The 57671-nt window shown below is 54.5% G+C and carries 54 protein-coding genes, 3 tRNA genes, 1 CRISPR repeat array and 1 other annotated feature; of the genes, 1 reads left to right on the top strand and 56 read right to left on the bottom strand.

Features of this window, described 5'->3' with window-relative positions; all coding sequences use genetic code 11:
* Window positions 1-133: 133 nt before the first annotated feature.
* The 12 genes from proS to HMPREF0721_RS07130 form a co-directional block, all read right to left on the bottom strand.
* On the bottom strand, window positions 134-1582 hold the full coding sequence (gene proS, locus HMPREF0721_RS07075) for a proline--tRNA ligase (protein ID WP_006598983.1): 1449 nt from the start codon (window positions 1580-1582) through the stop codon (window positions 134-136).
* A 77-nt stretch (window positions 1583-1659) separates the two neighbouring features.
* The gene (locus tag HMPREF0721_RS07080) at window positions 1660-3015 is read right to left on the bottom strand and encodes an ATP-dependent nuclease (RefSeq protein ID WP_006598984.1); all 1356 of its coding nucleotides are present in this window, start codon (window positions 3013-3015) and stop codon (window positions 1660-1662) included.
* Between the two features lie 171 nt (window positions 3016-3186).
* Window positions 3187-3564: a 50S ribosomal protein L7/L12 gene (rplL, locus tag HMPREF0721_RS07085; protein WP_006598985.1), complete on the bottom strand. Its 378-nt coding sequence runs from the start codon at window positions 3562-3564 to the stop codon at window positions 3187-3189.
* A 48-nt stretch (window positions 3565-3612) separates the two neighbouring features.
* Window positions 3613-4143, bottom strand: a complete 531-nt coding sequence (gene rplJ / locus HMPREF0721_RS07090; RefSeq protein WP_006598986.1) for a 50S ribosomal protein L10 — start codon at window positions 4141-4143, stop codon at window positions 3613-3615.
* 72 nt (window positions 4144-4215) lie between these two features.
* Window positions 4216-4352: a sequence feature (ribosomal protein L10 leader region), on the bottom strand.
* Window positions 4353-4405: 53 nt separating this feature from the next.
* Window positions 4406-5095 (bottom strand): 50S ribosomal protein L1, encoded by a 690-nt coding sequence (rplA, locus tag HMPREF0721_RS07095; RefSeq protein WP_006598987.1) that lies wholly within the window; start codon window positions 5093-5095, stop codon window positions 4406-4408.
* Window positions 5096-5188: 93 nt separating this feature from the next.
* Window positions 5189-5614 (bottom strand): 50S ribosomal protein L11, encoded by a 426-nt coding sequence (gene rplK / locus HMPREF0721_RS07100; protein WP_006598988.1) that lies wholly within the window; start codon window positions 5612-5614, stop codon window positions 5189-5191.
* Between the two features lie 186 nt (window positions 5615-5800).
* Entirely contained in the window at window positions 5801-6340 is a 540-nt protein-coding gene (nusG, locus tag HMPREF0721_RS07105) for a transcription termination/antitermination protein NusG (RefSeq protein WP_006598990.1), read from the bottom strand.
* 27 nt (window positions 6341-6367) lie between these two features.
* Entirely contained in the window at window positions 6368-6883 is a 516-nt protein-coding gene (secE, locus tag HMPREF0721_RS07110) for a preprotein translocase subunit SecE (RefSeq protein ID WP_006598991.1), read from the bottom strand.
* Window positions 6884-6897: 14 nt separating this feature from the next.
* Complete coding sequence (gene rpmG, locus HMPREF0721_RS07115; protein WP_006598992.1) at window positions 6898-7047, bottom strand: 50S ribosomal protein L33; 150 nt, start codon at window positions 7045-7047, stop codon at window positions 6898-6900.
* 191 nt (window positions 7048-7238) lie between these two features.
* A complete protein-coding gene (locus HMPREF0721_RS07120) occupies window positions 7239-7757 on the bottom strand; it encodes a GNAT family N-acetyltransferase (RefSeq protein WP_006598993.1) in 519 nt (172 codons plus the stop codon).
* A 47-nt stretch (window positions 7758-7804) separates the two neighbouring features.
* The gene (locus HMPREF0721_RS07125) at window positions 7805-7993 is read right to left on the bottom strand and encodes a hypothetical protein (RefSeq protein ID WP_006598994.1); all 189 of its coding nucleotides are present in this window, start codon (window positions 7991-7993) and stop codon (window positions 7805-7807) included.
* A 5-nt stretch (window positions 7994-7998) separates the two neighbouring features.
* Window positions 7999-8937, bottom strand: coding sequence for an NAD(P)-dependent oxidoreductase (locus HMPREF0721_RS07130; protein ID WP_006598995.1), 939 nt, complete (start codon window positions 8935-8937; stop codon window positions 7999-8001).
* A gap of 162 nt (window positions 8938-9099) precedes the next feature.
* On the opposite strand from HMPREF0721_RS07130, the gene HMPREF0721_RS07135 reads away from it, so the two are divergent.
* A tRNA-Arg gene (locus HMPREF0721_RS07135) sits at window positions 9100-9176 on the top strand.
* Window positions 9177-9240: 64 nt separating this feature from the next.
* Here HMPREF0721_RS07135 and HMPREF0721_RS07140 read toward each other — a convergent pair.
* From HMPREF0721_RS07140 to HMPREF0721_RS07355, 44 genes are all read right to left on the bottom strand, one after another.
* On the bottom strand, window positions 9241-9888 hold the full coding sequence (locus tag HMPREF0721_RS07140; RefSeq protein ID WP_006598996.1) for a class I SAM-dependent methyltransferase: 648 nt from the start codon (window positions 9886-9888) through the stop codon (window positions 9241-9243).
* A gap of 222 nt (window positions 9889-10110) precedes the next feature.
* Complete coding sequence (locus tag HMPREF0721_RS11860; RefSeq protein ID WP_207635242.1) at window positions 10111-10347, bottom strand: SDR family oxidoreductase; 237 nt, start codon at window positions 10345-10347, stop codon at window positions 10111-10113.
* A 27-nt stretch (window positions 10348-10374) separates the two neighbouring features.
* A CRISPR array of direct repeats spans window positions 10375-19069; the repeat unit is 33 nt; unit sequence ATTTCTACTCACACGCCTCTTGCGAGGCGTGAC.
* Window positions 19070-19216: 147 nt separating this feature from the next.
* Window positions 19217-19507 carry a CRISPR-associated endonuclease Cas2 gene (gene cas2 / locus HMPREF0721_RS07145; protein ID WP_040640375.1) on the bottom strand — a complete coding sequence of 97 codons (291 nt, stop codon included), beginning with the start codon at window positions 19505-19507 and terminating at the stop codon, window positions 19217-19219.
* Between the two features lie 32 nt (window positions 19508-19539).
* Entirely contained in the window at window positions 19540-20562 is a 1023-nt protein-coding gene (gene cas1c, locus HMPREF0721_RS07150; protein ID WP_006598999.1) for a type I-C CRISPR-associated endonuclease Cas1c, read from the bottom strand.
* Window positions 20559-21221, bottom strand: a complete 663-nt coding sequence (cas4, locus tag HMPREF0721_RS07155; protein ID WP_006599000.1) for a CRISPR-associated protein Cas4 — start codon at window positions 21219-21221, stop codon at window positions 20559-20561. The genes cas1c and cas4 overlap by 4 nt, the downstream gene beginning before the upstream one ends.
* Before the next feature lie 4 nt (window positions 21222-21225).
* Window positions 21226-22089, bottom strand: coding sequence for a type I-C CRISPR-associated protein Cas7/Csd2 (cas7c, locus tag HMPREF0721_RS07160; RefSeq protein ID WP_006599001.1), 864 nt, complete (start codon window positions 22087-22089; stop codon window positions 21226-21228).
* 30 nt (window positions 22090-22119) lie between these two features.
* Window positions 22120-23922 carry a type I-C CRISPR-associated protein Cas8c/Csd1 gene (gene cas8c, locus HMPREF0721_RS07165; RefSeq protein WP_006599002.1) on the bottom strand — a complete coding sequence of 601 codons (1803 nt, stop codon included), beginning with the start codon at window positions 23920-23922 and terminating at the stop codon, window positions 22120-22122.
* Complete coding sequence (cas5c, locus tag HMPREF0721_RS07170) at window positions 23916-24650, bottom strand: type I-C CRISPR-associated protein Cas5c (RefSeq protein ID WP_006599003.1); 735 nt, start codon at window positions 24648-24650, stop codon at window positions 23916-23918. The genes cas8c and cas5c overlap by 7 nt, the downstream gene beginning before the upstream one ends.
* A 19-nt stretch (window positions 24651-24669) precedes the next feature.
* Window positions 24670-26844, bottom strand: a complete 2175-nt coding sequence (locus tag HMPREF0721_RS07175) for a CRISPR-associated helicase/endonuclease Cas3 (protein ID WP_006599004.1) — start codon at window positions 26842-26844, stop codon at window positions 24670-24672.
* A 415-nt stretch (window positions 26845-27259) separates the two neighbouring features.
* Window positions 27260-28687 carry a hypothetical protein gene (locus tag HMPREF0721_RS07185; RefSeq protein WP_006599006.1) on the bottom strand — a complete coding sequence of 476 codons (1428 nt, stop codon included), beginning with the start codon at window positions 28685-28687 and terminating at the stop codon, window positions 27260-27262.
* A 93-nt stretch (window positions 28688-28780) separates the two neighbouring features.
* A complete protein-coding gene (locus tag HMPREF0721_RS07190) occupies window positions 28781-28990 on the bottom strand; it encodes a hypothetical protein (protein WP_156788715.1) in 210 nt (69 codons plus the stop codon).
* Between the two features lie 42 nt (window positions 28991-29032).
* Entirely contained in the window at window positions 29033-29791 is a 759-nt protein-coding gene (locus HMPREF0721_RS07195; protein WP_006599008.1) for an SDR family NAD(P)-dependent oxidoreductase, read from the bottom strand.
* Window positions 29792-29959: 168 nt separating this feature from the next.
* Window positions 29960-30511, bottom strand: a complete 552-nt coding sequence (locus tag HMPREF0721_RS07200; RefSeq protein WP_006599009.1) for a GNAT family N-acetyltransferase — start codon at window positions 30509-30511, stop codon at window positions 29960-29962.
* 4 nt (window positions 30512-30515) lie between these two features.
* Window positions 30516-30803 carry a hypothetical protein gene (locus HMPREF0721_RS07205; protein WP_006599010.1) on the bottom strand — a complete coding sequence of 96 codons (288 nt, stop codon included), beginning with the start codon at window positions 30801-30803 and terminating at the stop codon, window positions 30516-30518.
* Window positions 30804-31186: 383 nt separating this feature from the next.
* Window positions 31187-31693, bottom strand: a complete 507-nt coding sequence (locus HMPREF0721_RS07210; RefSeq protein WP_006599011.1) for an SEC-C metal-binding domain-containing protein — start codon at window positions 31691-31693, stop codon at window positions 31187-31189.
* A gap of 111 nt (window positions 31694-31804) precedes the next feature.
* Entirely contained in the window at window positions 31805-32368 is a 564-nt protein-coding gene (gene cobU / locus HMPREF0721_RS07215) for a bifunctional adenosylcobinamide kinase/adenosylcobinamide-phosphate guanylyltransferase (RefSeq protein ID WP_006599012.1), read from the bottom strand.
* A complete protein-coding gene (locus HMPREF0721_RS07220; RefSeq protein WP_006599013.1) occupies window positions 32359-33417 on the bottom strand; it encodes a pyridoxal phosphate-dependent aminotransferase in 1059 nt (352 codons plus the stop codon). The genes cobU and HMPREF0721_RS07220 overlap by 10 nt, the downstream gene beginning before the upstream one ends.
* A gap of 19 nt (window positions 33418-33436) precedes the next feature.
* Window positions 33437-34447: an adenosylcobinamide-phosphate synthase CbiB gene (gene cbiB, locus HMPREF0721_RS07225; RefSeq protein WP_006599014.1), complete on the bottom strand. Its 1011-nt coding sequence runs from the start codon at window positions 34445-34447 to the stop codon at window positions 33437-33439.
* 13 nt (window positions 34448-34460) lie between these two features.
* Complete coding sequence (locus tag HMPREF0721_RS07230) at window positions 34461-35963, bottom strand: cobyric acid synthase (protein ID WP_006599015.1); 1503 nt, start codon at window positions 35961-35963, stop codon at window positions 34461-34463.
* On the bottom strand, window positions 35960-36724 hold the full coding sequence (gene cobK / locus HMPREF0721_RS07235) for a precorrin-6A reductase (RefSeq protein WP_006599016.1): 765 nt from the start codon (window positions 36722-36724) through the stop codon (window positions 35960-35962). The genes HMPREF0721_RS07230 and cobK overlap by 4 nt, the downstream gene beginning before the upstream one ends.
* Window positions 36721-37476, bottom strand: a complete 756-nt coding sequence (cobJ, locus tag HMPREF0721_RS07240) for a precorrin-3B C(17)-methyltransferase (RefSeq protein ID WP_006599017.1) — start codon at window positions 37474-37476, stop codon at window positions 36721-36723. Before cobJ ends, cobK begins: the two co-directional genes overlap by 4 nt.
* Before the next feature lie 18 nt (window positions 37477-37494).
* On the bottom strand, window positions 37495-38565 hold the full coding sequence (locus HMPREF0721_RS07245; RefSeq protein ID WP_006599018.1) for a cobalt-precorrin 5A hydrolase: 1071 nt from the start codon (window positions 38563-38565) through the stop codon (window positions 37495-37497).
* Entirely contained in the window at window positions 38566-39345 is a 780-nt protein-coding gene (cobM, locus tag HMPREF0721_RS07250) for a precorrin-4 C(11)-methyltransferase (RefSeq protein WP_006599019.1), read from the bottom strand. It lies immediately after the preceding gene.
* 5 nt (window positions 39346-39350) lie between these two features.
* Window positions 39351-40142, bottom strand: coding sequence for a sirohydrochlorin cobaltochelatase (locus HMPREF0721_RS07255; RefSeq protein ID WP_006599020.1), 792 nt, complete (start codon window positions 40140-40142; stop codon window positions 39351-39353).
* Window positions 40135-41439 (bottom strand): glutamate-1-semialdehyde 2,1-aminomutase, encoded by a 1305-nt coding sequence (gene hemL, locus HMPREF0721_RS07260; RefSeq protein ID WP_006599021.1) that lies wholly within the window; start codon window positions 41437-41439, stop codon window positions 40135-40137. Before hemL ends, HMPREF0721_RS07255 begins: the two co-directional genes overlap by 8 nt.
* Window positions 41440-41448: 9 nt before the next feature.
* Complete coding sequence (gene hemB, locus HMPREF0721_RS07265; RefSeq protein ID WP_006599022.1) at window positions 41449-42420, bottom strand: porphobilinogen synthase; 972 nt, start codon at window positions 42418-42420, stop codon at window positions 41449-41451.
* 22 nt (window positions 42421-42442) lie between these two features.
* Window positions 42443-43969, bottom strand: coding sequence for a uroporphyrinogen-III C-methyltransferase (gene cobA / locus HMPREF0721_RS07270; protein ID WP_006599023.1), 1527 nt, complete (start codon window positions 43967-43969; stop codon window positions 42443-42445).
* A 1-nt stretch (window position 43970) separates the two neighbouring features.
* A complete protein-coding gene (hemC, locus tag HMPREF0721_RS07275; protein WP_006599024.1) occupies window positions 43971-44900 on the bottom strand; it encodes a hydroxymethylbilane synthase in 930 nt (309 codons plus the stop codon).
* Window positions 44897-45502, bottom strand: a complete 606-nt coding sequence (locus HMPREF0721_RS07280; RefSeq protein ID WP_006599025.1) for a precorrin-2 dehydrogenase/sirohydrochlorin ferrochelatase family protein — start codon at window positions 45500-45502, stop codon at window positions 44897-44899. Before HMPREF0721_RS07280 ends, hemC begins: the two co-directional genes overlap by 4 nt.
* The gene (gene hemA / locus HMPREF0721_RS07285; RefSeq protein WP_006599026.1) at window positions 45499-46752 is read right to left on the bottom strand and encodes a glutamyl-tRNA reductase; all 1254 of its coding nucleotides are present in this window, start codon (window positions 46750-46752) and stop codon (window positions 45499-45501) included. Before hemA ends, HMPREF0721_RS07280 begins: the two co-directional genes overlap by 4 nt.
* A gap of 46 nt (window positions 46753-46798) precedes the next feature.
* On the bottom strand, window positions 46799-47551 hold the full coding sequence (locus HMPREF0721_RS07290) for a lysophospholipid acyltransferase family protein (protein ID WP_006599027.1): 753 nt from the start codon (window positions 47549-47551) through the stop codon (window positions 46799-46801).
* A gap of 32 nt (window positions 47552-47583) precedes the next feature.
* The gene (gene cbiT / locus HMPREF0721_RS07295; RefSeq protein ID WP_006599028.1) at window positions 47584-48159 is read right to left on the bottom strand and encodes a precorrin-6Y C5,15-methyltransferase (decarboxylating) subunit CbiT; all 576 of its coding nucleotides are present in this window, start codon (window positions 48157-48159) and stop codon (window positions 47584-47586) included.
* Entirely contained in the window at window positions 48152-48781 is a 630-nt protein-coding gene (gene cbiE / locus HMPREF0721_RS07300) for a precorrin-6y C5,15-methyltransferase (decarboxylating) subunit CbiE (RefSeq protein ID WP_006599029.1), read from the bottom strand. Before cbiE ends, cbiT begins: the two co-directional genes overlap by 8 nt.
* Complete coding sequence (gene cbiD, locus HMPREF0721_RS07305; protein WP_006599030.1) at window positions 48769-49905, bottom strand: cobalt-precorrin-5B (C(1))-methyltransferase CbiD; 1137 nt, start codon at window positions 49903-49905, stop codon at window positions 48769-48771. Before cbiD ends, cbiE begins: the two co-directional genes overlap by 13 nt.
* A 19-nt stretch (window positions 49906-49924) precedes the next feature.
* The gene (gene cobI, locus HMPREF0721_RS07310; protein ID WP_006599031.1) at window positions 49925-50665 is read right to left on the bottom strand and encodes a precorrin-2 C(20)-methyltransferase; all 741 of its coding nucleotides are present in this window, start codon (window positions 50663-50665) and stop codon (window positions 49925-49927) included.
* A 1-nt stretch (window position 50666) separates the two neighbouring features.
* The gene (locus HMPREF0721_RS07315; protein ID WP_006599032.1) at window positions 50667-51308 is read right to left on the bottom strand and encodes a precorrin-8X methylmutase; all 642 of its coding nucleotides are present in this window, start codon (window positions 51306-51308) and stop codon (window positions 50667-50669) included.
* Between the two features lie 64 nt (window positions 51309-51372).
* Window positions 51373-52266: a GHMP family kinase ATP-binding protein gene (locus HMPREF0721_RS07320; protein WP_006599033.1), complete on the bottom strand. Its 894-nt coding sequence runs from the start codon at window positions 52264-52266 to the stop codon at window positions 51373-51375.
* Complete coding sequence (locus HMPREF0721_RS07325; RefSeq protein ID WP_006599034.1) at window positions 52259-53638, bottom strand: cobyrinic acid a,c-diamide synthase CobB; 1380 nt, start codon at window positions 53636-53638, stop codon at window positions 52259-52261. The genes HMPREF0721_RS07320 and HMPREF0721_RS07325 overlap by 8 nt, the downstream gene beginning before the upstream one ends.
* A 100-nt stretch (window positions 53639-53738) precedes the next feature.
* The gene (locus HMPREF0721_RS07330; protein WP_006599035.1) at window positions 53739-54581 is read right to left on the bottom strand and encodes an energy-coupling factor ABC transporter ATP-binding protein; all 843 of its coding nucleotides are present in this window, start codon (window positions 54579-54581) and stop codon (window positions 53739-53741) included.
* Window positions 54574-55509, bottom strand: a complete 936-nt coding sequence (gene cbiQ / locus HMPREF0721_RS07335; protein WP_006599036.1) for a cobalt ECF transporter T component CbiQ — start codon at window positions 55507-55509, stop codon at window positions 54574-54576. The genes HMPREF0721_RS07330 and cbiQ overlap by 8 nt, the downstream gene beginning before the upstream one ends.
* 113 nt (window positions 55510-55622) lie before the next feature.
* Window positions 55623-55943, bottom strand: coding sequence for an energy-coupling factor ABC transporter substrate-binding protein (locus HMPREF0721_RS07340; RefSeq protein WP_006599037.1), 321 nt, complete (start codon window positions 55941-55943; stop codon window positions 55623-55625).
* Window positions 55943-56701, bottom strand: coding sequence for an energy-coupling factor ABC transporter permease (locus HMPREF0721_RS07345; protein ID WP_006599038.1), 759 nt, complete (start codon window positions 56699-56701; stop codon window positions 55943-55945). The genes HMPREF0721_RS07340 and HMPREF0721_RS07345 overlap by 1 nt, the downstream gene beginning before the upstream one ends.
* A gap of 657 nt (window positions 56702-57358) precedes the next feature.
* A tRNA-Ser gene (locus HMPREF0721_RS07350) sits at window positions 57359-57450 on the bottom strand.
* A 64-nt stretch (window positions 57451-57514) separates the two neighbouring features.
* A tRNA-Ser gene (locus HMPREF0721_RS07355) sits at window positions 57515-57603 on the bottom strand.
* Between the last annotated feature and the right edge of the window lie 68 nt (window positions 57604-57671).

Here is a 57671-nt window from a genome sequence, read left to right on the forward strand (position 1 = left end):
AAATCTCCTTATTTTATGGTTTACAATCTTATGCCATTATATTAAATTCAGGCGTTTCTTTCAAGCCCTTTCTGAAAAATCGCCGGTTTCCGACGCTTTTTTGCCTTTCCCTTAATCGGACACGCTCAAGGTTTTAATAGGCTCTGGCGAAATAAGCCATCTTGTCGGCATGCTTACCACAGCATACGCAGGTGCCGTCGCCGATGACCTCCTGTTCGCCGTCAAAGGGAATACAGCGCAGCGTCGCGCCGGTTTCGTCGTGAATTTTGTCTTCGCAGGCCGGATCGCCGCACCAGTTCGCTTTGATGAAGCCGGGATTTTCCTTGAGGCGTTCGGCAAATTCCTGCATATCCTTTGCTGTGGATGTCTTGGCTTCCCGCGCCTTTAAAGCTTTATCGTAAAGATTTTTCTGGATGGCCACCAGCAGATCGGCCACATGGGCTTCAATATCGTCCAGCGAGACGGCCGTTTTTTCCCCGGTGTCCCGGCGCGCCAGCACACATTCGCCTCTTTCGAGATCCCTCGGTCCAATTTCAAGGCGAATCGGCACCCCTTTCATTTCCCACTGGTTGAATTTCCATCCGGGCGAATTGTCCGAATCGTCAAGTTCCGCTCTAAAAACCTTGCCCAATTGATCTGTCAGTTTCCCGGCGGCCTCCGCCACCCTAGGCTTATGTGCCGCGACGGGAATGATCACCACCTGAATCGGCGCGATCTTCGGCGGCAGCACCAGCCCGTTGTCGTCCCCGTGCACCATAATCAGCCCGCCGATCAGCCGGGTGGACACGCCCCAGGAAGTGTGATAGGGATTTTCCTGTTTATTTTCGCGGCTCAGATAACTGATATCAAAGGCTTTGGTGAAGTGTTGACCCAGATAATGGGAGGTCCCGGACTGCAGCGCCTGGCCATCGTGCATCAAGGCTTCAATCGTATAGGTGGCTTCGGCGCCGGCGAACTTTTCCTTCTCGCTCTTTTGGCCCACCACCATCGGAATGGCCATGAAGTCCTCGGTCACTTCCCGGTAAATATTCAGCATCTGCATGGTTTCTGCCCTGGCTTCTTCCTCCGTTTCGTGAAGGGTGTGCCCTTCCTGCCAGAGGAATTCCGATGTTCTTAAAAAAGGTCTTGTGGTTTTTTCCCAGCGGACCACATTGCACCACTGGTTGTATTTAAAAGGCAGCTGCCGATAAGAGTTGAGCCATTTGCTGTACATCGAGCAGATGATGGTCTCCGACGTCGGGCGGATGGCCAGCCGTTCGCCCAGCTCTTTGCCGCCGCCCCGGGTCACCCAGGCCACTTCCGGGGCAAAGCCCTCCACGTGTTCGGCTTCGGTCTGGAGCATGCTTTCCGGGATGAGCAGCGGGAAATACATGTTCTTGTGGCCCGTTTCTTTAAAGCGACGGTCAAAGGCTTCTTTGATGTTTTCCCAAATGGCATAGCCGTAGGGCCGGATGACCATAAATCCCTTGACCGGCGCATAATCGACCATCTCCGTCTTGGAAATCACATCCGTGTACCACCGGGCGAAATCCACGTCTCTGGGCGTGATGGCCTCGACCTGCTTACCTTTATTTTTTCCCATTAATCTTTCGATCCTTTCAGACTCCGTTTATTTTTTGCCGTTTTATTATATCACACTCCGGCCATTGTTCAATCCTATTATTCCCCGGGAATTTGGGCATCCAGCCAGGCGAGCACCCGCATAAAAGAGCGCGGAATTCGGGTGACCGCCGTCGCCAGGATGCTGCCGCGCAGCGCATTTTTAGATTTTTTAAGCTGTTCCAGCTGACGCGGCCGAATGCGGTGCATCCGCTTGCGCCCTTCGGCCGGCGTCAGGGTTTCGCCCCCCTGATGAAAGAGAAAGGCATCGATCTTCTGCAGCGTCTTAGCGCACCGGCAATAATCTTCCCATTCGAAATGATCGTACACATCGGCTTCAAAATCATCGCCGTCGGTAAAGAAGACATCTTTTTCGTTGCGGTAGGCCGGCCGCTTATCCCGATCGATAATGGCGACCGTCTGGATATCAAAGGCCTGATACAGCCGCATGCACCGGCGCAGGCTGTCCGCCCCGTCAAGCTTCACCAGGCCGATCCCGCGGGCATCCATATCCAACCCGTAGCGCTCGGCGAAAACGGGGAAGGCCCCGAACTCCGTGTCTCCCTCCACAAAGACGATGCAGTGGCTGAACATCGCCTCTTTCAGATAAATAAAATTGTGGAGCATGTGTTTATAAAGGCGGTAATCCATTTTGAGCGCCGCCCCGCAGACCACGGCGATCCGCAGCGAACGGCACGGCTGATGGATGCGGATAAACTGATGATAATCTCCCAGCAAAATGCTGGGCGAATGGGTGGCGATAAAAATCTGTCCCTTCAGCGCGTCGATGCCGGTCGTCGCTTTAAAACGTTCCCGAAAGGCCGCATCGCCGCCGGTGACCATGGCCTCTAACGTCTTGATCAATCGGCGCTGTCGGTAAGGATGCAGGTGAATCTCCGGCTCGTCTAAGATCATCACCAAGGGCAAGCAACGCTGCCCGGTTGCGTCTGTGCACACGGCCGCCGCCTGTTTTTTGGCGATGGCCACGATGCGCCGCTCCAGATGGGCCGCATACCAAAGCTTCCCGGCTTCCGTCCCGTCCATATCGCTGCGGGCATTGGTCAGCCGCGCCGCCGCATCGTAAATCACCGGGATTTTCGGCTTCTTGGCTTGGATGGCGCCATCGCATTCCCAGGTGCAACTCGCCGCTGCCGCCGCATGGGCCTGCTGCACCGTCATCCGACACACCATTTCGCCGATGGCCAACTCCATCTGCACGCACAAGGGTTTTTCAGGGTCTTCAAAATCTTTAGCCTCGAAGGGCGCCTCCGTCAACAGATGGTGCAGCAGCTCCAGCACGTTGGTTTTGCCGATATTGTTTTCGCCGATTAAAAAGTTAACCGCCGGGTCGAAGGTGAGCGTTTGATGCGAAAGGTTGCGGTAATTCTCAATCAAGTTGATGGCGCGGATAAACACGAAAAAACTCCTTTCATTTGCTTTGGTTTTCAGATCCTCATGATTGTTTTTATTGTATGCCCCGATTATTTAATTTATATTTATCTTCTGCCCTCGGCGGCCGCTCCGCCTCATTTCGGGCAATAAAAAAGCCCATGCTGTGCACAGGCTTTTTTCTTCATCTTAATCCGATTATTTGAGTTCGACCGTCGCGCCGACTTCTTCGATCTTGGATTTCATTTCTTCGGCTTCTTCTTTGGCCACGCCTTCCTTGAGGGGCTTCGGTGCGCCGTCGACCAAAGCTTTCGCTTCTTTCAGGCCCAGACCGGTCAGTTCGCGGACCACCTTGATGACTTTAATCTTCTGATCGCCAACAGAAGCCAGAACGACGTCGAAGTCGCTCTTTTCAGCAGGCGCTTCGCCGCCGGCAGCAGCCGGCGCAGCAGCAACCGCCACCGGAGCGGCAGCGCTAACGCCGAATTCTTCTTCTAAAGCAGAAACCAGTTCGGATAATTCCATCACAGACAGCGCTTTAACGTCTTCAATTAATTTTTCAACTTTTTCGCTCATTGGTATTCCTCCAAATTTTAATTTAATAACATGTGTTTCAGGCGGCGACTAAGCCGCTTCTTCCCTTTTCTGATCGGCAATCTGACCTAAAGCGACAACCAAACCCTTGATGGTTCCGTTGAGCACATTGACCAGACCCGCAATCGGTGCATTCAAACCTCTCAAGGTCATCGCGACCAGTTCATCGCGGCTCGGCATCTTCGCCAATTGGCCGACGCCGGCAGCGTCGATCACCTTGCCTTCAACCACGCCGGCTTTGATTTCCAGCTTTTCGTGATCTTTGGCAAAATCCGCCATCAGTTTAGCCGTTGCGACCGCATCACTTTCACAAAATGCAATCGCGTTCGGGCCTGTCAGTGAAGGCAACAAACCTTCCAGCCCCGCTTCCTGAGCGGCAAAACGCATCATGGCATTTTTGTAGACCTTATATTCGACTCCCTGTTCGCGAGCCTTGCTGCGCAGCTCTGTTACTTCCGCAACATTCAAGCCGCGATAGTCCACAACGACAGCACCCTGAGCGTTTTTCATCTTTTCGGCGATTTCGGCGACAATCGCCTTTTTTGCTTCGAGATTGGGCATTGCAATTCCTCCTTTTTTAGATTTTTACAAAAATCAGATTCAGAAGGTTACACTTCCGTCAGTGACGTTTGCTTTGCATAAAATAAGGCTTTCTCCACATAGGTGAAGAAAGCCTCTTAATCCTTAAGCTTGCCACACCCTCGGCAGGATATTTGAACGCCGGCGCTCGCCGTTGTCCCTGCTGTCTATGGATGACTTATTAAAGCTTGTTCAGTTTATCATCCCGTTTGGGGAATGTCAAGCCTTTTGTCGAACCTTGAAATTAGATTCTCGCCGTGTTGATTTTAACCCCCGGGCTCATCGTCGACGCCAGGGAAACACTGCGGAAATACTGCCCCTTGGCAGCAGCCGGCTTCGCCTTTTTCAGGGCATCCAGCATAGCGCCGATGTTTTGCATCAGCTGTTCTTCGCCAAACGATGCCTTGCCGACAATCACGTGGATGATATTCGCCTTGTCCAGACGATATTCCACTTTACCGGCCTTGGTGTCTTTAACCGCTTTGCCAATGTCCATGGTGACGGTGCCGGATTTCGGATTTGGCATCAGGCCCTTCGGCCCGAGCACGCGACCCAAACGGCCGACTTTACCCATCATATCCGGCGTGGCGATGAGCACATCAAAATCGAACCAGTTTTCTTCCTGGATCCGCTGAATGTATTCATCTTCACCAAAATAATCGGCGCCGGCTTCCTCCGCTTCTTTGAGCTTGTCGCCTTTGGCCAAAACCAGAACTTTCACTTCATTCCCGGTGCCGTTGGGCAACACGACGGAGCCGCGAACCTGCTGATCGGCGTGGCGCGAGTCAACCCCCAACCGGGCGTGCAGTTCGATGGTTTCGTCAAAATTAGCGGTCGCCATTTTCTTGACCTGAGCCACAGCGGCATCCAGATCAAACAGCTCAGACTTGTCATAAGTCTTCACGTTTGCTTGGTATTTTTTACCTTTTTTCATTTTTCCTCCTGTGGTCTTAACGGATAATCTCCTCCCACTTAAGGTTCTTCTTCAGATTCAATTGATCTCGGCATAATGCCGATAATCGCGGTTTTATTCTTCGACGACAATCCCCATGGAACGCGCGGTCCCGGCAACCATCCGCGCTGCGGAATCAATATCCGCTGCGTTGAGGTCGGGCATTTTTGTCTGAGCGATTTCGCGAACCTGATCCATGGTCACCGTTGCGACCTTGTTCTTATTCGGTTCACCGGAAGCTTTGTCAATACCGGCGGCTTTCTTGAGCAGAACGGCTGCCGGCGGAGTTTTTGTGATAAATGTGAAGGAATGATCCTGGAAAACGGTGATGACAACCGGAATGATCATCCCTGCGTCATTGGCTGTCTTCGCGTTAAATTCCTTACAAAAACCCATGATGTTGACACCGTGCTGACCCAAAGCCGGGCCGACCGGCGGCGCCGGGGACGCTTTCCCGGCCGGAATCTGCAATTTAATCAGTCCGATAACTTTTTTCGCCATAGCGACACCTCCTCTATAGACTCGACGGCTGCGCCCAGAAACGATTAAAACTGAGCCGCCCGTCGGCGGTAAGGTTTGGATGCCAAAGGCATCCTGATTTGAAGAATATCTTGCCTTAAGTGTTTATTTAAAGGCCGTCTGACGGCCAATAAATCATTGTGTTTTCTCAAGTGCCCATCCAATGCTTTATAAGGACTTGAGCTTTTCTGCCTGATCAAAATCAAGCTCAGTCAGCGTTTCTCGGCCGAACACCGACAGGTTGACTTTAATTTTGGATTTTTCCAGGTTGATAACCTCCACTTCGCCGGCCATGCCTTCGAAGGGGCCATCAATAATTTTAACTTGATCGCCGACCGCCAGATCAATTTCGACCTGCTGTCTTCTGATTCCCATTTTCCGCAGTTCCTCTGGTGAAAGCGGAACGGGTTTCGATGCCGGCCCGACAAATCCGGTGACGCCTCGGGTGTTTCGAACAACATACCAGGAATCGTCTGTCATGTACATCTGAACGATAACGTAGCCGGGAAAGAGTTTTTTCTCCTTGATGACTTTTTTGCCGTTTTTCGTTTCGACGACGTCCTGAGTCGGCACTTCCACCTGAAGGATCACATCCTCCATGCCTCGATGCTCGACCGTCGCTTCGATGCTGGCCTTCACTTTATTTTCGTAACCGGAATAAGTGTGAGCGACATACCATTGCGGTTTGTCATTATTTTCGTATTCCATTTGCGTTCCTTATTGATAAAGCTGAGGTTATTTGCCTAAGAAAAGCGCCGCCAACGCGCCGAACCCGGTATCTGCAATCCAAGTCAGCAGGGTGAAAGCCACCACGATCCCCGCCACCACTGACGTGCTTTTTACCAATTCGTCCGTCGTCAGCCAGTTGACTTTCTTCAACTCGACGACCACTTCTTTAAAGAAGAGGACGATCCGCTGAAAGACATTAGGCTTGCGGTTTTTCTTCGCAGCCGCTTTTTGAGCGGCCTTCTTTTCTTTGGATTTCTGAGCAGCGGCCTTTTCATCAAATTTCGAATCTTTAATCGGTGCTTTCTTGATTTTAGACGGTTCCGCCTTTTCTTTGGCTTCCGATTCGATTTTGGTTTTTTGTGAGGCGCGTTCCCGGGCTTCATCCATTTCAGCAGCAAACGCCTTCGCTTCCTTGCGTTTGGCTTTCTGTTCCAGTTCAGCCTGTCTCGCGGCTTCCGCCCGGCGTTCCTGTCTGTTTTTCTTTTTTTTTCGCCATGTTTCTCCCTTCGTGCCCGCGGGCACAGGTTCACTGAAGCTTAGCGGGTTTCTTTATGCACGGTGTGCTTCTTGCAGAACGGGCAGTATTTTTTTAATTCGATACGATCCGGATTATTCTGTTTGTTCTTCATCGTATCGTAATTGCGCTGTTTGCATTCGGTACATGCCAATGTAACCTTCTGTCTCACGATTCTACCTCCTGTGTCCCGGTTTTCCCGGCCTATTTTCCTTTGACGGGCTCAAATGGCGCAAAGCGTCATTCGATCGCTGCGAGGTGTGCGGCCCGCAATAAAAAAAGGCGGCCCGCCTTTACTTTTTTATTATAACAGGCGGCCGCAGCCTTTTCAAGTTTTTTTTATGGTTTTTCACGTTCCGGCATTTAAATGGCGCGGCCCATCTGAAAGCAGTCTTTGGTGTGCCCGTCGATCTCGACAATGCCGGGAAAAAGGCCCCAGGGTTCGAAGCCGAACTTTCGCGCCAGGCTCAGCGACGGCAGATTGTCTTCAAAGATGATCAACATCAGATGTCTATAGCCCAGCGTCCGGCACCGCGTGATTACCCGATCCATCAAGACCGTACCGATACCCTGATGCTGATAAGCCTTGTCCAGATAATAGCTCAGCTCGCAGGCCTTGGAAAACCCCTCCCTGCCGGAGCGATAAGCCGTGACCGCCATCCAGCTGACCACACGGCCGTCCACTTCGGCCACAAAAATCGGATGGCGCTCCGTGCGGTGTTCGGCAAACCAGGGCACGCGCTTTTTTCGTGTGACCGGCGTTAAAAGGGCGGTGACGCGCCTGTCGGCAATCGCCATATTCAAAATATCCAAAATGCGCTGTTCGTCCTTCTCTTCAAAAAGCCGCACCCGCACTTTTGTGTTCTCACGCTGCCCTTTCACTTTCCGTCCTCTTTGTCGTCTTTTCCCATCCGGCGCCCATCTGGCACTCAGGGTTTGCGATCAATGCCGTTTTTCCAGGCGATGATGATCGTCGCGATAAACAGAATGCCGACTGGCACCGCAACCGGCACCCATCGCGACAGCACCATCCCGACGAGCCAAAGCAAGGCCGGCAAAACGAGTGCCAACGCAATCAGCAGGGCAATCGCCAGCCATCCCCCTCGATGCGGATCCATCGGCCTTACGCCTCGTCCAAATCGTCTGCGGCATCCGCTTCCGCCTGATCGTAATAAGCGGCGATGGCCTGGGTCCCGCATTCGCCCATGCCGCGGCGTCGCAGCGCCTTATACATCGTCCGCACCGTTTCAAGCACCAACAGATGAATATCTTTCGCGTCGGATTCATTGCCGGCAATGGTCAAATCCTTGATCATATGCTTCACATAAAATCCCGGATCGTAATCCCCGGCGGCCATCTTAGGGGCAAGGTTAGCCATTTGCCAGCTGCCGGCGGCCCCGGCGCCAATGCTGCCCAGCATCTTATCGATGTCAAGTCCCATCATCTGGCCGTACTTCACCGCTTCACAGACCCCGGCCACCGTGCCGGCAATGGCAATCTGATTGGCCATTTTTGTGTGCTGGCCGCTGCCCGGACCGCCTTCATAAATCACCTGGCTGCCCATGGCCTTCAAAAGGGGCTGCGCCTTTTCAAACGCCGCCGGATCGCCGCCCACCATAATGGACAGCGTCCCGGCTCGGGCGCCCACATCGCCGCCGGAGACCGGCGCATCGAGCGCCGAAAGACCGGCCATCGCCGCTTTTTTCGCAATCCGCACGGACAAACTCGGGCTCGTGGTCGTCATATCGATGAGCAGCGCCCCGGCCGGGGCCGCTTCGATGATCCCCGGATGCGCTTCCTCACCAAAGTAAACCGACTCGACATCTTTGGGAAAGCCCACCATCGTGATCACCACTTCGGCGTCAGCTGCCGCTTCCTCAGCCGTTTCGGCCCAGCGTGCACCCTTCCGAATGAGCGCCTCGGCTTTTGCCTTCGTCCGATTATAAACCGTCAGATCGTGGCCTGCCGCCATCAGATGGCCGGCCATTGCCCCGCCCATTACACCGGTGCCAATAAATGTTATTTTCATCAGATTCACTTCCTTATTTGTTGACCAGGCCATCGCATCCCTATTGCCAATGCAATTTTCACCCGATTTTTCATTTTTTCATTATTTATATTTCGCCATTATATCCCAGCTTTCCTTAAATTAAAAGCCATTCCAAAAAAGAAAACCCTCTCATTGCAAAAGTTTTTGGCCTGTGCTAAAATAAAAAAAATTTAAGTCCCCGTAGCTCAGCTGGATAGAGCGACCGCCTCCTAAGCGGTAGGCCGGCGGTTCAAATCCGCCCGAGGACGCCAGAAACAAAAAAGAAGCTCCGATTGGAGCTTTTTTTAATGTCTGTTCCCCATTCTTTGAGCTTTCTCATAATTCGGAGGGTTTTTCAGCCACCAAATGCAGCCGAAAGCCCTTGCGCTTTTCCAACACGACAGGTTCAAGACCCGCCTTTCGACAAAAATCAGCCACCTGATCCAACCGATAAGCGCGGACATCCCCATGTCCCAGCAAGTTGGCCAGGGGCATCTCCGTGTGATTTATCAGCCAAAGCAGAGGCCTTGCCGCGGTATAATCCCGCAAAATAAGGCGGCCGCCGCCTCGCAGCACCCGATAAACCCCGTCAAAAAAGCGCTGCGGATTAGGATAATGATGAAAACTATTGGCACAAATCACCGCATCGAAAGAAGCCGTCTCAAAGGGCAAGTCCTCACTGTCCCCGACGACAAACTGTGTGTTGGGCAACGCCTTTTTCTGCGCGACGGCAATCATCCGCGGCGTGAGATCGATCCCCGTGTAATGTCTGTCCGGATAAGCTTCGACGAGCCGTTCGATCATCGGCGCTGTGCCGCACCCGACATCCAAAAGATCATGAAATGTCTTTTGTTCAAGTTCCTCTAAAATCGGCAGGTAATCGTCTTTACACAGTTCGTAAATTCCCGCATTCTCGCTGTCATAAATTTCAGCGGCTTTTGTAAACTCTTTGATTGACAAAGTTTTATATGCACGAGCATCCATGTTATCTTCCCCCTTTCAAATATCACAATGCTTTAATTTAGACCATGCTAACTTTTTTTGATACGATAGCACGTTTCTCACTGCATTGCAAGGGGGGATTACTTATTTTACAGAATTCCTGAATCGCAAGCCTTTTCCGTTGTCTTTTAGCGTTTGCCTAATCGCAATCGACTGATCTCCCAGCAAATGATTCCGGGTAAACTATCGGCAAAAACTCTTTTTTCACTTCTGCATCCACACCAACAGCCGCATCGGCAGCAGCTTCGTCATCAGGCGCAGCAACTTTATCGCCGTCCCATAGACAGACACCGCCCGGCCGGCCATCGCGTCGCGGTAGGCCTTGGCGGCCACCTTCTCGGGATCGGCCATAAAGCGATTTTTAAACGCCGCCCGCCGGTGTACCTTCTCTGCCGTTTTAAAGAAGGCGGTGCGCACCGGTCCCGGGCAGACCGCCGTCACCGAGGCCCATGTTAAGCCCCAATTTTCATTTCTACTCACACGCCTCTTGCGAGGCATGACGAAATGGAATTCTTTCTCTGTAAATTTCTTCACAATTTCTACTCACACGCCTCTTGCGAGGCGTGACTTAAAATGCGCCATAATTCCGGCGTTTTCTGCCGGATTTCTACTCACACGCCTCTTGCGAGGCGTGACAACGCCTTTATGAAACTGTCACCGACCACACAGATTTCTACTCACACGCCTCTTGCGAGGCGTGACATAAGTAGCGATCGGCTTGTCATTGTTGACGATATTTCTACTCACACGCCTCTTGCGAGGCGTGACAAAACGATGAAGCCCATTGCGAAACAGAATATGAATTTCTACTCACACGCCTCTTGCGAGGTGTGACTTTGCCCTCGTCCGCGTTGATGTATTCATCGTAATTTCTACTCACACGCCTCTTGCGAGGCGTGACTTCTGCCACATACTTTTTTAGCGCTTGCCCTTCGATTTCTACTCACACGCCTCTTGCGAGGCGTGACACAGACGCGAAGACGCAGCTCAACGCAGCGTTTAATTTCTACTCACACGCCTCTTGCGAGGCGTGACGATTAAAGGGATCACAGTCACCCTCATCACCAAATTTCTACTCACACGCCTCTTGCGAGGCGTGACTGAAATGAATGCGGATCAGTTAGCGGAGTTGGAAATTTCTACTCACACGCCTCTTGCGAGGCGTGACTTGTTTTTTCATCGCTTTCGATCGGTCTTGATCATTTCTACTCACACGCCTCTTGCGAGGCGTGACATACATGGTGTCATGTATAATATAGACATAAGATAATTTCTACTCACACGCCTCTTGCGAGGCGTGACCGCCGACAACGCTAACCGGCGGCAGTTGGCAGACATTTCTACTCACACGCCTCTTGCGAGGCGTGACAGGGCGGAGCAATTAACCGTGTTATTAGCATTATTTCTACTCACACGCCTCTTGCGAGGCGTGACGCGCCTCGGGCGTTGTGCCAGTCTCGATTGCCTGATTTCTACTCACACGCCTCTTGCGAGGCGTGACTTGGCGTCCACCAACCCAGCCGCTCTCTCGCAAATTTCTACTCACACGCCTCTTGCGAGGCGTGACCCGATGACGAAAAGTCAAACGTTGAGAGAAGAAATTTCTACTCACACGCCTCTTGCGAGGCGTGACAAGGCTATACGCTGTATGACCACAACTCAAATAATTTCTACTCACACGCCTCTTGCGAGGCGTGACGCTATCCGTGGCGCCCTATATAGATCCGGCGTCAATTTCTACTCACACGCCTCTTGCGAGGCGTGACCCATGCTTTATGGCGAAGATGAAGAAGCTTGCATTTCTACTCACACGCCTCTTGCGAGGCGTGACACGGCGTTCCAAAATTAATCGAGGGAATGCCGAATTTCTACTCACACGCCTCTTGCGAGGCGTGACACGGCGTTCCAAAATTAATCGAGGGAATGCCGAATTTCTACTCACACGCCTCTTGCGAGGCGTGACGCGACCTTCGAGAAAGGCGACAGCGGCATCAAGAATTTCTACTCACACGCCTCTTGCGAGGCGTGACCGGGTAGCAATCCAGTTTATGGACAGTTTTCGCAATTTCTACTCACACGCCTCTTGCGAGGCGTGACACGCCGGCCCCCGAAAGGGGGCCAATTAAAATTGATTTCTACTCACACGCCTCTTGCGAGGCGTGACAAAGATATGGCGTTGAATTTAAATTCTGTAATAAATTTCTACTCACACGCCTCTTGCGAGGCGTGACAAAGATATGGCGTTGAATTTAAATTCTGTAATAAATTTCTACTCACACGCCTCTTGCGAGGCGTGACTATCGTCTTGGCGTTCGTCGTATAAACAGCCACATTTCTACTCACACGCCTCTTGCGAGGCGTGACAATGATGGAATCACATATGATTGCATCGTTTTTAAATTTCTACTCACACGCCTCTTGCGAGGCGTGACCATAGCCACTTTCGACGGCGAAGAGCGCTTTAAATTTCTACTCACACGCCTCTTGCGAGGCGTGACCCGTGCGAAAAACTACCGATTGTACCGAAAGATGATTTCTACTCACACGCCTCTTGCGAGGCGTGACTGGTGGATTCGGGAGCACAGGAAGGTAAGCATGAATTTCTACTCACACGCCTCTTGCGAGGCGTGACTGGTGGGATTTTTTTATTGCTGTTTTTCCAAAAAATTTCTACTCACACGCCTCTTGCGAGGCGTGACGAAAACTTTAGCCGCCTGCCCGCAGCTCGGCCGAATTTCTACTCACACGCCTCTTGCGAGGCGTGACTCTATGTTTACCACGGTTCTAATTTCGCGATGCAATTTCTACTCACACGCCTCTTGCGAGGCGTGACGTGCGGACGGCGAGTTCGGCGCAGATACCGAAAATTTCTACTCACACGCCTCTTGCGAGGCGTGACTAAGATTTTTTTATATTCTTCATTGCGAATTGTAATTTCTACTCACACGCCTCTTGCGAGGCGTGACGGTCCGGAGGATGTGCATCAAGTGCTTGCTGGATTATTTCTACTCACACGCCTCTTGCGAGGCGTGACGTGAATGTAACGTCTCTGTAAACTTTATTGACAAATTTCTACTCACACGCCTCTTGCGAGGCGTGACATGCACTGATCCGCTCTGCGTTGTAGTCAAAACTTATTTCTACTCACACGCCTCTTGCGAGGCGTGACAGCATGCCTAAGTTCCGCGTATCCTGGTATAAAAATTTCTACTCACACGCCTCTTGCGAGGCGTGACGTATCTTGGTGTTGGCATTATCAACGGTATTCCAATTTCTACTCACACGCCTCTTGCGAGGCGTGACCGAGTGTTCAAGTTATTACGACTTGAGCGACGAAATTTCTACTCACACGCCTCTTGCGAGGCGTGACGTCGGACAGTTCGACGCATTCCGCTGGGGCATTCAGCATTTCTACTCACACGCCTCTTGCGAGGCGTGACCAGCGGGCTTGAAATTCTTTGTGATTACAAATGAATTTCTACTCACACGCCTCTTGCGAGGCGTGACCCAAGGTCTACCATCGACTGTGCAATCGGTAAGAATTTCTACTCACACGCCTCTTGCGAGGCGTGACCACAGGTTCAACCACTCAGCCGCCCAATCGCGAAATTTCTACTCACACGCCTCTTGCGAGGCGTGACACCCGGCCAGCATGTAAATGCAATCACACTTTTCATTTCTACTCACACGCCTCTTAACAAATGCATTCATTGAATAATCATTTCTACTCACACGCCTCTTGCGAGGCGTGACTGATTTTTTTGGCAGCATGCCAATTCAAGTGATTATTTCTACTCACACGCCTCTTGCGAGGCGTGACAATCAAAATGAAATATGTTGTCACAAGATTTTGATTTCTACTCACACGCCTCTTGCGAGGCGTGACACGGCTCTTAACAAATGCATTCATTGAATAATCATTTCTACTCACACGCCTCTTGCGAGGCGTGACCTTACTTTCCGAAAAACACATGTTTTTGTATTTAATTTCTACTCACACGCCTCTTGCGAGGCGTGACTTAATTGGGGCGGTTGCCCGCCCCACACTTTTAATTTCTACTCACACGCCTCTTGCGAGGCGTGACCCATATCACCTGCGTTGTTCGCTCCAATGTATAAATTTCTACTCACACGCCTCTTGCGAGGCGTGACTAAAATTGGAGGTAATATATGACAAAAACATCAAATTTCTACTCACACGCCTCTTGCGAGGCGTGACGGGCACGCCCCAAAGCAATACCGGCGTTTTCAGCATTTCTACTCACACGCCTCTTGCGAGGCGTGACCTTTACCTTCTCGTTGAGTGATGCCGCCCCGTAATTTCTACTCACACGCCTCTTGCGAGGCGTGACGGGAATCGGAAAAGCGCTGATGGCGACGATCACCGATTTCTACTCACACGCCTCTTGCGAGGCGTGACTTGAACTCCAAAATGGTTTTAGCCTGCTCTTTGCATTTCTACTCACACGCCTCTTGCGAGGCGTGACGCCGCCGTTTACCTTTACGGTGGCAGAAAGTTAGATTTCTACTCACACGCCTCTTGCGAGGCGTGACAAGATCATTGAGGGCAATTACGCGAACCGAGGCATTTCTACTCACACGCCTCTTGCGAGGCGTGACCAATCTGCTCCTCGGCGCGTCGGCCTTTGCCATATTTCTACTCACACGCCTCTTGCGAGGCGTGACATCGCATGCGGACACGTTTTGCTGGCCAAAGAATTTCTACTCACACGCCTCTTGCGAGGCGTGACCGCGCAAAGCTCACCACGACGCAGGCCGGTTTTATTTCTACTCACACGCCTCTTGCGAGGCGTGACGCCAGTCTCACTGCCATCTGGATTTTGATGCTCAGATTTCTACTCACACGCCTCTTGCGAGGCGTGACAGCCGGATCGTGACGCTGCCGCCCTAATAATTCCTCATTTCTACTCACACGCCTCTTGCGAGGCGTGACTTTCCCCCTTGACGTCGCCATGGACACTAAAGTAATTTCTACTCACACGCCTCTTGCGAGGCGTGACGCGTGTACCAGGCTGGCCGACCATGGATAATGTAATTTCTACTCACACGCCTCTTGCGAGGCGTGACTTGCGTGCCAAGCGGTGTTTTTCCCCAAAAACAGATTTCTACTCACACGCCTCTTGCGAGGCGTGACGAAGAAGCATGAAGAATATTTGACGCGGGATAAAATTTCTACTCACACGCCTCTTGCGAGGCGTGACATGGGATACCGAAAAGCATTAGAGTTCTTAGTCATTTCTACTCACACGCCTCTTGCGAGGCGTGACGCGGCATCTGGGGCGGGCAGCGCGGCATTGTTCATTTCTACTCACACGCCTCTTGCGAGGCGTGACCTGCGGAATATGCCGAGATGCATCATCGAAGCAAATTTCTACTCACACGCCTCTTGCGAGGCGTGACGAATCGCGTGTGGGCATGTTCTTCTGGCCGAAGAATTTCTACTCACACGCCTCTTGCGAGGCGTGACATGAAGAACACGTTGATTTCTTCCTGTGCGAAGATTTCTACTCACACGCCTCTTGCGAGGCGTGACTTGGTCCCATTGGTTTGGAATGCAACCAGCAAAATTTCTACTCACACGCCTCTTGCGAGGCGTGACTTGAACGAAATCATCTAATCGCAGAATATAAAATTTCTACTCACACGCCTCTTGCGAGGCGTGACCTACTGCCCGTCCCATGTAAACTATTTCAAACGAAATTTCTACTCACACGCCTCTTGCGAGGCGTGACCGAGACGCTGTTTAAAAACAATGCCGACCGCGTAAATTTCTACTCACACGCCTCTTGCGAGGCGTGACAACCGCCGGCGCCGGAGATACCGCGCAAGTCATGATTTCTACTCACACGCCTCTTGCGAGGCGTGACAACAAAGCCGAAGCTTTGCGCAAAGCTATTCGATTTCTACTCACACGCCTCTTGCGAGGCGTGACATGAATATCTCAGCGCAGGCAGCGGCAAACCTCATTTCTACTCACACGCCTCTTGCGAGGCGTGACTTCTGGGATCACGGCGCCACAAAGGCAAACCTCCATTTCTACTCACACGCCTCTTGCGAGGCGTGACTTGCCTCGGCCCATCATTGTAAAAAATTCATTAATTTCTACTCACACGCCTCTTGCGAGGCGTGACCTATGCACCGTCGGCATTGACTATGCCAGTATGCATTTCTACTCACACGCCTCTTGCGAGGCGTGACGCTAATGTTACCTACATGGACGACAACGCGAAAAATTTCTACTCACACGCCTCTTGCGAGGCGTGACCAGATTAAAGACCATATCAACAACATGGTCAAAGATTTCTACTCACACGCCTCTTGCGAGGCGTGACAAATCTTTAAATGTTTGTGAGTAGGCTTCAAGCAATTTCTACTCACACGCCTCTTGCGAGGCGTGACAGATTTGGATTTGAAACGGCGCTAGAACAGTTTAATTTCTACTCACACGCCTCTTGCGAGGCGTGACCGCGAAAGGCTTATCCGCTGACGGCATCGTTGGAATTTCTACTCACACGCCTCTTGCGAGGCGTGACTTCGCGGACTTTATGACGACGCAAGTTGCGCTCATTTCTACTCACACGCCTCTTGCGAGGCGTGACACAAGGAACATGTAGATTTCTTCCTGTGCGAAGATTTCTACTCACACGCCTCTTGCGAGGCGTGACGGGTGGATTTCTGTTATGACGGCGTTCCCAACTGCATTTCTACTCACACGCCTCTTGCGAGGCGTGACGCGCGAAAGGCTTATCCGCTGACGGCATCGTCGGAATTTCTACTCACACGCCTCTTGCGAGGCGTGACGACCAGCAAAAAACCGTTCGGGCAGTCGAGATTAAATTTCTACTCACACGCCTCTTGCGAGGCGTGACTGCCCTTCGTGGTGCATTTGTATGGTCAAACCGATTTCTACTCACACGCCTCTTGCGAGGCGTGACACTATCATTTTTTTTGCGACAAATAGTTCCGACGAATTTCTACTCACACGCCTCTTGCGAGGCGTGACATTTTGGAAGGACGAATGCACCGATACGGTCCACATTTCTACTCACACGCCTCTTGCGAGGCGTGACTGGCTCCATGTATAATATAGATATAAAATAAAGAATTTCTACTCACACGCCTCTTGCGAGGCGTGACCAGACGTGGCGAATGTACACTCAAAATCTGGCCAATTTCTACTCACACGCCTCTTGCGAGGCGTGACCGCGACCATCGTCAATAACAATGCTCACGATCATTTCTACTCACACGCCTCTTGCGAGGCGTGACTGGGGGGGTATCATGGAAGAAGTTGAAATCATTACATTTCTACTCACACGCCTCTTGCGAGGCGTGACGCCAATTTGGTTTTGATGCGCGAATCCGGCCTCATTTCTACTCACACGCCTCTTGCGAGGCGTGACCTGCCAATTTTGGATACTATAGCTTCCCACGCCGCATTTCTACTCACACGCCTCTTGCGAGGCGTGACTGGAAATCGGCGACGGATGGGCTGGCGGGTAAATTTCTACTCACACGCCTCTTGCGAGGCGTGACGGTGGGATTTTTTTATTGCTGTTTTTTTAAAAAATTTCTACTCACACGCCTCTTGCGAGGCGTGACCATGTTGGACACATCCACAACAATTGCCAATGCATTTCTACTCACACGCCTCTTGCGAGGCGTGACAAATGGGAAAGGTGGTTGAATGTTTCGCGAAAGATTTCTACTCACACGCCTCTTGCGAGGCGTGACACGGAGGGACGAACATGGAAACTGTGAATCAGATTTCTACTCACACGCCTCTTGCGAGGCGTGACTATTTTTGGTCCATTGTCCGCCAAGTAATTAATCATTTCTACTCACACGCCTCTTGCGAGGCGTGACGGTGGTGCGACCGTCGCAACGCCACTGAAAGAAAATTTCTACTCACACGCCTCTTGCGAGGCGTGACCCGAGGCAGTTATTAGCGAACTGGAACTTTACGGCATTTCTACTCACACGCCTCTTGCGAGGCGTGACACGGGAAGCAATCCAGTTTACGGACAGCTTTCACATTTCTACTCACACGCCTCTTGCGAGGCGTGACCCGTTGCCCTTACCGTAGTCAGGATGAGCAAAACCTATTTCTACTCACACGCCTCTTGCGAGGCGTGACGGCCAGATCGTTCGACCCGTCCAGAACCGACGTATTTCTACTCACACGCCTCTTGCGAGGCGTGACATGCTTATCAAGTCGCGTGATCGACACGCCAAAGTGATTTCTACTCACACGCCTCTTGCGAGGCGTGACGATTGCCGGACAAGAACTGTCGGTACACGTTGCAATTTCTACTCACACGCCTCTTGCGAGGCGTGACGGCCCCAAAGCACACGCCTTTTCCGCCCGCGAAAATTTCTACTCACACGCCTCTTGCGAGGCGTGACCTGGGGAACAGTATCCGCAACGCCGTGGAGCGATTTCTACTCACACGCCTCTTGCGAGGCGTGACAGATTATGCGCAGCAGGCAGTGGCAGTACTGGAATTTCTACTCACACGCCTCTTGCGAGGCGTGACGTTGCCCATCGTGAACGTGCCGCCGTCAGCAATTTCATTTCTACTCACACGCCTCTTGCGAGGCGTGACCCGTGGATGATCTCGATACCACCGCCTCCAGAAATTTCTACTCACACGCCTCTTGCGAGGCGTGACCCGGAAAACCGCTGCCGGCGTTAGTGGTACTTTATTTCTACTCACACGCCTCTTGCGAGGCGTGACCGCAGTCGATCTGGCTCAAGGCAACGCGGACAACATTTCTACTCACACGCCTCTTGCGAGGCGTGACTTTCTGGGACGGCGAACAAGAGTACGGTCAAGAAATTTCTACTCACACGCCTCTTGCGAGGCGTGACGGGGTACGGGATGCAGTTCAGATGGCAGGATTCAGATTTCTACTCACACGCCTCTTGCGAGGCGTGACGCGAGCGATGGTGATCGTCGCGCGTGATTAAAAAAATTTCTACTCACACGCCTCTTGCGAGGCGTGACTTGCGGCACCGAAAGAGCAAGCCTGTGACGCGCATTTCTACTCACACGCCTCTTGCGAGGCGTGACCCGAATGCTTAGCGCGGGCCCGGCGAATCGGCTGGATTTCTACTCACACGCCTCTTGCGAGGCGTGACGGCAACATATTGTGATTCTTTAGCTATATATTGCTATATATTGTTTTTTTGTTTTTAATTGCTTCAATTCGTGGCCGAATATTAGATTTTTGGAACTTAAAAGTCGGCGAACATTCCGCTATTTTCTCATCATCGGGGGTTCGCCTGTTAAACAATCATCACGCCTTCCGGATCATATGTCGCTTTTGCGCCAATATGTTCTACCCGCTTTTGCCAATGATTGCCCAGATAATAAAATCTCAAACTATCCTGTTCCTGATCAATGAGCCGAATAAGCTGATCTTTCAATTTCATAAATGTCGAATAGTCCAAATCCGCTTCAAATACAGAATTTTGCACACGCTGTGCATGATCCTGACAGGTTTTTGCTACCTTGCGCAAGCGTGTTTTACCACTGGTATCCGCCGTTGCCACATCATAACTAATTAAAACCATCATCACCATCACCCTTTCTTTTATTAATCCGTTGACTATTTTGCCAAAAAGCAAGGATAATCTTTCAAATCACCGCGAATATATTTTGCCAATAAGTTCGCCTGAACATAGGGCAGCAGGCCAAATTGGATTTTCTGCTTTAAGAAAGGATGCTGCATGGTGGTTCGTTTCTTTTCCTGCCACTTCGTCAAAACTTTTTTTCGTCCATCCTCATTGAGCCAAACAGCTCCGGAAATTTGCCGTTCGAAATCTTTTTCTCCGACAATTTTCAAATTTACTATGGTTAGCACAAATCTCTCAACAATGCATCGTGCCTCTTCCACCAAATCACAAGCTAATGATGCCCTTCCGCTTCGCAATGTATGATAATAGCCAATCGCACTGTCAAGTCCGACCGATTCTAATGCCGCCGCATATTCTGTCGTCGCCAAGGTATAAACAAAAGACAACAATGCGTTGATTGGATCCAATGGCGGGCGCTTATTTCGATATTGAAACACAAACGGAACGGTTTTGTTGATAATCAGTTGCCCAAAAACCGAAAAATACGCTCGAGCGCAATTGCCCTCCACGCCCAGCAACATCTCTGCACTGTTTGCCGCATAGGCCGAATCAATCCCTTCTTTTAAAACGGCCACGGCTTTTTGCAGCGCCTCTGATTGCCGCAGGCGCGCATTATCATGCTGGGTCCGTTTAATGACTTTGATGGAATTGGCAAATTTAGCCGCCATCGTATGTTGAGCAAGCATCAGCGACTGCACGCGGAAGCAATCGATTTGCGCTACTCTAAGAAAGACGTTGCCCTTCGTCTCTCCCGATAGTTTGGCTTGAAATTTCCCTCGCGGAGAAATAAAACTGATGGGAATTTTTCGCGATACGCAAGCCCCCATTAAAGCCGGAGAACAACCGACATAAGCAAAAGACACAATCGCTTCGATATTGTCAAAGGGAACACGAAACACTTGTTTGCCCTCGATGCGGCAAACGATATTGCCGCCATCCAGTTCAAGATAGGCCTGTTCATTGGTGACATACAAGGTATTGAGTAATTTTCTCATGTTTCCTCCTCAGCCAATTGATGAATCTCCCGCCGAAGATCCCAGAGCCGCTTGCGCGTACCCGGCAGGCAAATGTCCTTAATCGAACACCCGCCGCAAAATTGTTTATCGCGAATCGGCGGAATATCTCCCGTTGTCAAATGTCTGCGGATCGCTGTAAGAATCTCCTGCATTTTTTGTTTATACGCATCATAGTGCTCCCGAATCGGCAATAGAACGCGTCGCTTGCTGTCCGCATAATAAATCACCGCATCGCAATCCGTTTTAAAAATCGCATCCACGCAAACCTTTTGCGCGAACACCTGCATCATGTCCTCGGGATGATAATTCTTGTCCTTCGGCTGATGCGGTTTGTATTCCACAATGGTCATCGGTTTTCCGATCAAATCCTCAAGACTTTTAGCAGAAGCAGAAGTTTCCAAACAATCAGCATAACCATAAATTCCCCAGCCATCATGATACAAGGGCACCGATGTGAACACATGTTTATTTTTTGCCGTATAGCCGCTCTTGGCATCATGCACTCGCTGGTGAATCAAATTGGCCCTGGTCACATAATAATTTTCCGACCAGACTTTATCAATTTCCAAAAGCCCCCAACGGTGCGGACAATATAAATAGTGCTGCAGTGATCGAATTGAGATACTTTCCTCATTCATCGGTTTAATAGATGGTCATGTGGACCCCTTCCGGCATCGTTTCGTCTATGGTGATGGTATAATCCGAAAACTTTCTCGGTGGCTGATCGGTATTTTTTTCGATGGTTACTTTATCAAAAAGCTGCCATGACGGCGCATTGCCCAACACTGAGTCATGTTCGAATACAATTAAACGCCGCATGCGCATCTCCCCGCGCGCTGCACTGTGATCAAGTTCAAACATATTTATCAGTGCCTCCCAAAGCAATGCAACGTCCGCTTCGGAAAGATCTGTCACCTTATTTGCCAGCGCAGCAGAAATATGTCCCTGCGCCATATAAAGACCATAGGGAATGATGCTCTTATTGCCCATTTCACCGCCGCCGGATTCCTGAAGTTTGGTTTCATCGGTTCTGGCCTGCCGCGTGATGGTCAAATCCATCACCTGAACCGGCGACAGACTTTTTGCAAAACTGATTTGAACCGGCCCCCGGACAATCCCGCAGGGGTTGTCCCCCGTTGACATCACCGCGCCGAACGCGCGTACATCAAAATAATGCTCACACATATAATCCCGAGCTTTCAGCACGTCCGGTGCCGTCTTGCTCTTTTCCTTTTTCCCGGTTTCCAATCCCAGCGCCTCATATGCCTCCGTAAAACGGGTATTGAGCGCCTTGTCCGGTTTAACCAAAATATTATAGTGTGCTTCGCCTTCCTTCACGACATCCACATAATTCCGGATCTTGCGCTTCAAACAAACATCGGTGATAAAACCAATATTGGTTTCTGCATCGACCCGCGGACTGTTACCAGCGTCCGGGTCCCCATTAGGGTTACCGTTTTCCACATCAAAAATCATCATAAAGTCATAGCGATGTTTTAAAGCCATTGTTCTTCTCTCCTTTGTGTTCTTAAAAATCTATTGCCGCTTTTCATACAATTTAGCGTTCTGATGATAATAACCAATCATAAATTTCCCCTGGTCCTGCAGGCTTTGTGTCTTGGGAAATTCGCCGCTGATCAGCGCGATAATTTCTGTCATTAACCGCTGATAATAAACGCGTGAACCCTCGCCAAGCTTTTTCAAGTGACTTTGACTCAACTTAATCAATTTTGGAAAAACCATCGCAGGGTTTGAAGATGCCGATGCAAAATACGCATCTTTGATGGTGCGGTTGAGTTTGCCGCCGCTGGCATCTTGCTGAATTTTTTCTAATACCGCAAAAAATCTGCCGCAGACATAAGCCGGACTGCTGTTGGTCGTATCTAATGCCACTTGAAGTACCTCCTCATTCTTCTCGTTATTCATCCGCATCCGCCGATTAATGCAGGCTTTGATCATCGCTGCCCGCGTATGACTCACTTGCCGCTCTGTCTTTACCCGCCGAATCATCGTTGCTAAAAGATTTTCCGGATAAGGTGTTCCTTTGACGATCGCATCAAAAAGTTTTGCGACCAAAGCCGGCGACGGCTGAGCCTGTGAGCTCTTTTCTGGAACCATGGACCGGGCAATTCGCCATAATGGAATCAATTGCCTTTCAGGCCCGATTTGAAGATCTGCCTGATGCTTTGCCACATGCGCCAACATCTGCCCGGTGGCTTGCCGCTCCATAAATTTGATCGACAGCCGGCTGGCGTTCGGCTTGATGCCAGCGATGTAAAACAGAATGCTCGGATCGATTCCCGCATTGCGGCTGAGCCTTTCGCCGGAAACAGCTCCTTCCCGCAAATCGGAAAACAACTGACCTATCAGGGCGTCTGCTGCCTCCGGGCTCATGTGTGCCGCCTCAGCGTTGATCAAAAGCGTCATCAGATCCACCGGGCGGTCGTCGTCTGTCATCGCCCAAAATAAAACAGATGTTTCACCGATGGTTATTTTGTGATTTGAATTTGCCGTCAAATAATTCAATGCCGCCGTGTAGCGTTTCATGGTGCGCTCGCCGATGCCGCTGTTAAAGGACTGCTTGTTGCCATAAGACTCTTCCGAAGCATTATTAAAACCGACCAAAACCGTTCCGGACATTTGACCTCCGGCAATGTGCTTGATTTTGTCATGGATTCTCGCCAGCACCTGCTCCTCGCCATCAACGGCATCTTTGCCCATCATCGTATTCGCCTTTGGTGCTTGGCGCATTTGTTCCCATTTTGCAATCATCAGCGGATCCTTTTGCAGCGTGTGAATCGGATCGTCGGCAAGACAAAAATCAAAACGCGATTGATTAAATTCTTTTGCGATGCCCAAAAGTGCCGGATTTTGAATTTCCACTTCGGGTTGCCAGCTTTGAAGAAACGCACGATAAGCATTAATCACTGGCGAATCCAATCCGTCAATAATGTCGAGATTCATCTTGACAAACGCATCATGAGATTTTTGTTCTTTGTCCGAGATTTTGCCGTTTTTCTTTTGTGGTCTCGAGGTGAATTGCCCTTTCGCTTTATCGTAGAACAATCCAAAGATATAGACGGGCCGATAATCCAAAATAATGGCTTTAACAGCAGACGCCGTCGGCATATCGGGAAATGATCTTCCGGGAATAATAGCACGCTTTCTCTTGCTATTCGCAATAACTTCCTCCCGCCGATTATCGATAATCCGATCAATCTTGCCATCCGGCGTCAAACAAATCGTGTGGGTAATCTCAATTTCCGTATATCCCGGTTTTGGCAATTTCCCCGCTTGGATGAGTAATTGATAATAGTCGCATAACGCATTGATTAACATCGCTGCTCTCCTCTGTATTTTGCCACATCGATCACCCCGTCAATCAGATGCGGCCGGTAATAAATTGTTTCTGCGGCATCTGAAAATTGGTCTTTGCGCCATTCGCCCTTTCTCGGGCGGCCCTCGTCCTTAAAAGCCACCTTATACGTCATAAAGCCCAGATCGTTATCGCCGGCCAAAGACGAATCAATTTGTTCCAAATCAAAGGCCTGCACCCGTTCAATGCGCGAGGCCGGGAATTCGCTGCAGCCCAAGCACGGGGTTCTAAAAAACTGACCGCGATCGAGACGCCGGGCAATTTCTGCCTGATGTTTCGCCGCCGGATTGCCTTCTTTATTCTCCCGTTCACAGCGAATCCCTGTCAACTCAAAGTGAAAGGCCACGCCATAACACACATCCTTGAGGACCATCGATGCCCGCTGACTGATCGATTCCGTTGTGTAGATGCAAGGATTGACTTCGGGCTGGCCGTTCATCTGCTGCTTCATTTTCGTCTGAGAAATTTTATCCTTCACTTCGTTTCGGCGGATATTCACAAACTTGATCGGTGAAAACACCACAATCTGATCAATCACATACCGAATGGCTGGCTTCCAATAGATCGATTTTAACAGCCCCTCCAATGCGCCGGGTGTCGGCACGTCGTAGGATACGCGTTCAACTTTGAATTCCGGCCGCGTAAAACACGCATAATCTCCTGAAATCATCACTTTAAAACCATAACCCATCTTTTTTCATCCCCTTTTGTCACACAATAAAATAATCTTTGCCTTCAAATTGAATCCCCGTTTCGGCATCATAGTAATCCAAATTGGTCAGACACCAAATGCCCGTGCCATAATCATCCAGAACCCCTTGCTCACGCAAAACATTAAACTCGTATGAATACACAGAGAGGGCATAGGGCTGTAACCTTCTGGCGATGCCCAAAGATGATTTTGCAAAGGACAACTGCGACACCCAGGATCGGCTCACCTCATCTGTCGGCACAACAATCGACACCGTCTTTGAATCAATCAATTGAAACTGCTCTCCATAGGATTTAAACTGCAGCACGGAAAAATCCGGTGAAAACTGGTGCATGGCATGCCGCGTCAAGTCTTCCCGATTCACTGTGTACCAATTTTGATAATAAGCCTCGATCGCTTCTGGCGTATCAATTTGCTCAAACCGATTGAAAATCCCCTTGGCCAAACTGCTCCTAGCATCTTTATCCGGACTTTTTTCTGCTTCGTCTAATTCAAACACATACACATTGGCCGTTGCTTGTTTCCCTTCGCGATTGCAGCGACCTCCAGCCTGCAAAATACTGTCGAGCCCCGATAATTCACGATAGACCGTATCGAAATCGAGATCCACACCCGCTTCGATCAAGGACGTGGCCACAACCAAAATCGGCTTGCCGTCGCGATGTGCCAATCGCTCTTTGATTTCACGAATCGTTTGCAGTCGGTCCGCCGCGATCATGTAAGTCGACAAATGATATTTGTGGCAATCCTCCGGCAGCATGGCATAAATTTCCCGGGCGGTCCGCCGCTTATTCACCACGATTAACACCGCCGACGCCGTGCTGGCACCGGCCACCAACACTTCTTTTGACATCAGGCCGACATCATGATATCGGCATTTCTGAAAGATGACAAAATTCCGCCGATCATCAATCAAATCCAGAATCTGCATATCCGGCAACGTATATCGGGTAAGCAATGCCTTAAAATCCGGCATGGTCGCCGTTAAAAACAATGCCTCACTGTTTAAATAACGCACGGTAAATGCAACGGCCTGCAGACAGGGCTGCAAGAAATTGGTAGGCATCAGATGCGCTTCATCGAAAATGACGATGCTGTCTGCCACATTGTGCATTTTGCGCAGCTGTCGCTTTTTGCTGCCGTTCATCGATTCGAAGAACTGGACGGCTGTCGTCACGATGATGCTGGCATCCCAATTTTCAACCGCATGTTTTAATTCGATGCGCACTTCTTCACGCGCATCGATATCATCATAAGAAAAGGTAGACTGGTGCCTTAAAATCCGCGCATCTTCACCAAAAATCGTTTCAAAAGTGCTGACTGTTTGGTCAATGATGCTGTTGTAGGGAATCACATAGATAATATGCCGGTAGCCTTTGCGGATGGCCCGCATCAATGCAAATTTCATGCTGCATAGGGTTTTGCCGGATCCCGTCGGCATATTCATCAGATAAATCTCGGCATCGCGATCTGCCTTCGAAAATGCTTGTTCCTGCAGACTCCGCCGCGTCTTTTGCAGCGCCGTCTTGCAAACAAAGCCATCCAGCTGCCTGTCGATACGCTCCAAACAAGCCCGGAAATCAGAACGCACCGTCCGGCGAGAAGTGCCGGTATAAAACGCCTCTGTATCCAGATAATCCGCATCCGTCAGACAGGAAAAGCAAAATCGCGTTAAAAACGCCAGTTTATCTGTCAGGCATTTCATGTCTTTTTGACAATCGTCCGCGATAAATTGTGCCAGAGCGTTCTCATCCAGACAAAGTTCCGGCATCTCTCGACGAAAAACCGAGTAATCTTCAAACTGATCCTGCCGATTGATCCGCCCGTAAAGGGTCGATCCGTCATCCTGCTTGGAACCGGTGTCCGGCAAACCGGAGTGATGCCCCGCGATACAAAGGGCCAGCATCAGCCGTGTCACCGGCGTCTGGTAATGGGTCATGGCTTCAATAGCGCCGCAAGTTGAATGGTCCACCCGAATATTTTTACCGCGAATGCGCTTTTGAAAGCTGTTTTGATATTTCCCAATATCGTGAAGCATTCCCAAAATATAAGCCAACGGTTTCAATGCCGAAATCGCAAAATCAGCGCTTAATGCCGCCGTATTTTGGCTGTGCTCTAAAATGGACTGTTCCCGTTTGCCGTCTAAATGCGCAAGATACGAACTCATTGCCATGCTATGACCTCTGCTTTTTAAATATTTTTCAGACCGACTTTTTTTATTTTATCACTTTCTTTTTACAAATGAAATAGTTTTTATTATGCGGCAAAAACGGGTCGGCCTATCTCTTTTTTAATTTCGCTTTTTTTCTTCTGATCCGACAGGCGCCTCAGCTCGCCGCGCGCGTTGATCCCGTCACCCAACTTCGCGCGTCTGCGCCTTCGCTCAGGCGGCAATAGCTTTGGGAAGGGGCGCCGGAAAGAAAACAGCGTCCCAATGCATTGGCTGTGCCGGGATTCGATTTGCCCTTTGCGGACGAGGCCATGTCTGCCGCCGGGGCATCCTGCTTTCATGCAAAGCAAAACCGCCGGCCGCCGTCCCTTTTCTTTCCGCACCGAATCCCCGCTTTGCCTTTTTGTCCCCCTGAATCTTACTTCACCGTAAAACTGTTCAGGATCTGTTCCAGGGCCCACCGATTCTCCGGAGCATAATGCTTTTCAAAAAGGGTGATCTGGCAATACCGGCCATCACCCATGATGTAATAGCTGCGCACGTATGCGTTGTCGGGGTAATAAAGGTCAATGCGCCAGGCCTTGCGCCATTTGCTTTTCGCGCCGGCCTTTTTTCTATAACACTTCGTATCCGGTATGCTCCAGCCATCTTTCCAAACCCTGGGAACGCCGCCGATCGTATCGGCCCCGACCTGCATGACGCATCCGGGATGTCCCGTCATTTCAGAGCGCCAGCTTTCATTAAATTTGTGTTCTGCGCCGGCATAGGCATTCTCCGTGCCTTCGGTTATTACCCGATAGGGCATCGACGCCGTGCGAATGGTGATTTTGGCATCGCCGTCCTTCGCGCCCGCTTTCTGCCAGACATCATCGGAACCTGCTTTGCGAAAAGTCCAGCCCGGCCGCATCACATAACGGCCAAAGGATGTTTTTACACGCTTGCCGCCAAAAGGCGTATAGGCCTCGTCGCGCAGTTTTTCGGGTTTTACCCCAGCCTCCTGTTCAAGATGCAGCCGGATGAATCCTTTAATTTCCTGTTCCAGTTCCGCGACGCTCTTTTCCTTCTCGCTGAAGGAAATGCGCAGGGACGTCTCATAGGCATGGCCCATCGCAATGCCGCCGGATTGCGATTTTTTCTTTTCGCCGGGAAAAATAAATTTCAGATAAATGGCGGACATCGATGGCTGGGTGAAAACGTCAATCTCATTCGTAGAATAAAAGATCTTTTCCGGTTCCCGCACCAAAGGCGTGTTGACGCAGTTGAGCATTTCTTTGGCCATTGCCGCCAGCTTTCTGGTATCCGGAGCCGTCAGAGCAAGCTTAGCCGGGTCATAGCGCTTGATCCGATTCGCCGGTTTGCCGTTAAAATAGAGCATTATGGGCCTCGTTTCGGCCAAAGACCGGTAAGTCTTCGTGCCGAGATCCATTTCGCAGCCATATTTTCCCGCAATTTTATCGGCTTTTTCCGCAAAATGCTGCTCTTTTAACCACTGCACAAAATAAGTGTCGTGGCAGCCAAAGTGCTCCGTTCCTGCATATCCCCAGTCTTCAAGCGAAATTCTGCGGCCTTTCTCATCCAGAAAAGTGCCGGCACGTCCCAATTCCTTATCGCTTATCGACATCCTGCTTTCATCCAATGAAAAATCGTGCTCCGGATAGTTTTTTTCAAGGCAAATCAAGGCAATTTCGTTCAGACTCTTGCCGTCAAAGGGACTTTTCACCGTTAATGAATCCGTATTCGGAATCTTTTCGGCCGGTCTGTCCGGATGGAAAATTATGCCACAGCCGGAAAAATTCAGACACAAAATAATGCCAAGGCACAGAGCCGTTATTTGTCGCTTCATCATCAATCCTTTCTTTCAATCCGTTATATCCGCTCATGGCGCCGCCTCCGGGCGTCCGCACAAAAATCCGCGCCCCGCGGCCGTAAACGCCAATCGCTAAAGCCGGCTTTCGGGCGTTCGCCGGTCTGAAAGGAAAGGACCCTGCCAAACGTCATCCGACATCTGTGAACGCAGCCAAACCGGACAGCCTTCCGGCTTCATTCCTTCTGATCCGCCGGCGCAGATCGTTGTCAATCCCTCCGATCCTTCTTCCGGCGGTTGGCCCGAGGCCGCGCTGCGGCAAGCGGCGCGCCTTCCAAAATCCATTTTGCGGCCTTCCATTTTTTATGCCGCCCCGGTTTCGGCGCCTCAGCGCTTTCCCGGACTCTGCACCCACACCAACAGCCGCATCGGCAGCAGCTTCGCCACCAGGCGCAGCAGCTTCATCGCCGTCCCATAGACAGACACCGCCCGGCCGGCCATCGCGTCGCGGTAGGCCTTGGCGGCCACCTTCTCGGGATCGGCCATAAAGCGATTTTTGAACGCCGCCCGCCGGTGTACCTTCTCTGCCGTTTTAAAGAAGGCGGTGCGCACCGGTCCCGGGCAGACCGCCGTCACCGAGGCATCCGGCAGCTCCGCATTAAGCGCCTGGGAGAAACTGAGCACGTAGCTTTTGGACGCGGCGTAAACCGCAAAATTCGGCTGGGGCAGAAAAGCCGCCGCCGAGGCGAACTGCACCACATGAGCGCCGGTCGAAAGATATGGCAGACACAGCCGGGTAATCGCCGTGAGTGCCCGCACGTTCACATCGATCATCGCCATTTGCACTTCGGCTGATAGCTCCGCGATGCTGCCGATCATCCCGAAGCCCGCCGCATTCACCAAAAATCCAATTTTCAGATCGGCCGTCTCCAGCTCCCGCTGAAGGGCAATCAGCGCTTCCCCTTCCCCAAGATCCATCACAAAACAGCGCGCGGGTTTGATGAGTTCCTGCTTAAGCGCCCGCAGCTGATCCTCCCGCCGGCCGATCAGCCAAAAGGCCGTCGTCGCTTGATTTTCCCGATCGATTATCTTCGCCAGCGCCCGCCCCATGCCGGACGTCGCCCCGGTGATCACTGCTATGCTCATGATTCGCTCCTTTCAAGGTTCATTTCCTTTACGCCTATTTTACCGAATGCCCGCTGCTTTTGCGCACTTTATTTCAAATTTTGGGCACAACAAAATACCAATAAAAAACACCCCGCAGGGTGTTTTCTTTTAATTATCTTTTAAAACGCAATTTACCGTCTGCCGTTTTTAATGCTTCGCGGCATTCAGCACCCCATACAGGATTAAATCACTGCAACGGCCGTCGGCGTCGCCCTGGCCATCTTTGATCACACCTTCCCGATGCATGCCGATTTTTTGAAGCACCCGGCCCGACGCCGCATTATCCACATGATGCGTCGCGAAAATGCGGCGAAAACCCACTTCGTTAAAAGCATAAGTCAGAACGGCCGACGCCGCTTCTGTCGCCAGCCCCTTTCCCCACCAGGTGCTGCCAATGCTATAGCCCAACTCTGCAGATTGAGCGGCGTCGTTCACATTGAACAAGCCGATCGAGCCGATCACCTCCCCTGCGAGCGCAATCGCCCAGCCATAAAACGCCGAATCCGTATCGTAACGGGCAAGATGCGTTTTCACAAAAGTGTCGGCCCCAGCCGGCGTCCGGCCCGGTGCCCAGCTAATATAGCGGTTCACCTGGGGATCGCTGCCATAGTGCGCATAAACCGCCGGCGCATCTCCGGCCGCGAAACGCCGCAGGCACAGCCGCTTCGTTTGAATCTGTTGTGTTCCCGAATGGTTCATCGCGTCAATGCCGATAGGGATTGACCGGCTTGCCGCCCAGCGAGTGCAACTCGACAATGCTTTGCGTGGCCTCGCCGATATGCTCTGCCTGTTCCGTCAGTTTATAGCCGATAAGCGCCACACAAAAACCGATAAAAACCGATTCCCCCGCAACGTCCGCCGAGACCAACGTCAAACCGTGAGCGATAGGCAACAGAAGCATCATCGCCGAGGCAACAGCCATGATGAGCATGCCTGAACGGTCCAGCATCGTGGCTTTTCGCGAGTTCGAATACACGCGAACTTCTAACATTTTTCTCACTTCCTTTTATTGTTAAATGCAACTTATTATATATCATCGGCGTTTCCCTTTTCAAGCCATTCTTTTTAAATTTTTTTATTTTTATCTTTGATGGTTAACACGACGGCCACATGCCGACACAAAGCCCCGCTCCATCCGCCTGCAAAAAGCGGCGCCCGGGCAAGCTGACGGTATCGCGCGGCAAAATAAAGTTTAAATTCGTTTCGTGTCTGCCGATGATAAATAGGGGCAGGTGATTGGGTCTTTGCGACGCATTTAAAAAAAGCACCGCCTAATGCGATGCTTCGTTTAATGATCGATTTATCCGCACGCCGCCCTCTTGGGATCGCTTCGCATGGGTCCCACAGCTGATCGCCGTGCCTATCGGCGCACTCTCAGATTCGACCGCAGCATTTCTTGTATTTTTTACCGCTGCCGCAGGGACAGGGGTCATTGCGGCCAACCTTTTGTTCTTTGATCACGGTGTTGCGGGCCCGGCATTTTTTATAAATCGCTTTTCGCCGATCGGCGCTTAAAATGCCCTCCCACTGCGGCAATTCATAAAGCCAAGGGGCCGGCACCTTCACCATGTTCCAATACAGTTTTTCCCAGTCGATGTCAAGGATCCATTCGCGGTCGGCTGTCACTTCGTCGAGCGTCGGCGGCGCATTCGTCAGACTTTCGCTGATCCCGTCGAGAAATCCGAGAATTTCCGTTTCCGGCATCGCGTATTTTTTGGCAAAAGCCGCGACGGTTCCCGTCACCCGGGCTTCCTGCCGTCCGAGCAGATCTTCGTAAATATGTTTTTCCCGTTCGCAAAAACCGTCCCAGAAGGCGCGCTGCCCGGCGGCGGTCTGGCTGTTGTCTTCGATGGTTTGTTTCCAGTCGGCGTATAAACTCATGTGCTGTTCTCCTCGCTTGATTCCTTGGCGATCGCCGCCAATTGCTTTTCATCATTATAGCAAAAGCCGGCGGGCTGTACAAGCCGCCGGCTTTTCGCACGTCGCTGTCTTTTATTTGATGCGCATCGGGATGCCCGACACGCAAAAGATAACCTCGTCGGCGCGGGCCGCCGCCATTTGATTGATGCGTCCGGCGATGTCCCGAAAGAGACCTCCCATGCGGTAGGCCGGCACCAGGCCCATGCCCACCTCGTTGGTGACGATCACACTGTGTTTAGCTGCGAGCAAATCCAGCGCATCGTTCACGTCGGCGGTAATCGCCGCTTCGACGGCGTCCACCCGTTTCATGCTCACGCGGTCCCAGTCCGTTTCCATGGCCAGCATCTGATTGGTGATCAGCACCGTCAAGCAGTCCAACAAAACGGTCCGGCTCTGCACAAAGGCCGGATCTTCGGCCATCGCTTTAAAATCCCGATAGCGCTCGATGGTCATCCAATGCTCGGGGCGCCTGGCCTGATGCTTGGCAATACGGTCCTTCATCCCGTCGTCAAAGGGAATGGCCGTCGCGATATAAGTCACCGGGCCAACACCCGCGGCTTCCCATTCGGCAATCCGTTTTTCGGCATAGGCGCTCTTGCCGCTGCGCGCGCCGCCGGTCACCAACGTCAATCCCATCTGTCCAGCTCCTCCTTTAAGGCGGCAAGCAGGCGGTCGTTGTCCGCCTTCTTTTTCACCGCGATCCGAAAATACGCCTCACCCAGCCCGGTAAAATCCTCACAGGTCCGGATATTGATCCCCCGATTGTTAAGCCGTGCGTTGAGCGCAGCCGCCGTGCCGCTTTCCAGACGACACAGATGAAAATCCGCCGACGAGGGATACACCGCAAGCCCGTCCAGCCGCTCGAGCCCCATATAAACCCGATGGCGCTCCTTGGCCATATAGGATTTGGAATCGGCGATGAAACGCGCGTCGTCGAATACCGTGTCCAGCGCCGCCAGCGCCAGCGCATTGACACTCCAGGGCATCTGATCATTCTCCATCGCACGGATGATCGCCGGATGCCCCAGCGCGTAGCCGAGGCGCAGCCCCGGAATCCCGAAGAACTTGGTCAGCGAGCGCAGAAGCACCAGCCGGCGCTCGCCCGCGAGCAGATCGCGGCAGGAATCCTTGGCCGAAAAATCGATGAACGACTCGTCGATAAACCAATGGATGGCCGGATCGCAGCGATCCATCAGCCCGCACAGAAACGCCGGCGAATAGGCCATGCCCGTGGGGTTGTTCGGATTGCAGATAAACACCGCATCCGGCCGGGTCCGCCCGACCATTGCGGTAAAGGCGTCGGAATCGATGCGAAAATCCGAATCCGCGCCGGTCTCCCAAAGGGTGATCGGGTCCCAGCCGTTCATCGCCAGGGCGAGGCGGTATTCATTAAAGGTGGGGACGACCACCGCCGCCGAGGGGCGGCCGCGTCCGACGCTGCGGGTGTAAAGATAGATCAGATCGATGCCGCCGTTGCCGAGGATCAACTGCTCCGGCGCCACCCCCAACCGCGCCGCCAATCGTTTCTTATGCGCTGCGCCGTCCGGCTCCGGATAGCGCCCGAGGTCCGCGATCGCCGCCTCGAGATCATAGGGCAGCCGGGGCGGCATCCCCAGCGGATTGATATTGATCGAAAAATCCAGCATGTCCTGACGATCGCCGCGATAACCGCCGTGTTGATTCATAAAAATCCCCCCTTTATTTTTAGCTCAGGCCCAGTGCAATCCCCGCCGCCACCGCCATGAACAGCGTCTGTGCGATCTCGGCCGCGAGCATGACGGACACGCATGCCTGAATGTGCCAGGCCGAAAGCGGCTGGTCGGCATCGCCGATGGTGGGCTTGACCACCGTCTCGCCGAAATACACATTGGTCCCGCCGATCTGAATGTGCAGGAGCCCCGCCGCGGCCGATTCCGGATGGCCGGCGTTGGGACTTTTGTGGTTGTGCCGGTCCCGGTTGTAGATCCGGGCGCCGTTCTTCGCGTCGAAGCCGAGCAGAGCCCCGCCGATGAGCATCATCCGCGAACCGATGCGGGCAATGGGCCAATTCAACACGTCGTCGAGCCGCGCCGGCAAACACCCGAAGTCGTGATAGGGTGCCTGGGTGTAGCCCACCATCGAATCCATCGTGTTCACCGCTTTATAGGTCATGGCCAGGGTCAGCGGGTTCAGCCAGGGCAGCCAGTGCGCCGTCACCAGCCCCACCGCCATGTAAAACAGCGGCGCGAGAACGCCGTCCACCGTGTTCTCCGCCGTCGTCTCCACCGCGGCGCGCACCACCTCGTGCGCCGAAAGTGCCGTGGTGTCCCGGCCGCAGAGCCAGCCCACCTGCAGCCTTGCCGAGGCCAGATCGTCTTCGGACAAGGCCTTCGCCACCCCGGTCACCGCCTGACGCAGGCTCTTCTCCGCCAGCGCGGTTCCGAGAAACCACAGCGTCACCAAAAGAAACGCCGCCGGATGCAGTTGGATGGCCAGCCACTGCACGCCCGCCGTCACAGCGATGGTAATGGCGACTACCAAAAGCCACATTAAAAGCCCCTTCCCTTTGCGCGCGCGGGGCGTGCCGCGATTGAACGCTTTCGTCAAGCTGCCGACGAGCTTTCCGATCCAGACGACGGGGTGCGGAATCTTTTCCGGATCGCCGATTCCCCAGTCAAGTGCGACCGCCCCGCCGATGAGTACAAGCCACCAGCCCGTTGTTATCTCGAAGAACATGCATCTGCCTCGCTCAGCTGTTTTCGATGATGTGCATGATTGCGTCCATATCCACCGCCTGTTTCACCGCGGCCGCGAGCAAATCGTACTGGCTCTCTTTAAATGCCGCGTAATCCTGCACTGCGCCGGCCGCAAGGTGTTTTTTCGCCTTGATCCGGTTGAGGATCTTTTCGCGGAAATCGTCGTTGTCGAAGATGCCGTGCAGATAAGTACCCATCACATTGCCGTCGGCCGACACCGCACCATCGGCCCGGCCGTCGGCCAGAGTGCAGAAACGCGTCGTTGCCGCGTCGGTCGGCTCGGTCCGGCCCATGTGGATTTCGTAACCCGTCACGCGCTCGCCGGTCATGTCTATATCCATAAAGCGCGCGCCCACCCGGCCGCGCTCCTGGGTGGTGGTCTTCGTTTCGCCCAGCACCGTTCGCACGTTTAGCAGGCCGAGCCCCGCCACTTCGTCCGCCGCCGATTCCACATGGTGGGGATCGGCGATGCTTTGCCCAATGATCTGGTAACCGCCGCAGATGCCGATCACCGGCACGCCCGCCGCGTGCTTGGCCGCGATCGCGTCTGCCATCTTGCTCTCCCGAAGCCCCATCGCGTCGTCGATGGTGTTTTTGCTCCCGGGAATGATCAAAAGATCCGGCTCGGCCCGCTCGATCTCCCGCTGATTTTTGTAGTATTCCACCGAGACATCCGGATACATGTCGAACACCGTCGCATCGGTGAAATTGGACACGTGGCGCAGACGCACGACGCCGATCGTCACCGCGCCTTCGTGCCGGCCGTACCAGCGCTCGGTCACCGAATCCTCGTCGTCGATCACCACCCGGGTGTAGGGCACCACGCCGAGGCAGGGCACCTGGATCATCGGCGCCATCATATCGATGCCGGGCGCAAGCAATGCCACATCCCCCCGGAATTTATTGATGAGGTAGCCGGCGAATCGCACCTGCTCTTCCGGCGGCAGCAACTTGATCGTGCCGTAAATCGACGCGAAAACGCCGCCGCGGTCGATATCGCCGATGAGCACCACCGGCGCGTCGATGAGCTCCGCAAGGCCCATGTTCACCAGGTCGTTCTCCCGCAGGTTGATCTCCGCCGGGCTGCCCGCCCCCTCGATGACGATGACATCCGCCTGAGCCGCAAGCCGATCGTAGGCCCCGCGCACCACGGCTGTCAATTGGGGTTTATATCGATGGTATTCAGCCGCGTCCATATTAAAGGCGGCGACCCCGTTTAAAATCACCTGGGAGCCCACGTCGGAGTTGGGCTTGAGCAGGATGGGATTCATCGCCACATCCGGCGCCACCCGGGCACATTCTGCCTGGGTCACCTGGGCCCGGCCCATTTCCTTGCCGTCTGCCGTGATATAGGAATTAAGCGCCATGTTCTGCGCTTTAAAAGGCAGCACCTTCAGGCCCTGATCCGAAAGAATCCGGCACATGGCCGCGCAGATCAGGCTTTTGCCCACGGACGATCCCGTCCCCTGAAACATGATTTTCTTTGCCTTGCTCATGATTGTCCGCCTTTCTGGGGCATCAGCCGCGCGACCAGCGCCTCGGCCGTGGCCACCGTTTCAGGATAGTCGAGCTTCGGCCGATCGATGCAGAGCACCTCGGCGCCGCAGGCCGCCGCCGCCCGGATTTTTTCGGCCACGCCGCCGATGTCCCCGCTGTCCTTCGTCGTGACGTAGCGAATATTCAGCGCATGGATCATCGCCGCATTCAGCTCAAAAGAAAAGGGTCCCTGCATGGCGACGATCTGCCGGGGCAGGTATCCCAGTTCTTCACACTTCGCGATGACCTCTGCAGTCGGCAGCACCCGCGGGAACACCCGCTCCCGGGGCAGCGCCTGATAGCGCGAAAGCTCCCGGCTACCGGTGGTCGTCAGGACATTGCCGGGATGCGTCTTGAGATAGGCCACCGCCGCTTCATAGCTTTCGCAGCGGATCACCGCGTCCTTCTCGGCCATGGCCTCAAGGCCCGGCCGCTCCAGCCGAATATAACGCACGCCCAGCTCCCGGCACGCGGCGAGCGCGTTTTCCGAGGCGGTCCGGGCATAGGGATGGGTGCCGTCCACCAACAGGGTGATCGCCCGTTCGCGCAGCATCGCCGCGAGGCCCTGGGCATCCATGGCGCCGATGTGCCAGCCAAGCCGCACACTTTCCGCCGGCGCATTGTAGGCGCTGATCGATGAATAAATCACGCTTCGGCCGGCCGCCGCCAGCCGCTCCGCCGCCTCCCGGCCGTCCGCCGTGCCGCCGAGCACCAAAATCACAGCTGATACCCCCGGGGCGTGATCATCTGCGTGCCGTCGGCCGAAACGGTGGTCTTCGAGTTGCCGATGATCACCAGCGAGAACATGTTGATCTCCTGGTCGGCCATCGCGTCGAGGGTGGTGATGCAGACCTTTTCGCCGTCACGCTTGGCGTTTTGCACGATGCCCACCGGCGTCTTCGGATCCTTCACCGTTAGGAGAATGTCCTGACAGGTGTTGATGTTGGTGGGGCGTCCCTTGCTTTTGGGATTGTAAAGGGCGATGACAAAATCCCCCTCTCCGGCAAAGCGGATACGCTTTTGAATGACGTCCCAGTCCGTCAGCAAGTCGGAGAGACTGATCACGGCGTAATCGTGCATCAGCGGCGCCCCGAGAATGGACGCGGCGGCATTCACCGCCGAGATCCCCGGCACCACTTCCACCTCGATTTCGGCCGGATCCTTCTCGGCCAGCGCCAGCATGATGCCCGCCATGCCGTAAACCCCCGCGTCGCCGGAGCTCACCAGCGCCACGGTCTTCCCGGCCTTGGCCAGATCCAGGCATTCCCGGCAGCGGTCGCGCTCCCTGCGCATGCCCGAAGCCCGCAGGTCTTTGCCCGCCACCACATCGAGATCCGCAATCAGATCGATATAGGTTTTGTAGCCGGCGATGATATCCGCATCCGCCATGGCAGCCAGCGCCGCCCCCGTCATATGATCAATGCCGCCCGGCCCCAGCCCGACGACGTAAATTTTCTCACTCTTCTCACTCATTGACATTCCTCGTTCGTTTTATTTTAAATCCGCAGGATCCGATCGCCGCAGCCGCCAAAGCGAAAGGGTGACGCCGTCACCTTTCACCACTGGCGCAATGCAGTCGCCGAAGCCCGACGCCGCATAGCCCGCCGGCTCGCTGACACAGCGCAGACCGGTGGTTTTTTCCACGAAATCCGAACCGTCAAAGCGATTTTGCACCAGGCGGATCATCTCGTCCTTCACGATGCGCACCGCCCCATGGCAGTGCTCAGCCGCCGCGCGGATGCCCGCTTCCTCTGCCTTCAAGCCAATGGTGGCCAGGGTCCCAATCGCCCGGGGATGGACACCGTGCTCAGCGCAAAGCGCTTCAAGCTTTTCGATAATCAGCGTCCCCGGCGTGTTCCGGCGGCAGCCTACCCCGCAGACGATGGTCTTGGGGATGAGCTGCACGCCCGTGATCTCCGCTTCCCACGTGCAGGCTGCCTTTTCCGAAATGCGAATCTGATGGGCCGGCAGGATGTCTCCCGGCCGCGCCACAAAAAGATTGCCCGGCAGCGCGATGCCCGCGAAGTCGAGACCGGCCTCGTCCACAATGGCCACCGGCGCATCGTCGAGGATGGCCGCCGTCACGTCCTTGGCGCCCGAAAAATCCACAAGCTCGCAGCCGAGCTTCTCCGCCAGCACATCCACCGCCATCGAGCCCTTCACATCGGTGCCCGTGGTGATCACCGGCGTCGCGGAAAGCCGCTTGGCCAGCATCACCGCGGCCGCGTTGGCCCCGCCGAGATGCCCCGAGAGCAGGCTGATCACAAAACGGCCGCCGCTGTCCATCACCAGCACCGCCGGATCATCGGCCTTATGCGTCAGATGGGGGGCGATGCCCCGCACCACAATACCGCTGGCCATCACACAAAGCAGCACATCGTAATCCGCCATCAGCGTCCCCCAGAAATCCGTGAGCCTGCCGGGAATCGCCTCCGCGTCCGCCGCTACGTATTTGGGCAGGGTGAAGACGGTGACGGCCTGGTCCGCCAGGGCGCGCTTGGCCCGCAAAGCGATCTTCACGCCGTCCCGGCTCACGGCGACCGCCGCCCACTTGTTCGCCATTTATCGGCTGGCCTTTCGGAATTCGTGGCTGAATCCCGGATCGTAAAGTTTCGACAGGCTGTATTGATCGCCGAGGAAATCCCCGACGAGAATCTGCGCCGTCTTGCGGATGCCCGCTGCCTTCACTTTCTCCGCGATATCTGCGAGGGTGCCCGCGACGATCTTCTGATCCGGCCAGGTCGCCCGCTGCACCACCGCCACCGGCGTATCCGGGCGATAATGGGCGCGCAGTCTTGCCGCGACTTCCCCGATATTCTGCACCGACAGGAAAATCGCCATCGATGCCCGATGCGCCGCCAGGGATTCGAGCTGTTCCTTTTCCGGCACCGGGGTGCGCCCTTCAAGCCGGGTGCAGATCACCGTTTGGGAGACGTCCGGCAGGGTAAATTCTTTTTTGAGCACGGAAGCCGACGCCGTGAAAGAGCTGACCCCCGGCACCACGTCAAAGGGGATGCCCATCGCTTCAAGGCGGTCCATCTGCTCGCGGATCGCGCCGTAAATCGACGGGTCTCCCGTATGCACCCGCACCACCTTTTTGCCCGCCGCCACACCGGCCGCAATCACATCGATCACCTCGTCCAACGTCATCGAGGCGGAGTTGTGGATCCGTGCGTCCGCCTTGTGCCCTTCGAGCACCTTGGCATTGACCAGCGAGCCCGCGTAGATGATGATGTCGGCCTCGTCGATCAGGCGCTTGCCTTTTAACGTTAAAAGCTCCGGATCGCCGGGACCGGCGCCGATCAGATAAACGGTTTCTTTTGATGTTTCTGATGCTTTCATACTTGCTATATTAACTCCTTTAGTTCGGTCCCGTTTTGAGCGTGATCGATAAACATCGCCCGCACGCTCGGATATTCCCCAAGCCCGCGCACCACTGACGCCACATCGAAGCCCTCGGCGCGCAGGCGGCTCTGCCAGGAATCGCCATCGGCGCCGGCCATGTCGTTCAGGGCGTGATCGCCCGCCACCACCATGAAGGGCATCAGGCCCACCCGGCGGTAATGCCCCGCGTGCAGCGCCGCCGTCACATCCTTAAGCGTCGGATAGCCCTCCACCGTCGCCATAAAAAGATTGCTGCCGCAGGCCTTCAGGTAATGATCCATCGCCGGATAACAACTGTTCGCGTAATGATCAGTGCCGTGGCCCATAAACACCCAGGCGTCCACCGGCGACAGCGGCGGCAATAAATCCGCCAGCACGCCTGCCATAGCCTCAAAATCCGCGTGACTGCTGAGCAGCGGCCGCCCGACGATAAAACGCTCGAAAACGTCCTGATAGGGGCGCATCTCGCGGATCATTCGGTAGAACTCGTGCCCGTTGATGATGTGCGTCGCCTGACAGACCACCTCAGCGTAGCCGCCCGCCTTGATTTTTTCAAGCGCTTCGGCCGGCGTGTCCATCACGATGCCGTCGCGTTTTTTCAGTTTACCGATGATCATCTTTGAAGTGTAGGCGTGGAAAAAATCCGCTTCCGGAAAAGCCGCCTTCAGATCGTTTTCGATCGCTTCGATGGTTTTATGATACGTCTCGTGGTAGGACGTGCCGAAGGAGACAACGAGCAGTGCCTGTTTAGCCATGGATTGCCTCCGCGATTTCTTCGAGTACCTGTCTTTGATCCGCCACGGTTTTGGCAATCGCCGCTTCGCTGTGCGCCGCCGAAACGAAAATCCCTTCAAATTGGGACGGCGGCATCAGGTGGCCGAGCGCAAGCATGGCCTTAAAATACCGGGCATAAAGCGCCGTATCCGAGGTCATCACCGAATCGAAATCCACGATGGGCACATCCGTAAAGAACAGCGCCGACATCCCCGCATAACGGGTGAGCGTTCCCTTGATGCCCGTCGCGGCCAGATTGGCTGCGAAGCCGTCGGTCAGCTGCTTGGCCCGGGCTTCCAGGATGGCGTAAACCTCCGGATGATCCCGCAGATAGTGCAGGTTGTTGAGCCCCATCTTCATCGCGACCGGATTGCCCGAAAGGGTGCCGGCCTGATAAACCGGGCCGTCCGGCGCGAGCATCGCCATGATTTCGGCCTTGCCGCCGAACGCGCCGACGGGCATGCCCCCGCCGATGATCTTGCCGAAGCAGGTCAGATCCGGCGTGACGTTCATGCGCGCCTGGGCGCCGCCATAGGCCACGCGAAAACCGGTGATCACTTCGTCAAAGATCAAAAGCGCCCCGGCTTCCTCGGTGATGGCCCTCAACCCCTCCATAAAGCCCGGCGCCGGCGGCACCACGCCCATGTTGCCGGCCACCGGCTCGACGATCACGCAGGCGATTTCATCCTTATTGTCGGCAAAAAGTTTTTTAACCGAATCGAGATCGTTATAGGCCGCCACCAGGGTGTCCTTCGCCGTGCCGGCGGTCACCCCGGCGCTGGTGGGCACCCCGAAGGTGATGGTCCCGGAGCCCGACTTTACCAGCAGCGCATCGCCGTGACCGTGATAACAGCCCTCGAATTTGATAAACTTTTCCCGGCCGGTGTAGCCCCGGGCCAGCCGAATGGCCGACATGGTGGCCTCCGTCCCGGAATTGACCATGCGCACCCGCTCGATGCTGGGCACCGCATCGACGATGGTCTCGGCCATTTCGATTTCGACGGCCGTCGGCAGGCCGTAGGTATTGCCCCGGGCCAGCGCCTCGTCAATGCCGTCATAATAAACCGGTGACGAATGCCCGAGGATCAACGGCCCCCAGGAACAGATATAATCAGTGTAGGTGTTGCCGTCGGCGTCGGTGAGCGCCTCGCCGTGGGCGCGGTCCGCGAAGACCGGCGCGATGCCCACGTTCTTAAAGGCGCGCACCGGCGAATTGACCCCCCCGGGAATCACGCGTTTGGCCCGTTCAAAAAGAGCCTGGGATTTTTCGTGCTGCATGCGGACCTCCTAATCCTGATACGCATCGATCAGCGCCTGAAGCTGCGGCGCAAAATAAGTGATGATGATTTCCGCCCCCGCGCGCTTGATGCACAGCAGGCTTTCAAAGATCGCCCGCTCGTCGAGCAGCCTCTGATCCACCGCGGTGCGGATCATCGCGTACTCGCCGGAGACCTGATAGGCCGCCATCGGCAGGTAAGACAGCTCTTTGGCCTGACTGATCACATCGAGGTAGGGCATGGCCGGCTTGACCATCACGATGTCCGCCCCTTCTTCGACGTCCAGCGCCACTTCCTTCAGGGCCTCCTTGCCGTTGGCCGGGTCCATCTGATAAGACCGGCGGTCGCCGAAGGCCGGCGCCGAATCCGCCGCGTCCCGGAAAGGACCGTAAAAGGTCGAGGCGAATTTCGCCGAGTACCCCATGATCGGAACGCTTTCAAACCCCGCGTCGTCCAGGGCCGTCCGCAACGCCGCAATGTGCCCGTCCATCATGTCGGAGGGGGCGATCATGTCGATGCCCGACCGGGCCTGGCTCACCGCGACCTTGCACAGCGTTTCGAGGGAGCGGTCCCGCCGGATGTCGCCGTTTTCTTCAAAGAAGCAGCAATGGCCGTCGCTCTTGTATTCGCAAAGGCACACGTCCCCGACGATATAAAGTTCGGGATCGAGGGCTTTGAGCCTGCGCGCCGCCCGCTGAATGATGCCGTCGTCGGCAAAGGCCGGTGAAGCCTCGGCGTCCTTCTCCGCCGGCACCCCAAAGAGCATGATGTGGCCGATGCCCTTGTCGCGGAGCATCGCCGCCACGCCGTCCAATTTATCGAGCGAATAGTGATATTGCCCCTTCATCGAGGGGATTTCTCGCCGAATGCCTTCGCCGTCGACGACAAAAATCGGATAAATCACATCGTCCATCGATAAATGCGTTTCGCGGACGAGCCGCCGAATATTTTTATTTTTCCGAAGTCTTGTGGGTAAAATCATCGTGACACCTCCATGTCCTCTATTAAACCGATGCCGCCGAATCCGCCTCGGCCGCCGCGAGCAGCCCGTCGATGGTGTAGGCGGCTGCCTCGATGTCGACCGCCATTCCCAGCTCTCGCATCTGCTTTGAAGTCTGGGGGCCGATAGACACCGTTTTCGCGTTTTGCACCAAATCGAACCGGTCCGCCCCGAGCTTTTCCGCAAAATATTTCGCCGTGGTGGAACTGGTAAAGGTGATATAGTCGATTTCGCGCTTCGCGAGCATCGCCGCCACGTCGATATCCGTCCGATCCTCGCGAATGGTTTCGTAAATCGGCAGCTCCGTCACCGGACAAAGCCTGGCCAGCTCGTCGGCCACGAGGCTGCGGGCGTTTTTCGACCGGGGCAGGAGCACCCGATCGCCGGCACCGATCAACGGGGAGAGCTTATCGACCAGCTCCTCACCGATGTAGCGCTTTGGCACCACGTCGGGCACAACCCCGCGTTCTTCAAGCGCCGCAGCCGTCGCCTTGCCAATGGCCGTGATCGTGAGCCCGGCCAGCGCCCGGCTGTCTTGACCGCGGACGGCGAGCTGATCGTAAAACAGTTCGACCCCGTTGACGCTGGTGAAAATCAAATGGCTGTAATGCCCGAGTGCGTCAATGGCCTCGCCGAGCCGATCCATCGCCTCGGGCACCGGACGAATGCGGATCGTCGGATACACAATGGCTTCCCCGCCCAGCTCGCGGATTTTTTCGACCGTCGACGACGCCTGGGTGCGCGACCGTGTGACGAGAAACGTCTTGCCGAAAAAGGGCTTGTTGTCGAAAAAGCGCAGCTCGTCGCGCAGGGCCACCACCTTGCCGACGACGATCAGCGCCGGCGCGTGCATCCCCGCCTGCCGCGAAGCCTCTGCGATGGTGGCCAGCGTCGCCGTCACCACCCGCTGGCTCGGCTGGGAGGCGCGGTAGACCACCGCCGCCGGCGTTGCCGGATCCATACCCTCGCGCAGAAGATTGCCGGCGATGGCGGCCAGATTTTTCATCCCCATTAAAAAAACGAGGGTGCCCTTGGTTTGGGCCAGCACCGGCCAGTCCAGCGCTTCGCCGCCGTCCTTCAGATGGCCGGTGACCACCTGGAAGGAGGATGCACAGTCCCGGTGGGTGACGGGGATGCCGGCATAGGCCAGACCGCCGGTCACCGAAGGAATGCCGGGGATCACCTCAAAGGGGATGCCCGCCTGGTGCAGCGCGATACCCTCTTCGCCGCCGCGGCCAAAAACATAGGGATCGCCCCCCTTCAGGCGCACCGCCGTTTTCCCCTGCTGACCCAATTCGACGAGCAGCGCGTTGATCTGCCACTGCGAAAGGGCATGGCGGTTCGCCCGCTTGCCGACGTAAATCTTCTCGCAGGACTCCGGCGCCATCGCCAGAAAAGATTCATTGACCAGCGCATCGTAAACCAGGGCATCGCAGGTCTCGATCTTGGCCTTGGCCCGCAGGGTCAAAAGCCCGGGATCGCCGCAGCCGCCGCCGACCAAATATATTTTGCCTTTTTTTGCTTCGTTCATATTATTTTTCAACTTCACTTTCCGGCTGTTCAAGCGCCTTTCGGAGTTGCTCCGCCAGCTGCGCTCCAAGTCTTTCGGCGTCCGCTGCCCTCCCCGCGGCGGATCCCTTGACCAGCCGCGTTCCGGCCTCGTCGCCATAAAGCCCGTAGAGGGTAATGGCATCCCCAGCCGCCTCGCAGTACGCACCGATGGGCAAATGACAATCGCCGTCAAGCGCCGTCAAAAAGCTGCGCTCTGCCGCCATTTGAACCCGCGCGGTCTCGTCGCTAATCGCGGCCATCAGCGCCTTAACCTCGGCATTGTCTTCCCGAATTTCCACCGCGAGAATGCCCTGAGCCGGCGCCGGGACAAAGGCCGGCGGCAAGAGCGGCACCAGATGATAATCCGCCGCGTCATAAACGTTCAGCCGCCGCATGCCGGCCGCCGCCAGGACGATGCCGTCAAGGTGTTCGTCAAAGAGCTTGCGGATCCGCGTGTCGATATTGCCGCGGATTCCCACTGTCTGCAAATCGGGGCGCAGCGCTTTCAGCTGGAACACCCGACGCTTGCTGCCGCTGCCAATCACGGCGCCTTCGGGCAAATCGTCGAGACTTGCCGCGCCGTGAGGCGTCACCAATACGTCAGCGGGGTCTTCCCGCATCGGCGGCACCGTCAGGCACAAGCCTTCCGGCAGCGCCGACGGCATATCCTTCATGCTGTGCACCGCCATCTGAATCTCGCCGGATAGCAGCTCTGCCTCGAGTTCCGCCGTGAAAAGCCCCTTGTCCCCGATGGCGTCCAGTGCCTGATGCTGATTGCGGTCTCCCTTGGTCGTGATGATTTTAAGCTCGAATGCGATGTCGGGGTGGGCCGCCGCGAGCCGCTCTATCAGCCAGTTCGTCTGGGTCACCGCAAGCTTGCTCCCCCGGGAGCCGACAACGATCTTTTTCATGCTTCCTCCGATTGCTCCGATTGATTTTGCGATGCGGCCAGCTCTGCCAGTTTGGATGTCGGCAGCGCCGTCAATTCCTTTAACCGCCGCCGCTTTTCCGCCGGATCGCCCGCCCTGGCGATAATGGCCGCCCGCAATGTTTTTAAAGCGGCCAGGCGCCGGGCATAATCCTCGCCGTAGGCCGCCTTGAGTTCCTTCACGATGGCTTTGGTCGTCATGGGACTCGCCCCTTCGGTGCATACCGAAAGGGTCAGGTCGCCCCGCCGGATCACCGCCGGAAAAAAGAAATCCGACGCGTCGGGATCGTCCGCCACGTTCACCGGAATGCCCCGAACCCGGCAGGCCGCGAGCACCGCCGCGTTCGTTTCGGCGTCGTCCGTCGCCGCCACCACGAGATCAACCGACGCAAGATCCGCCGCCTCGAAAGCCTTCTGCACCACCTTAACGCCGGTGCTGTTCCAATCGGCCGGCGGCGCTTTGATCAACGCCGTCACCGTACAGCCGGCGTCTGCCAAGGTGCGGGCCCGGCGCCGGCCAACGCGGCCGAGGCCGACCACCAGCGCCCGCCGGCCGTTCATTTCAAAAAGAAGCGGCGTCTTCATGCCGGATCCTCCAAAAGGGCTGTCAGCGCTTCGCGGTACTGGGCGATCTTGGCGTCATCGTCCGTCATCTTAAGGGTATGCACCGCCGGCATCACCATCTTGCGAAACTCCGAATGCACAATTTTCTCAAGAAAGATCTGATCCTTCCCGGTAAAACCATAGCGCTTGTTTAAAATCGCGATCGTCTCATCGGCCAGGCCCTGAGCCTTCTGGTTGAGCATGCCGATGGTGCTGTCAACCTTAGCTTTGTCGATCCAGCGCATCAGCGCGTCCACGGCATCCCCCACCTGGGCGGAAATCCGCTGGGCCACATGTTCTCGATAAACTTTGGTCTCGTCGATGATGTGATTGAAATCGTCGATGGTCATCAGGGTGACCTGCTCGTCGTCGGCCAGCGCGCGGTCGATATCCCGGGGCAGCGCGAGATCGATGAGGACGACGGGCTTGGTCCGCGCGGGAAAATCTTCTTGCTTGATCACCCGGTGAGGCGAGGCCGTCGCCGAAATCACCACATCCATTTCGCCCATCACGTCATAACGCTCCGGATAGGGCACCACCGTCACGCCGCCACCGCCGCGGTACACCTTTTCGTATTCCGGGGCCGGATGATAGGTGCGGTTGGTCATATACACCCGGCGGAAGCCTTCGGCGTCCATGTATTGCAAGGCGAGTTTGCCCATCTTGCCCGAGCCGATGATCATCACCTTTTTATCCGCATAATCCTTGGGGAACAGCCGCTTAATGTGCTTAACCGCCGTCGAGCTCAAAGACAGCGGCGTTTCTGAAATTTTATACACAGTCTTGATTTTCTTGGAAAAGGTGATGGCTTCCCGAAAGGCTTTGGTCAAAAATTTGCCGGCGCCGCGGTAGCGCTGCGCTTTTTCAAGGGCATCCTTGACCTGCCCCAAAATCTGGTCTTCACCCAGAATCATCGAGTCCAGCCCCGTCACCACTCGGAAGAGATGGCGCACGGCCTCGATTCCGCGATACGCAAAGAGATAGGTCTCGGCCTCCGGCGTCTTCATACTGATATAAAAATCCTTGAGGATAGCCACGGCCTTTTCCGCGAATTCCGACGCCACATAGATCTCACTGCGATTGCAGGTGGATAAAATCACCGTCTCGGCCACTTCGCTGTATGCCGTGAGCGCCGCGATCCCTTCTTTGATCGTCCGACTGATAAAAGCCACCTTTTCTCTGATCTCCAGCGGTGCCCAGCGATGATCCATCCCGACAACAACGATTTCCACGCTTATGATCCCCCAATTCTAATCAGGCCTGCCGCCCGACCTTCTTTCAACTCTTTTTTACCTTTTCACAACCTTCATCGATGCGCGCGTTCCGCGCCGCGACGATGCGCGCCCGAGCCTGCTCGGGCAGTGCCTTCCAATCCTTTCGGGAAAAACCGGCCGTGTCGATGGGCGGCAGCACCGTTAACGTCACCGCCGCCGGATGTACCGCAAGGCTCCCCCGGCGCATCATCCGATCGGTCCCGGCGATCACAAACGGCACCACCGGCACCTGATTTTTTTGCGCGATGCGAAAAGCGCCGGCTTTAAATTCGCCGACACGGCCGTCGACACTGCGGGTGCCCTCCGGGAACACGGTCATGGCGTAGCCTTCGGACACCCAGTGCTCTGCTTCCGAAAGCGCCGCCATTGCCTTGCGCGGATTGTCCCGATCGATAAAAACACAGTGCAGCTCGCGCATCCACTGGTTGATCAGCGGGAGCCTTGCGATTCCCGCCTTGGCCATCAACGGCTTGGTATCGTCGCCCAAATAGCCGAGCACCAAAGGCACATCAAAATACCCCAGGTGATTGGAAACATAAACCGCCGGCCCATCCGGCAGATGTTCAAGTCCCTCGACGCGCACTTGGCCGCCGGCCAGCGCGATCAGGCACCTGGCCCAGTTCCCGGTTACCTTTCGAACCAGCGCGTCATGCGCCTCGGTCCGCCCGCGACGCGCCAGATGACGCGCCCGCAGATACACCGGCCAGGCCGCGATTAAATACAGCCAAAAATAAATAAACCAGATGATGGTTCTCAATGTCTGTCCTTCTTTCCCTCGGCGCCCGGGCTTTATTTATCCGCCGTGATGATGTAAATCGGATTTTGCGCCTTCATCATCGTTAAGCCTCCGACAGGCTCGCCCCGGCTGATCCCGACCTGAATCACTTCCACGTTTTGAAAATGCGCCGTCAGGTAGAGCTTAGCCCGCGCCGCGTTTTCCAGCGTGATAAAATTCGTCGCCACCCGGCCGCCGTCCCGCAGATGGTCGCGGCACCAGGCGAGGATGTCTTCCACGGCACCGCCGCTCCCGCCGACGATGATTTTATCTGCCGGCTCGCCAATGGCCCCGAGGGCCTGCGGCGCTTTGCCCTCGATAAGCGTCACATTAGAAGCATCAAAACGTTCGATATTTTGACGAATCAGCGCCTGGGCTGCGGGCTTGGCCTCGACTGCGTAAACCCGGCCGGCACGGGCTGCATGGGCCGCCTCCATCGTCAGGCCGCCGGTGCCTGCGCCGATGTCCACCACCACATCCGTCGCTTCGATGCCCAAAAGGGCAATGGTCAGCACCCGAATTTCCCGTTTGGTGATGGGCGCCTGGCCGCGGATATAAGCTTCGTCTGAATAAACTGCAATCTCACTCATCGGTTATAATCACCACCGACATACCTTGTTCTTGGAATGTCAGTGCCTCCTCTGCCGTTAATTTGGTAATACGTTCTTCCGGATAGGAGAGATCCTCTCCGGTATAGAGCACCTTGTCGCCGCAGCCGTGAGCCAGCAGCTCGCGGGCGATGGCCGCGGTGTTGTGGGCAGCGTCGGTGAGCACGCCGACGGTCCCTGCGGTTTCAAGCGCGCCGATCAAATCCTGATTCCGGCCGTGCAGGCTCATCAGTCCGGCATCCTGCCAGGGACGACCGATCTTCGCAAACAAATACTGCAGTGACGAAATTCCCGGCAGGGCTTCGATGTGCTCCGGCCCGATGACTTTGCGCGCGTAGTCCAGCAGGCTGTAAAATCCGCAGTCGCCCGAGACGACCAGCGCCGTCTTTCGCGTCGGATATACCGCGGCGGCCTTCGCCATCACCGCCGGCAGTTTGTCGCCGCCGGTACCGATAATGTGTACGGTTTTGCCCGCCGCATCAAAGCTTTCAAGGTGACGCCTGCCGCAGCAGATCACCTCCGCCTCGGCGATGGCGCGCTTAGCCGCCGGCAGGATATAATCCGGGTGCCCCGGCCCAAGGCTTACCACTTTTATTTTGTACATGCGAAAAACTCCTTGAACGCTCGAGCGCCGGCCGTCTGCCCCAGCAGGCCATATTCCCGGCTGAAAAGGATCACTTCAAAGGCCACGTTGCCGTAAACCTTGGCCTCGCAGCGCGCTTTTACCCGCTGCGCAATATGATCGAAATAGCCGCCGATCCCCGCCTCCCGGATAATCGGAATGGCGTCGTCCGTCGTCGTGCAGCGCAGGATGCGGTCGATGCAGCCGCGGTCCGCACCCATCCAGGCCGCGTTCGCCGCGAGAATTTCCATCCGGGCGTCGCTCACCGCCGAGTGGGTCTGAAAAATCCCTCCGGCCACCTTGATGAGTTTGCCCAGATGCCCAATGAAAAGGATTCGCTTCACCCCCATGCGCTCGGCCTGCTCCAGCATAAAGCCCACAAAGTTGCTGATTTTAATCATCGGTGCCCGGTCGAGGCCCAGCGATTTGGCAAAATCCTCGCCATAATTCCCCGGCACATAAAGAATATTCTCGTATCCCTTCTCCCGCAGGACCGACAATTCCAGTTTCATCGAGGCCTTCAATGACTCTTCGCTCATCGGCGTCACAACGCCGGAAGTCCCGATAACCGACAGCCCGCCGACCACACCAAGTTTGGGATTAAAGGTGCGTTTGGCCAGCTCGATGCCTTCCGGCATGGCGATGGTCACTTCAAAACCGCCGGTATAGCCAAAGTCTTTAGCCACCACTGCCAGTTCCCGGCGCATCATCGCCCGGGGCGTCGGGTTGATGGCCGGCTCTCCGACGGGAATCGAAAGCCCGGAAAGCGTCACTCTGCCGACCCCCGGCCCGCCTTTAAAGGTCACACCCGGCGCTGTCTGCCGACGCACCGTCGCAAAAACGCGCATACCATCGGTGACATCCGGGTCGTCCCCCGCATCTTTAATCACCGAACAGGTCACAGCTTCCGCCGTCATCTCGATGTCGTAAAGGTCGATGGCCAGCTGCCAACCCTTGGGCGTATCGATGGTAATTGCATTCCGGCGTTCCCCGGAGAGCAGCATCGTCGCCGCCCCCTTGGATGCCGCCGTCGCACAGGATCCCGTCGTATAGCCGTAGCGCATGCGCTTGCCGCCCTTTTCAATGTATTTTTCGAATTTTCCCATCGGGTGCTCCCTACAAAAATTATTCTGACGCCGCAAAGCCGCCAAATCCGCCCTTTTTGATGAGCACCGTCGATAAATAGGGCACCTTGCCGGCCAGCGCCTGAATATCGGTAGTCACCTGCTGACTCGTCATGCCGATATCGGACACCATTACGAAATGCTGTTCGAGGCCGCGGGCCGACAACTCTTTCGCCAGCGCTTCATTACCCGCGGAGACCTTCATCACCACGATGTTCTGATGGGCGTCGAGCACCGCCCGAACCCTTTCGATGGGTTCGGTCATGCCCACTACGCCCAGGGATTCTTCCCCCTGAGTCAGCGGGATGTTCAGCCGCGCTGCCAGATTGCAAAACGACGGGATCCCCGAGATGGTCTCCACTGCGAGGCCGCGCTGCAGCAAATAAGCCATCACATAGGAATAAGTGGAATAAACCATGGGGTCGCCTAAGGTTAAAAACACCGCATTTTCGCCGCGTTTCAAAATCGCGTGAATCGCGTCGGCGTTTTCCTGCCACCGGGCATCCAGCGCTTCCCGCTCTTCCGACAGCGACAGCATCGGAAAGTCCATGGTGATGCAGCGCTTGTCCTCGGCAATATAAGACCTTGCGATGCGAAAGGCGATGCTCGGTTTGCCCATCTTCCCGGTGGGGCTGATCACCACATCGGCCGTTTCGATAGCACGGACGGCCTTGACGGTAAGCAGTTCCGGATCCCCCGGACCGACGCCGATGCCGTATAAAACGCCTTTGCTTTCCGCCATCTTACCACTCCCTTCCCAAGCGATACAACAGCGCGTTTAAAATCGCGCCGACCACCGGGCTGCCGCCCTTGCGCCCGTTGATGCGAATATAGGGGACGCCGAAATCGTCAAGCTCGTCTAAAGCCTTCTTGGACTCGGCCGCCCCGACAAAGCCGATGGGTGCGCCGACGATCAGCGCCGGCTTGGAAGCGCCGTCCTTGATGAACGCAATCAGACGATAAAGGGCCGTCGGCGCGTTGCCGATGGCAAAAATCCCGATGTCGCCGTTCTTGATGGCCTTTTCCATGGCAACCGTCGACCGGGTCACACCCCGCTCTTTGGCCTCCGCCCGGACATCTTCGTCGTGAACGTAGTTGACCATTTCAACGCCCTGCATCGCCATGGCCCGGCTGTTCACCGCGGATTTGATCATCATCGTATCGGCATAGATTTTCTTGCCGGCGGCCAGCGCCTTCAGACCGCTGTTCACCGCGTCGTTTTTAAACTCGATGAGTCTTGCGTATTCAAAATCGGCCGTGGTGTGAATCACCCGGCGGACAATGCTGTCTGTCTCTTCAGGGAAGTGAATGCTGCCCAATTCCTCACCGATGATCTCAAAACTGCGCTTCTCGATTGCCTGCGGATTATTAATGTAGTTTTTCATGTGTTTATCCTTAAAATTTTTCTATTATTTTGCCATCGATTTCTTTAACAGGCCTTGCCGACTTTTAAAGATAAAGTGCGTCGCCTGTTTGTTCGATGCGGTAGCCGCCGGGGATCATGTTCTTCAAATAAATCCCTTCGTAATCTTTTTGAGGAACACGATTGATCCAGGCCGTCATGAAGCCGCGGTAATCAAAATCGGCCGCATCGTAAATCACGCCGACAACCGTGCCGCTGTGACCGATGGCCACGCCGCAGCCGCCATAGCGCCGGGACAGCGCGATCATGGTTTCCAGATAGGGTTTAAACAGCACCTTTTGATTGAGCCTGGCGCTCTCGGTGCAGGCGGCTCCCATTTGATGCAGATCTGCCGCGGCCAGCCCCGTTTCGAAATCGGCTACGATTTGTGCAAAGGCGGCACGGTCCACCGCGTCGTAAACATAGCGCTGCCCGCGAAAGCCGACCGTTGCCACCGAGCCGCCAAAATCGACGGCGAGAATTTTCGCCGACATCGCCCGGCGAAAGTCCCGGATCACGCCGCCTTTAATATAATTGAAAAGATTAAGATCCTGAAACATGATGTTGTCCGTCGGCTCGATGGCGACGCATAGTTCGGCAATGTCCGACGGGGTGACCCGCAGATCGTAATACGCCGCGAGGCCGGTGGCCACGGCCACCAAATCCGCCGTAGAGCTCGCCATCCCCTTGCCGGTCGGAATCTCCGAGCTGAGCGCAATGTTGATGCGATGCTTTTCTTCCCGCGGCAAACCGTAGCGCTCAAAAAAACAGTCCATGATCCGCACCGCTTTGTCCGGCAAAAAGTGATCGGCCGGCCGCTCTTCGACACGCGCCCGGGTGTACAGATCCACAGGGCAGGATACCAGGCACGGCGCGTCCCGGTAAATCCCCTGAATGAGTTCCCCGCAGGAACCCGGCACGCGGACCGTCACCCTACGCATGGCCAACCGTCCTTTCCGCCTTCGCCCGCCGCACGCGGCCCAGCAGTGCGAACAGGAAACGATCGGCCCCGTCGGCATAAAAATGCACGTGGGGATAGCCGGCCAGGGTATTGCACCGAGTATAACCGCATTGCCAAGTCTTGCCCCGCTTCGACAATTGATAAATTTGAGGAATAGGTATTTTCGCCTCCACCAGGCTATGATGAAATTCATGAGCTTTAAAATGACAGCGACGGCCGTCCAACATCGCCGCCACATCCACATAGCCGAAGCGCTGCAGCCGCGCCGTCATCACCGTGTCCGCCGGCAAAAAACCAACACCGGCATAGCGCTCGCCGTCTTTGTCCACAAGGCTTCGGGTCAGCGCCATCAGGCCGCCGCATTCGGCGTAGCAGGGCAGCCCCGATTCGAGCCGCTTCCGAAGGCGCGCGCGAAAAGTCCTGTTGGCTTCAAAGGCTTTCCCGAAGATTTCGGGAAAACCGCCGCCCAGATAAAGACCGTCGGCCTCCGCGGGAATATCTTCCGCCGCCAAAGGGCTAAACGGCACGAGCGTGACGCCCAGCGTCTTCAGTGCCGAAAAATTATCGCGATAATAAAAGTTAAAGGCGTTATCCCAGGCATAAGCGATGGTCAGATCACTGTACACATCGCCATAGGCTTCAAAGGGATCCGGCCGGCCCGGCAGCGCCTTGATGCCGGAGCGCGCCGCCATGCGGTCGATATCCACATGCGCCAGCACCAGATCCGCCGCGCGATCCACCTTCCCGCGCAGATCCGCCAGCTCGTCCGCCGGAATCAGCCCGAGGTGACGGCTCTCGAGGGTCAGCGCCGCGTCGTTCGGCAGCCACCCCACACAGGGAATCCCCGTATGTGCTTCGATGGCCGTTTTCACCAAAACGTAGTGAGATTTCGTAGCAATGCGGTTGACAATAACCCCGGCGATATGCACATCCGGATCAAAATCCGCATAGCCTTTTACCAAAGCCGCCGCCGAGGTGGACATGCCCCGGCCGTCGATGATCAGAAACACCGGCAGACCCAAAACTTTCGACAAATAGGCCGAGCTGCCGATTTCCCCGCCGGACGAAGCGCCGTCGTAAAGCCCCATAACCCCTTCGACCACGGCCAGATCCTCCGGACCGAGCCTGCGGCAGAACAGAGTCTTGATCATCTCGGGATCGAGCATCCAGGTGTCGAGATTGGTCGAAGCTTCGCCGGTCACAAAATGATGAAACATCGGATCGATATAATCCGGGCCGGTTTTGCTCGGCATCACGCGGTAGCCTTTTTTCTTAAAAGCCGCCATGATGCCCATGGTCACCGTCGTTTTGCCGACGTTGCTATTGGTTCCTGCCAGCATCAATCCGCGCATCGCCCCTCTCCTTTCGTTTGGCTATCTGCCATTTTTATTTTACCGCGTTTCGCGTCATCTTTAAATGAAATTTCTTGTTAAATGTTTGCACACCGTCCACTTATTGGGCAATCTTCTCCAGCCAGGCGTTAAACTCGTCGACATCCTTCGGATAGCTGCCGTCGGCCGGCGCCATGCCGTGGGCGATCATGTCCTCATAGATGTCGAGCATCGTCGGCCGGCGCAGATTCGCCTGCTCGCAGACGGCTTTGTCACGCATGATTTCAATCGGTGTGCCGTCGGCAATCACCCGTCCGTCGGAAAAAACAATCAGCCGTTCGGCCCAGCGATAAGCGAAGTTCATGTCGTGAGTGGAAATCAACAGGGTTTTGCGCTGGGCCACCAGCTTTTCGAGCACTTCTTCGAGCATCGCCGCGTTCAGCGGATCCAAGGCGGCCGTCGGCTCGTCAAAGACGATAACCTCCGAATGCATGGCAATAATATCCGCGATGGTGATGCGCTTCTTTTCGCCGCCGCTGCAATAATGGGGCGCCCGCTTTTTAAAGTCGGAAATATTCATATAGGCCAGCGCCTCATCCACCCGGGCCGCCACTTCCGATTCCGGCAGGCCCAGGTTCATCGGTCCGAAGGAAACTTCCCCCATGACCGTCGACGCGATGATCTGATTGTCCGCGTCCTGAAAAACGATGCCGACGCCGCGGCGCAGCTCGTTCATCACCTTTTTGTCATCGGTGATTTTCTGACCTTTAAAATAAATTTCGCCGGAATCCGGCCGCAAAACACCGTTAATGTTCAAAAAAAAGGTGGATTTGCCGGCGCCGTTGTTCCCGACGACACAAACCCGCTCCCCCGGCATCACGTCCAGGGTGATCCCCTTGAGAGCCTGATGGCTGCCGGAATAGGTATAGGTCAGATCTTTGACCTTTAAAATCGGTTCAGACATTTAAATTCACTCCTTGGAAAGTCATGATCCACACGCAAACAAAATAGGCCAGCGGCAGCGCCCCCCAGAGCCACTGGGCCCGGGTAACGGGTTTCTTCGCTTCGAGAAAGCGCAGGTCGCCGTCATAGCAGCGGGCCTCCATCGCGTCGAAAAACTGATTGCCCCGCTTCATCGACACCACAAAAAGATTGCTGGCCGTGCTGCCGAAGGAATACAGCGCCTTTCTAAAATCGGTATAGCCCAGCCGAGATTCCGCCGAATTGCGCATCTTGCTGTTGGTATCCAGCAGGATAAAGATAAAGCGGTACATCATATTCATCAGTTCGATAATCAGCTTCGGCACGTGGCATTTTTTGAGCACCGAAAAAATCTCGCCCGACATGGTGGACAGTGACATCATATACATGGCAGAAATGGCACCGAAAGCCTTGCTCCACAAAATCGCCGTGTTATAAAGCGTTTGGGGCGTGATGATCACATATCCCCAATGCGCGAAAAAATTAATCAGCGCGTTATCGTAGGGTGTCTTCGAAAATTCAAACAGGACAAAAATGGACCCGGCGATCATGAAGACCAATGGAATCGTCAAGAGGCTGATGTAGTTGTGCAGATCTAATCCGCCGAGAACCACCGTCACAAAAAAGGTGAACAGGATAATGCTGAAGGAAACGTAGGGATTGTTTGAAATGATACACATCAGCAGTAAAATAATACCAAATCCGATTTTAAACGAAGGATTCCATTCGGAAATGGCAGAATTATAGGCATAGATATCAATCGACAGGGTCGACTCGCCATGTTTGTGTCCAAAGCCGCCATGACGGTGACGGGCCTCACCGCGATGCCGATAGACCTTGTAAATCCCTCCGCCGATCAGCAATAACAAGGGCGGCACCAGCCACAAAAAATGGGTAACATTCAATTTCATTTTCAGACCTTTCAAAAGCCCGGCAGCATGTAGGCATGCTGCTATAAAGAGGGGCTGAAAGGCGCGAACGCCTCCCAGCCCCTCAATGCTTTTATCAATTTGGGCACAAAGCCTTAAAGTTCCTGATCTTCTTTGCCGAGCTTTTTGCGTTCGACAAAACGTCCCAGGAAAAACGCCATAATGCCAACGCCGATGCCCGTCTGCACACAGAAGAGCAACGATTCAACTTCGCCCGGCAGTTCACCGCCGATGGCCTTTTCCAAAACCGGTGTGGCCCAGGCTTTGTAGGAACTGTCGTTCTTTTCGACCAGGGTTCCGCCGGCATCGTCAGAGCCGCCGAATTCGGCCTTGCCGGACAATGCGAAGAATGGAATCACTGCAATCGCCACACACACGAGCAACAGGATTAAAGCTGTTTTTTTGTTTTTAGACATTATTCTGCTCCTCCCAAGAAACCAATCGCCTTCATTTCAGCCGTGGCATAAGATTCGAGCGCCATGATGATGATGACCGACAGAATCCCTTCGATGATCGCCAGCGGCACCTGAGTCGCAGCGTAAACACCCATATTGGAAACGAAAGCTGCCCCAAAACCGACATTGGAATGATGAGCCCACGCCATCTGCACGGCCGTCACGCAATAGGTGAAAAGATCCCCTAAGGCGCAAGCCAGGAAGATATTCACTTTGCGGTTAACATGCGCTTTGTCCATCAGTTTGTAAAGGCCGAAAGAAACGAACGGCCCCGCAATGGCCATCGAGAAACAATTCGCCCCAATGGTGGTCAAGCCGCCGTGCGCCAACAAAATGGCTTGAAACAGCAGCACAATCAAGCCGAGAACAGCCACCGCGGCCGGCCCGAAGAGCAACGCGCCGAGGCCCGTCCCGGTCATGTGCGAACAGGAGCCCGTCACAGACGGAATCTTCAGAGAAGAAATCACAAAGATGAAAGCACCGGCCATGGCCATCAGCGAAATGGTGCGGCGATTCGCATTGACCGTTTTACGAATGGAGAAAAAACCCCAGATGACAAACGGCAACGCCACCACACCCCAGAATACACAAAGACTGGCCGGAAGGTAACCTTCCATAATGTGCATGGCGTTTGCCGCCGGCATCACGCCGAAACAAACGGCAAAGGCGATGGACGCCGCAACGATCCATTTTTGCTTCTTAGACAAAGATTGTGACATAAGAAACCTCCTAATAAGAATTTATAAAAATCACACGCTCAAAGACTTCCCTCAAAACGATCCCCTGAGACTTCGCCAAACGCCGTCACTTCCCCCACCGCGTCTTTTGCGAATAATCAAAAGATAATTATTACAGGATTATGTTTTCCCAGACAATCATATGGCGAGAACGCTAACGGATAACGGTGCATTAACGCTATTTCTGCGCCAGTGCGGATCCTAATGAGCCACGAATTTTATATTGCTTTAGATCATACCTATCACCTTATAATCTGTCAAGATTAGTGGTCAAATTTGCCGATCCATCTGATGAATTTTTTGGCACAGATTTTGAATTGACATGCTTTAAACGCGAGAACAACATTTTCGATTTTTATATGTTCATTTATTCATTGTTTAATGACAACTTGTTAGGTTTTTCAATCATTTTCATGCATTTTGCCGATAATTATCCTTAAAATTCCTGCAACTATTTTCATTGCCTATACTTTTTTGCTTTTGCCGGTGCTCTATTTTACAAATTGCAACATCCGCCAAAGCGATTTGTTCCATTTTTTACATTTGTGATGCCGCCCACTCCCGATTCCTCGTCCGCAGCCGGCTGATTTCCCGCAAAGAAAAACGAAGCCCCCAAAGGACTTCGCTTCAATTTTAAAATGGCGGAGAAGGAGGGATTTGAACCCTCGCGCCGCGTTAACGACCTACACCCTTAGCAGGGGCGCCTCTTCAGCCAACTTGAGTACTTCTCCATGCCTCGCGGATCGCCGCTCCCGACTGATGGGTTTTGTACGACTCCCGTTTATTCTATTATCATGGCCGAGAGGGTGGGATTCGAACCCACGCGGGCTTGCGCCCAAACGGTTTTCAAGACCGCCTCGTTATGACCACTTCGATACCTCTCGGCGGACATTCCTGCATCGCCGGAAATGCACAACAAAAATTATAACAGGGGTCTTCTCCCCTGTCAAGA

Source organism: Pseudoramibacter alactolyticus ATCC 23263, assembly GCF_000185505.1.
GTDB lineage: Bacteria > Bacillota > Clostridia > Eubacteriales > Eubacteriaceae > Pseudoramibacter > Pseudoramibacter alactolyticus.

What these genes read in the sequence shown, in the direction of transcription:
- proS (WP_006598983.1), bottom strand. Translation starts at nt 1,582, where the DNA reads ATGGGAAAAAATAAAGGTAAGCAGGTCGAGGCCATCACGCCCAGAGAC.
- rplL (WP_006598985.1), bottom strand. Translation starts at nt 3,564, where the DNA reads ATGAGCGAAAAAGTTGAAAAATTAATTGAAGACGTTAAAGCGCTGTCT.
- rplJ (WP_006598986.1), bottom strand. Translation starts at nt 4,143, where the DNA reads ATGCCCAATCTCGAAGCAAAAAAGGCGATTGTCGCCGAAATCGCCGAA.
- rplA (WP_006598987.1), bottom strand. Translation starts at nt 5,095, where the DNA reads ATGAAAAAAGGTAAAAAATACCAAGCAAACGTGAAGACTTATGACAAG.
- rplK (WP_006598988.1), bottom strand. Translation starts at nt 5,614, where the DNA reads ATGGCGAAAAAAGTTATCGGACTGATTAAATTGCAGATTCCGGCCGGG.
- nusG (WP_006598990.1), bottom strand. Translation starts at nt 6,340, where the DNA reads ATGGAATACGAAAATAATGACAAACCGCAATGGTATGTCGCTCACACT.
- HMPREF0721_RS07125 (WP_006598994.1), bottom strand. Translation starts at nt 7,993, where the DNA reads ATGGATCCGCATCGAGGGGGATGGCTGGCGATTGCCCTGCTGATTGCG.
- HMPREF0721_RS07130 (WP_006598995.1), bottom strand. Translation starts at nt 8,937, where the DNA reads ATGGCCTGGTCAACAAATAAGGAAGTGAATCTGATGAAAATAACATTT.
- HMPREF0721_RS07140 (WP_006598996.1), bottom strand. Translation starts at nt 9,888, where the DNA reads ATGGATGCTCGTGCATATAAAACTTTGTCAATCAAAGAGTTTACAAAA.
- cas2 (WP_040640375.1), bottom strand. Translation starts at nt 19,507, where the DNA reads ATGATGGTTTTAATTAGTTATGATGTGGCAACGGCGGATACCAGTGGT.
- cas1c (WP_006598999.1), bottom strand. Translation starts at nt 20,562, where the DNA reads ATGAGAAAATTACTCAATACCTTGTATGTCACCAATGAACAGGCCTAT.
- cas4 (WP_006599000.1), bottom strand. Translation starts at nt 21,221, where the DNA reads ATGAATGAGGAAAGTATCTCAATTCGATCACTGCAGCACTATTTATAT.
- cas7c (WP_006599001.1), bottom strand. Translation starts at nt 22,089, where the DNA reads ATGGCTTTAAAACATCGCTATGACTTTATGATGATTTTTGATGTGGAA.
- cas8c (WP_006599002.1), bottom strand. Translation starts at nt 23,922, where the DNA reads ATGTTAATCAATGCGTTATGCGACTATTATCAATTACTCATCCAAGCG.
- cas5c (WP_006599003.1), bottom strand. Translation starts at nt 24,650, where the DNA reads ATGGGTTATGGTTTTAAAGTGATGATTTCAGGAGATTATGCGTGTTTT.
- HMPREF0721_RS07175 (WP_006599004.1), bottom strand. Translation starts at nt 26,844, where the DNA reads ATGGCAATGAGTTCGTATCTTGCGCATTTAGACGGCAAACGGGAACAG.
- HMPREF0721_RS07185 (WP_006599006.1), bottom strand. Translation starts at nt 28,687, where the DNA reads ATGATGAAGCGACAAATAACGGCTCTGTGCCTTGGCATTATTTTGTGT.
- HMPREF0721_RS07190 (WP_156788715.1), bottom strand. Translation starts at nt 28,990, where the DNA reads ATGGATTTTGGAAGGCGCGCCGCTTGCCGCAGCGCGGCCTCGGGCCAA.
- HMPREF0721_RS07195 (WP_006599008.1), bottom strand. Translation starts at nt 29,791, where the DNA reads ATGAGCATAGCAGTGATCACCGGGGCGACGTCCGGCATGGGGCGGGCG.
- HMPREF0721_RS07200 (WP_006599009.1), bottom strand. Translation starts at nt 30,511, where the DNA reads ATGAACCATTCGGGAACACAACAGATTCAAACGAAGCGGCTGTGCCTG.
- HMPREF0721_RS07205 (WP_006599010.1), bottom strand. Translation starts at nt 30,803, where the DNA reads ATGTTAGAAGTTCGCGTGTATTCGAACTCGCGAAAAGCCACGATGCTG.
- HMPREF0721_RS07210 (WP_006599011.1), bottom strand. Translation starts at nt 31,693, where the DNA reads ATGAGTTTATACGCCGACTGGAAACAAACCATCGAAGACAACAGCCAG.
- cobU (WP_006599012.1), bottom strand. Translation starts at nt 32,368, where the DNA reads ATGGGATTGACGTTGGTGACCGGCGGCGCGCGCAGCGGCAAGAGCGCC.
- HMPREF0721_RS07220 (WP_006599013.1), bottom strand. Translation starts at nt 33,417, where the DNA reads ATGAATCAACACGGCGGTTATCGCGGCGATCGTCAGGACATGCTGGAT.
- cbiB (WP_006599014.1), bottom strand. Translation starts at nt 34,447, where the DNA reads ATGTTCTTCGAGATAACAACGGGCTGGTGGCTTGTACTCATCGGCGGG.
- HMPREF0721_RS07230 (WP_006599015.1), bottom strand. Translation starts at nt 35,963, where the DNA reads ATGAGCAAGGCAAAGAAAATCATGTTTCAGGGGACGGGATCGTCCGTG.
- cobJ (WP_006599017.1), bottom strand. Translation starts at nt 37,476, where the DNA reads ATGAGTGAGAAGAGTGAGAAAATTTACGTCGTCGGGCTGGGGCCGGGC.
- HMPREF0721_RS07245 (WP_006599018.1), bottom strand. Translation starts at nt 38,565, where the DNA reads ATGGCGAACAAGTGGGCGGCGGTCGCCGTGAGCCGGGACGGCGTGAAG.
- cobM (WP_006599019.1), bottom strand. Translation starts at nt 39,345, where the DNA reads ATGAAAGCATCAGAAACATCAAAAGAAACCGTTTATCTGATCGGCGCC.
- HMPREF0721_RS07255 (WP_006599020.1), bottom strand. Translation starts at nt 40,142, where the DNA reads ATGGCTAAACAGGCACTGCTCGTTGTCTCCTTCGGCACGTCCTACCAC.
- hemL (WP_006599021.1), bottom strand. Translation starts at nt 41,439, where the DNA reads ATGCAGCACGAAAAATCCCAGGCTCTTTTTGAACGGGCCAAACGCGTG.
- hemB (WP_006599022.1), bottom strand. Translation starts at nt 42,420, where the DNA reads ATGATTTTACCCACAAGACTTCGGAAAAATAAAAATATTCGGCGGCTC.
- cobA (WP_006599023.1), bottom strand. Translation starts at nt 43,969, where the DNA reads ATGAACGAAGCAAAAAAAGGCAAAATATATTTGGTCGGCGGCGGCTGC.
- hemC (WP_006599024.1), bottom strand. Translation starts at nt 44,900, where the DNA reads ATGAAAAAGATCGTTGTCGGCTCCCGGGGGAGCAAGCTTGCGGTGACC.
- HMPREF0721_RS07280 (WP_006599025.1), bottom strand. Translation starts at nt 45,502, where the DNA reads ATGAAGACGCCGCTTCTTTTTGAAATGAACGGCCGGCGGGCGCTGGTG.
- cbiT (WP_006599028.1), bottom strand. Translation starts at nt 48,159, where the DNA reads ATGAGTGAGATTGCAGTTTATTCAGACGAAGCTTATATCCGCGGCCAG.
- cbiE (WP_006599029.1), bottom strand. Translation starts at nt 48,781, where the DNA reads ATGTACAAAATAAAAGTGGTAAGCCTTGGGCCGGGGCACCCGGATTAT.
- cbiD (WP_006599030.1), bottom strand. Translation starts at nt 49,905, where the DNA reads ATGGGAAAATTCGAAAAATACATTGAAAAGGGCGGCAAGCGCATGCGC.
- cobI (WP_006599031.1), bottom strand. Translation starts at nt 50,665, where the DNA reads ATGGCGGAAAGCAAAGGCGTTTTATACGGCATCGGCGTCGGTCCGGGG.
- HMPREF0721_RS07315 (WP_006599032.1), bottom strand. Translation starts at nt 51,308, where the DNA reads ATGAAAAACTACATTAATAATCCGCAGGCAATCGAGAAGCGCAGTTTT.
- HMPREF0721_RS07320 (WP_006599033.1), bottom strand. Translation starts at nt 52,266, where the DNA reads ATGCGTAGGGTGACGGTCCGCGTGCCGGGTTCCTGCGGGGAACTCATT.
- HMPREF0721_RS07325 (WP_006599034.1), bottom strand. Translation starts at nt 53,638, where the DNA reads ATGCGCGGATTGATGCTGGCAGGAACCAATAGCAACGTCGGCAAAACG.
- HMPREF0721_RS07330 (WP_006599035.1), bottom strand. Translation starts at nt 54,581, where the DNA reads ATGTCTGAACCGATTTTAAAGGTCAAAGATCTGACCTATACCTATTCC.
- cbiQ (WP_006599036.1), bottom strand. Translation starts at nt 55,509, where the DNA reads ATGAAATTGAATGTTACCCATTTTTTGTGGCTGGTGCCGCCCTTGTTA.
- HMPREF0721_RS07340 (WP_006599037.1), bottom strand. Translation starts at nt 55,943, where the DNA reads ATGTCTAAAAACAAAAAAACAGCTTTAATCCTGTTGCTCGTGTGTGTG.
- HMPREF0721_RS07345 (WP_006599038.1), bottom strand. Translation starts at nt 56,701, where the DNA reads ATGTCACAATCTTTGTCTAAGAAGCAAAAATGGATCGTTGCGGCGTCC.